Source organism: Pedobacter sp. GSP4, assembly GCF_051857575.1.
In the GTDB taxonomy this organism is placed as follows: domain Bacteria; phylum Bacteroidota; class Bacteroidia; order Sphingobacteriales; family Sphingobacteriaceae; genus Pedobacter.
Window position 1 is genome coordinate 115,343 of the sequence record NZ_JBPZIR010000007.1, and the last position, 57,671, is coordinate 173,013.

Consider the following 57,671-nt stretch of genomic DNA (forward strand, 5'->3'; position numbering starts at 1 on the left):
GGCTTTATGGAAGCGATAAACGGCATATATAACCGCAGTACAGAATCAGATCTGTACGGTAAAGAACTTACCTTCGGTACAACAGAAGTGCTGGCCCAAAATTTTTCGATGCGTGATGACGGACAGGATTACAGGCAAACCTCGTTGTACAATTACAAACATGGCGAGTTTATCAAGCGGAAAGATAAAATATGGGCCGGTTTATACAATGCAATTGTAAACTGTAACCTGATCCTCGAAAATGTGGATGCAAAAAAGAACATTTTTACGGGTAACAATTATGCCATCGTAAAAGGCGAGGCATTGGCCTTAAGGGCTTATCTGCACTTCGATCTGTTGCGTTTATTTGCTCCTTCTTACCTGCGGAACCCTGCTGCAAAAGCAATTCCTTATGCAAACAGGTACACCAAAGAAATTACTCCGGTTTCTACCGTGGCCGAAACCATCGATCTCATTACCAAAGATCTGGAAGAATCGAAACAACTGCTGCTTGCCGATCCGATCAGGAGTGCAGGCTACCTTGTAAATTATCCATTGGTTACCGATTCGCTTAAAAATACAGAAGAGAAAAACCCAAGTTTATTTTTGCAGAACAGAAGGCACCGTCTTAATTATTATGCCGTTTGCGGAACCCTCGCCAGGGTTTACCTTTATAAAAACGATAAGGTTAAGGCCTTGCTTAATGCAAAAGAGGTAATCGACTCCAAAAAATTCCCATGGACGGCAAAAAGTGATTTTGAGGCTTTCGAAGATGCCAAGAAAGACCGTATCCTTTACAAAGAGCTTGTTTTTGGATGGTACATTCCGGGGGCTGCAAAAGAAATCAAAGATAACTGGTTTCAGAGCGGTACCAGGGGTTTTTACCTGATTGAGGATGCCGCGGATTACATTTACGAAAAGGCAACGGCCGGAGCAAGCGATTCGCGGTATAAATACTGGCTATCCGCTACATCGAACCAATCGTCGAGATCGTACGATATTGTTAAATACCGCAGAAACCCCTTAAGTTCCGAGGCAAATGCCAATTTACATTATCTCATGGCACCGGCCATCAGGCTTAGCGAAATGTATTACATCGCCGCCGAGTGTTCGTACGCCAGCAATCCAGCAACCGCAGTAAATTACCTTAAACAGGTGCGCGAGGCAAGGCAGATAGGCGATCCTTTAGCGATAAACAGCGAAGAAGATTTAGTAAAAGAACTGCTTAAAGATGCCCGTAAAGAATGGTTGGCAGAAGGGCAGCTGTTTTATATGTACAAACGCCTTAACAGGGGGATAGTGGGGCAAACCGGTGTAATTATTCCGCCTTCTGATAATATTTTTGTACTTCCGCTGCCTAACGATGAGGTGGTGTATGGCGGCAGATAAACATTAGAAATTTTATTGATAGAAAGTTATGAAAATATATATATTAATATTCGCAATCATATGCCTCGCTTCTTGCAAAAAAGCAGAAGAGATGCGTTTTGATCACAGTGCCAATGTTTATTTCGACATTTATAACGGTGATAAGGACAGTATAGTAAGAACCTTTGCCTATAATCCTACATTGGCTCAGGATACCGTATGGCTACCCGTACGCTTATCAGGCATCAGAACAGATGCAGACCGGAAATTTAGTGCAAAAGTAGATGTTGATTCTTCTACAGCAAAGCCCGGCATCCATTACGAAGCCTTAAAAACACAATATTCAATCCTGCCCAATAAGGGGATAGGATATCTTCCTGTGGTGATTTATAACAAGGATAAGGAACTCGAGAACAGATCGGTTTCTATACTGATCAAATTAACCGGTACATCAGATCTGGGTATTGAAAATCCTTATATGATCAGGGCAAAGGTGGTATTCTCATCCAAACTCGAAAAACCAAGTTGGTGGGATACCTGGCCGCTTCCGCCGTATTCGCGCACCAAGCACGAGCTGTTTATCCTGGTAACCGGACAAACCTCGCTTACTACCGACGGATTGGATGCCCCTAAAAACCTGTACTATATAGGATTATTAACCACCATGTTAAATAATCCATTTAACTGGGTAGCCAAAAATCAGGCAAAAGGTTACGTAATTGAAGAGGTTACTGCCGGTAATACCGATAGCTATTATTTCTACAATACAAAAAATCCGGCAAAGAAAACACTCTTACGGAAAAATATGCAGAATGGTAAATATTACTTTATAGATGAAAATGGAAATGAGGTTATTTAAACATAAGAACATGGATATTAAAAGAATAATCCTTTTGATAACTGCTGTGGTTGCACTTGCCGCATGCCATAAAGATCTGGGCAATTATGATATCACGATGCCCATCGAACCAAAGGTGTTAAGCCTCGATTCGGTTTATACCGCCAGTGTAGGCGACAGTTTGATCATTAAACCCAAAATAGAAAGTGCCGACGCGGCCAATATCGAACTTCAATGGCGCATTACCGTAATAGAAGGGAACGATGTTAATTATACCGGCCCGGCCCTGAGGATCATATTCGGATTGCAGTCTAAAAGATACCCTGCACGCCTAACCGTTTACAATAAAGCCAATGGGATGAAATATTTCCATAAGTTTTATATCGATGGCGGAACTGAATTTGCCAGTGGTACAACGGTATTGAGCGTAGAAAACGGAACCACACAGTTTTCATTTGTAAAACCCGATGGAAGCGTACAGGCACGTTTGTACAAGGTAATGCAGGGAAAAGATCTACCTGCAAACCCTCGAAACTTATTTCTGCTTAGAAATACATTTACCGGTGGTACATTATTGGGTTATTGGATTATTACAAAAAACGGCGGCATTAGGCTCGATCCGAATACCATGCAGGAAGATCCAAAATATCCGAACACACTAAAAGATAATTTCTTTACCACGCCTGATGGGCTTGAAGTTGGTTCGCTAATTTCCCATCCGCAGGGTGTAATGATGGGCGTTGTTAACGGTAAATTTTACGGCGGTACCACCAGCACCTGGGATCAGGCAGCCACCTATGGTATGTTTGGTTTACCTGCAGATGGTGATTACGAACTTGCCCCATCTTTTGTGATGAGCTTTACCCAATCGGCTACCTATTTTATCGGTTTCGATAAAAACAGAAAACAGTTTGTACGGATTAACCTTTACGGAGCACCGGTTTATTTTGGTACACAATATTCAGTTACCACGGTAAGTGCTTTTGATCCGCTAAACGTAGGGATGGATCTTGTTCATTTAGAGCAGCTTAATAACGCCGATTGTTTTGCCTATTGCAAAGGCGCTGATGGAAAAATTTATGAATTGAAGTTCAATGTTCAGTTTAACGGTCCATTTACCTTTACGCCGCAACACAAAAGGCTTTTTGTACGCCAGGAGCTGATTAACGAAAGTACAAAATGGAGCGGTGCCAAAAATGGGGTAATTTATATTGCCAACGCTGGTAAAGTTTACCGTTACAACCCTGTAAATGAAGAATTGAGAGAACTGGCCACCAGTTTTAGCGGGAAAAACATTACGATGTTAAAACTTTCCGATGATGAAGAAACGCTGATGGTAGGAACTGAACAGACCATTTCTTTCCTGAATATAGCAACCGGGGTTAATGGCGTGCTCCTAAAAAAGATTGAGGGGATTCCAGGCAGTCCAGTAGATATGGCCATTAGAAAATAGTGTTTTTCCGTGGCCGGGAAGATTCAAAATCGCGGCCACGGAAAGTAAATAATTAAAAAAATAAACAGATGAAAATTATAAAGTTAGCGGCATTGGCCCTTCTATTACCGGTTTTAACCTGGGCGCAGGTACCAAATTTTAGTTTATCGGGCAAAATAGGCACATTGAATGCGCCAGCTAAGGCCTATATCGATTATATGGACAATGGTGTAAGCCATGAAGATTCTACGGTGCTGGTAAACGGTGCATTCCGTTTTACCGGAAATGTATCGGGCATTGCTTATGCCCGTATGGCACTCGATCATACTGGTGGCGGTAAGCAGCGCGCGGTTTATACCGGAGATGTAATTTATTTTTACTTCGGTAAAGAGCAGGTTTTAATCAGCTCAAAAGATTCACTGGAAAACGCAAGTTTTAGCGGATCAAAAGTGTACAACGAATATGTGGCCTACAATAAGGTTATTGGTGGTACCATAATGTCATTAACCAAGGCCGTAAATGCCGATTTTAACAGCGGAACACCCGAGCAGCAAAAAGATCCTGCCTATATGAAAGCGGTTGATACCAGGTATAGGAACAAAGTAAAAGCGAGGGAAGAAAAGCAGTTCCAGTTTGCCAAAGATCATCCGAACTCGTTTTTTGGCCTGGTGGCTTTATCCGAATCATCAGGAGCCAAAGTTGATGTAGCCAAAGTAGAACCCGTATTTAAAGCCTTGAGCAAAGCGCTCCGCGAAACCGATTTAGGTAAAGAGCTTGAACAGCGAATTGCCGCAAACAGTGCCACAGCCATTGGTGCAAAAGCACCTTTATTTACGCAAAATGATGTGGTTGGCAAACCTATTTCGTTGGAGAGCTTAAAAGGTAAGGTTGTATTGGTAGAGTTTTGGGCGAGCTGGTGTTCGCCTTGCCGCGCAGAAAACCCTAACCTGGTAAAAGAGTACAACCTGTATAAAGATAAAGGCTTCGAAATTTTATCGGTTTCGTTGGATAATGTAAAAGAAAACTGGTTAAAAGCCATAGAAACGGATGGTTTACCTTGGTTGCACGTATCAGATTTAAAAGGCTGGAACAACGAAGTTGGCCGTTTATATGGTGTACGGGCCGTGCCGGCAAGCTTTTTAGTAGATAAAGACGGGAAAATTATTGCCAATGGATTAAGGGGTGAGCCTTTGAACAAAAAACTGGCAGAAATTTTTAATTAAAAAGAAACAAATAAATCAACGCTTGGCATGCCGGATCGATCTGGCATGCCTTTTTAATGTAACCCATTTTCAATACACAAAAATTATGAATAGATACTTGAGGGTATCCGTATTAATTGCTGTTTTATGCTTTACCAAGGCTATTGCACAAGAAAAAGCCATAAACAAGTTAGAAACTATCATTTCTGCTGGGGTTAAAAAAGCCTATCCTGCAAGCGTGAGGATGTGGGGTTTTGATACCACAAGGAACGAGCGTACTTCGGCCCAGTTTAGTGGTGTGGTGGTGAGTGCCGATGGCTATATTTTAACAGCCGCCCATACAACACAGCCGGGCAAAAACTATCAGGTATTTTTCCCTGATGGGCAAACCTGCATTGCCGAGGCATTAGGCAAAATTGAAGTGAAGGAAACACCCGGTGCACCCGATGTTGGACTGATGAAAATTTTAACCAAGGGCAATTGGCCTTTTGCCGAAATGGGCTACGCACACAGTTTGGTTAAAAATGAAATGTGCCTGAGTATTTCCTATCCCGAAACGTTAAACCAAACCTTACCAACCATTAGGCTCGGTAAAATTGCTGCAGTAAAAAATGAATATGGCTTTATCCAATCAACCTGTAAAATGGAACCAGGCGATTCTGGAGGACCATTATTCGATTATTTTGGTAGGGTAATTGGCCTGCACAGTGCCATTGATGTAGCAGAGGATATGAATTTTGAGATCCCGGTTGATTTGTACCGGAAATATTGGACCGCCTTAAAGACCGAAAAAGTTTACACGGCTTTGCCCCAACAAACTGATGCGGTAAATGAGGATAGTTTCGCTGATCAGATCAAGAAAGATGTACTGAGCGGAAAAGTTGATTTTGAGAAAGTAAAATTTGCCCCAAAATTTAAGCATACCGGTTTTTTGATCAGCAGCTTGATAAACGGAGTAGCCAAAACTGTAAATGCTACACTATTTAACCAGGTTGATGCGAAAGGTCAGAAAAAACAGTTTTTGGTCAGTAAAAATTCCATGATTGGGAACGAGATTAACTTAAGTGTTGATGGTAAAACAGTTGCAGCCAAAGTAATTGCCCGCGATAAGGAAAACGATCTGATCCTTTTACAGGCAGCTATTGAAATTAAAGGCGGAATACCTTTAGCAAGCTTGAAGCAGATGGTGATTGAGCATAACGATCCAAAAATACTTTTCACCTTAAAACAGGATGGAACTTACCTGCAAAGTATTTTAAGCAGTGGTAAATTGAGCCTGCCAAAAGTATCAAGTATGCCGTATTTTGGGGCCATGGTAGTGTATAACGCGAGTCCGGTATTATTTTCATTGATAAAACCAGGTAGCCCTGCTCAAACAGCCGGAATACAGGTGGGCGATGAACTGGTGAGCATTGATGGCCAGCCCATAACTAATGCTGCTGATTATGGTCCATTTATGACTAAATACTGGCCTGATGATGAAGTGAATATCAGCTGGAAAAGCGCGGGAAAGCTTTTCTCTAAAAACATTAAACTGGGTGGGGTGGCACAAGGGGCTTCCAACCATCCAGCAGAAAAATTTGCAGGTGGTAAATCGGCCAGAAGAGATGGCTTTAGTACTGTTTATGCACATGATCTGGCTTTAACCCCTGATTTGGCAGGCACCGCAGTGTTTAATGGCAAAGGAGATTTTTACGGGCTTAATATTGCCCGCTTTAGTAGAACTGCTGCTTTTTTTATCCCAGCTGATCTAGTTTATGCCTTTGTAATGAAATATTAACCAAGCGATTTTCCCAGTTAAGCTGTGTTATAAGCTTGAAATCTCACTCAAATTATCAAATTCTGCTTCCCGGTTGTTCATCGGGAGGCTAACATTGAATATTGATTTTTTTTAATTAATTATTCCTTGGGATGAGAACTTTATTTATAACAGATTTGCTTCATCAGAAATGTTTTGTATTCTTTTTTATGCCTGTATCTAATAAAAAATTGGAATATTGATCTAAAATTTTACTTTTGAAAAGTATGTCGAAGAAGTTTATCGTGCCCGACAAGAAATAAACTTCTTTTATACCCTCAGATTTGTGCATCCTAATGATGATGAACGTAAGGATCAGTAGCCGCTGTTGATCACTTATTTTCAGATGGGGTAGCATATGTATCGTTAAAATAACCAAATAGGGCAGATCCACTCACTATGGACAAAAAAAATATTTTGGGAGAACACATTTCCGTACATAGTTTGTGGTGGGAGGCCATGTGCCTTGGCGAAAAAGATGCCTTTCTGAATTTATATAAAAGTCTTTACCGTAGTTTAGCTGGCTTTGGCCTTCGTGTACATAATGATGCAGATATAGTTACTGATGTTTTAAATCAGGTTTTTCTGGAGATTTGGGAAAAACGCGATTCCCTGCCAAGGGTCGATCAGGTAGAATCTTATCTCCGTACCATACTGAAGCGTAAAATTTTAAAACGCATTGCACACGAGCAACGCTTAAATAAAGCTATTTCGGTAATGGTAACTGAGGATGAAGCATTGCTTGAAATGCCTTATGAAGAATTAATCGTAAAAATCCAATCAGATGAACTTGTTAAAAACAGTTTGTTTGCTGCACTCCAAAAACTAAGCCCTCAACAACGAAAATTAATTCAATTGCGGTTTTATGATGGATTAAGTTATGAAGATGTGGCTAAGAGAACACAATTAACCGTTAGAACAGCCTATAATACCATTTATAGTGCTTTGAAATTTTTGCGCACCCAGCTTAAATTTTAGCTTTCCTAAGCCATTAAGGCCCCATTTGTAAAATAAATTCAAAAAAAATAAAAAATACTTGGTAAAAAAAACATCTTTCGTGCACTGGTATTAAAAAGCCTGTTCAATGGTTGATGAATATAATTACCCTGAAGATTTTTTAATGGATGATACCTTCAAGCAATATTGTGAGGGTAGCAATGAAAAATGTGTGGTTTTCTGGGAAAAATGGATAGCCGAACATCCTGAAAAACGTAAAACAGTATACGCAGCCAAAAAATTATACCAGCTTTTAAGTGGTAATTTAAAGCCTGTTAATCAGCAGGTCGAGTATTTAAACCGTCATTTAAACCCTGAAATCAAACCTAAGCGATTCAGGACTGTACATTACGCCATCGCCGCGTCTATTTTGTTGCTGTTGTTTGCCGGCTTAATGTATACGCTTTACCAACGTCAGGGCAACATGCTGCCTTATGCCAAAAAAATTGTAGCCAAAAGAGGGGAGAAGAAGAAAATTACCTTATCCGATGGTACTTTGGTATACCTAAATGCCGATAGTAAAATTGAGCTTGGAGATGATTTCAATCAAAAAGAAAGAAGTGTAAAGTTAAGCGGCGAAGCATATTTTGATGTAAAACACGATGCCTCCAAACCTTTCTTCGTGCAGACCAAGGATTTTAAAATCAGTGTTTTAGGTACAGCTTTCAATGTAAAGAGCTATACCAATGAGGATGAATCGGCGGCAACCCTGGTACGGGGAACCATTAAACTCGAAGACAATACTGGCTTAAATAAAAATACCGTCATTCTTAAAGCTGGTCAGAAAATTACTTACCATTTGCTAAAAGCGCTAACAAATCCGCGCCTTCCGGCAATGGATGCTGCAGAAAGACTGCCAAAAATTGAAGTTAATAACCTTACACTACTCAATAAGGAGGTGGTAGAATCGGCATGGACCAATAACAACCTCATTTTTGCAAACGATAATTTTGGAGATATTAAAGCACGCTTGGAGCGCTGGTTTAATGTTACCATCGAGTTTGAAGATAAAGAGCTGGCCGGATATACTTACACCGGACACTTTGAAAACGAGGATCTGATAACTATTCTGAATACCCTAAAAAAAGTGAAACGGTTTAATTTTAAACAGAAAGGAGAGCACATAACCATAACCAAATAAACAAACTAACCAAAATAAACCTGTATCAAAAAGAAAAAGGGGAAGTGCTCGAACACATTCCCCAATGATTTTTTTTGATCTTTTTTCTAATCTGGGGTTCCTCACTGGAAATGCGTAGCCCCAAATAAACCAATCAAAAACCAAAAATATGATTAAAATTTACATTAGTCAAGCCTCGCCATGGCTCAGGCTGCTTTCCAAAGTCATTATTCAAATGAAGATTGCATTTTTACTAGTCTTTATTACCTGCCTGAATGTTTCTGCAAAGGTTTTTTCGCAAGAGAAACTTACGCTCGACCTTAAAAATATTAAGCTCGAAAAGGCCCTGCAAACCATTGAAAAACAAAGCTCTTACCGTTTTGTATATAGCCCAACAGAGGGACCTTTCAATAAGGTAATCAGTATCAAAACCAACCAGGCATCGCTAGAAGAAGTGATGCGCAGCTTACTCTCTGGTACTTCCCTGAGCTTTACAGTGCAACAGCATAACCTCATTACCATTTTGAAAGCCGAAATGACCAATCAGGATGTTGTAGTAAAAGGTGTGGTTAAAGATAGTACAGGCCTTGGGCTGCCTGGGGTTACCATCACCGTAAAAGGGATAAAAGGAATAGGTACCTCTACCGATGGTGATGGTAAATTTAGCATCAAAGTACCAAACAGCTCCATCCTTGTTTTTTCTGCCATTGGTTTTACAACTGTAGAAGAGCCTGCATCAGGTTCAATGAATATAGTGATGAAAGCGCTAAGCAATAATCTGGATGAGGTAGTTGTACAGGCCTATGGTACCACCACAAAGCGTAAAACAACCAGCTCTATTAGTACTTTAGATATGACCACTATAGCATCTATACCTGTTCAGTCTATTAATGATGGGGTAGCTGGTCGTTTGCCAGGCATTACTGTAACTGCTACCAATGGTGCCCCTGGCTCAAAAAGTTCAATTTCAATACGTGGAGGAGGTACGCCTTTGTTTGTAATTGATAATGTAATCCGCTCAGAAAGTGATTTTGCAAATCTGAACCCAAATGATATTGAAGATTATTCACTGCTAAAAGATGCAGCCGCTACAGCGCTATATGGCGTTTCTGCTTCTAATGGTGTTTTGTTGGTTACTACCAAACGCGGCAAAGAAGGTAAAACGAGTATCAACTATGCCTATAACCAAATATTTTCTCAACCAACTTTGTTCCCTGACAGATTAAGTTCTTTCGAGCAGCAATCAGCGCTTAACAGGTTATTTGTTTATGAAGGAAAGCCGGCCCCAATTGCGCCACAGGATTTAGAAAAATATCGTGATGGCGCTGATCCGCTAAGGTTTCCAAATACAGATTGGCAGGATTTGACCATGAAAAACTTTTCTCCAGAAATGCGTCACGACCTTTCCATGTCAGCAGGAACCAAGTTATTAAGTTATTATGCATCTCTGTCTTACTATAATCAGGGTACAATACTTAAAACCGATAAAAACAGCAATAAGCGAACAACTTACAGGCTTAACGCAACAAGCGATTTTGAAAAGGCAAACTTGAAAGTTAATGTAGGCTTGGATGGGTTTATTGAAAAAAATATAGTGCCAGTAGCGGGTTATGCAGGTATTTACAGCCATATACAAGATAGGCTATCGTACGAACTGGCTAAAAACGAATTTGGATTGCCAACCCCTATCCCTGATAACCCAGTTCGGGAGCTTGATCCACTTTCAGGCTATAATAAAGGGGCTGGAAATGTATTAAACGCAAATTTAAGTTTAGCGTATAGCGCACATTTTTTGAAAGGATTAAAATTTAAAATAAATGGCGTATATAATACTTACAATACACAAGGTAAAGTGTGGAATTTTTTAGCCCCAGGTTACTTAATTGGAAGTACTGCACCTGTTTACGGTAATGCCCCAAGCCTGACTGTACGCAGCGACAAAGGAAATATGACCACACTGCAGGGGTATGTGATCTACAATAAAACTTTTGGCGATCACGCTATTGATTTTACGGCTGTATATGAGCAAACCAAGGGAAATTATTTTACCATAAATGCTGCCCGCTCTAATTATCAGATCCTCTACGATCAGTTAATTGCCGGCCCAACAGAAAACCAATCGATCAATATTTTTGATGGTAATGGAAATCTTTTGAGTGGAGAGTCTGAAAATGCCAGGGCTGCACTTTTAGGGCGCTTGAGCTACAATTATAAATCAAAATATTCTTTTGAGGCATCTGTTAGGAGAGATGGAGATTATCTATTCGTTCCAGGTAGCCAATGGGGAACTTTCTTTGCGCTTTCAGCTGGCTACACCTTATCAGAAGAGGGTTTTATGAAATCATTAAAAGATAAACACATTCTTGATTTCCTGAAAATAAGAGGTTCCTATGGTATATTGGGAAATAAAGACGGGATAAATCCATTTCGTTATGTATCTGCCTATTCCGTTACGCCAATTGCATGGTTTGTTGATGGCAAGGCTGTTCAGGGCACATCCGAGCCAACATCTATCCCAAGCCAGTCTTATTCATGGCAGCAAATTGCAGATCGGAACATTGCAATTGATTTAGCCTCTTTCAATAACAGGTTAACCGCTACAGTAGAATACTATTATAAGCGCACCACTGGTTATGTAACAAGCGATCCAAGATTTGCCAACACACTGGGCATCAAATTGCCATTGATAAATTTTAGCGATGGCGCGGCAAGAAAAGAAGGTTTCGATTTTAATATGAACTGGCAATCCAAACAAGGTCAACTGAGTTATAAAATTGGGTTCAATTATAATTATTTTAATACCGCTTGGGAACGTAATGCTAGTGATAGCGATGCTGATTTAAAAAATCCTTTCAGAAGAAGATCGAGCCAATTGGCTGGCTTTTTAGTAGATGTGAATGGAAATGCCATTTATGGATACAAGAACAACGGTTTTTATACCGACAATGGACAGTTGCTATCCGGAGCCCGTTTGCCAGGTGCCAGTGGAGTTGCTGCAGGAGATTTACGCTACATCGATACCAACGGCGATGGACAGATTACGGCTGATGATCAGACTACAATCGGAAACAATACTTTCCCCCGTACAAACTACGGTATAACCCTTGATTTAGGCTATAAAGGATTTTTCTTTAGTGCCGTAGTTCAAGGCTCTGGAAACCGCGACCGCTATTTGGGCAGCTCATTAACGGGGCAAACAGGTAAATTAATGACCTATGGTTTTCAGGAAGATTACTGGCGTCCTGATAATACAGATGCCTTGTTTCCACGGGCAACCACTTCTGCCGGAGTAAATGGCGGCAACAACTATCAAACCAGCGACTTTTGGCTAATCCAATCGAAATACGTGCGGTTAAAATATTTACAGGTAGGCTACGATTTTAAAAAAGGCGTATTTCAGAGAAGCCCTTTTCAGCAGCTGCGTTTATTTGTATCGGGTACCAATATACTTACCTCAGCAAAAAGCCAAAAGTATTTTATAGATCCTGAGGCCGATCCAAGCAATTATAACTACCCTATCCAGCGCACGTTCGCAATTGGTATCAATGCAGGGTTTTAATCATTAATTTTTACTGAAATGAAAAAGAAAATATTAATAATGGGGATTATTGCAGGTATGTTCATGCTAAATTCTTGTAAAAAAGTTCTTAACGCAGAACCGCTTGATAAAGTGAGCGAGGAACTGGTTTGGAGTTCTAAGGCCAATGCCGAAACATTTATCTACGGTACCTATTCAATCATGAATAATTTAACAATCGGAACAGATCCTGGTGCGGACCTTCGAACATCCAATATTTTAGCAACAGATGGAACTGCAAGAAGTGCCTTTCCGGTTTTTAGCGAAAGTGTTACCAATGCAGCTGATTTTGGTTTCGACAATTGGGCTGCTATCCGTCGCTGCAATTTGATCATTAAAAGAGTAGCCACTTCAACCGGGATAACTGACGAAGATAAAAAATCGCTGATTGCTGAAGGTAAGTTTTTAAGGGCAATGTCTTATTTTGATGTTGCCCGCAAATTTGGCCGTATTGTTTGGATAGATAAGGTGCTGACTGAAAATGATGATCTTAAACTTCCTACAGTTGCCACACCAACAGATAGTTATAATTATATCGTTAAAGATCTGGAAGATGCTGTGGCTGATCTGCCAGCAACCAAATTGGCAGGGAGAGCAAATAAATATGTTGCTGCGGCATTTTTAACAGAAGTTTGTTTGCAGGCCCTGGCCTATAAAAACTATCCGGCCGCGGCAAATGTAAATCCGAATGATCCCCTGCTCGATGAAGTGATTGCCAGCACGCAGACCGTAATTTCGGGAGGTTATGCCTTAGAAACAGATTATGAGGGAATGTTCAATGAAACAAAAAGCACCTCGCCAGAAATCATTTATGCAATTTATAAAAAAGCCATAAATAATATTGTTCAAAATACACCCATACAAAGGGCTTTGCCAAATATGTCAAATGATAAGGTAAAGAAATTTGATGGAAGCCCCTTATTTATTAAACCTGTTGCCTTTGAAGTGTGGCCCGAATATTTCCCCGCTCAAAACCTTACCGATGATTATTTGACTATTGATAAATCTGATCCAACAAAAGCATTGCCATGGAATCAAACATCGCAGTACCTGGGGGCTGTAGATGAAAGTGTAAATGTACGTAGCGCTTATGCCAGAACTGGTTTCCCCAATGATAAAGTGCCTTCAGGAGGAAATGAAGCTGTTGTAAAGCAAGGTAGGATTAAGGCCGGGAGCCAAGAGACTTTCTGGACATTGACAAATGAAAACCGTGATGCCAGATGGCGAGCTTCCATCATAAGCGATTCGACACGTTTTGCGAGTGAGCTTTTTACAACCAATGTTAAGGGCAACGCAAACAGATGGATTAGCGTTAACGGTGGCGATTGGGGCGCAAGTGTAACCAATATGTATTTCCGCAAGGGCATGTATACCAACATTTCGCCAAGTTTTTTAAATTCTGTTGCTACCGATTACCATAGCGTATGTATGCGTTTAGGACGGGTATATTTAAACCTGGCCGAAGCCTATTTACTTAAAGGCGATTTGAATAATGCATTGATTAACCTTAACAAAACAAGAGTAGTACATGGGCAACTTCCTTCATCAAAAGCAACAGATATGGCACAGGCGTGGAAAGATTATAAAAGAGAAAGAAGGGTTGAGCTAACAGAAGAAAATGATTACTACTATAGTTTATTGAGATGGGGTAGATATGGCGGCAACGCTAATGATGGTGTAACGCCGGGAGGAACTATTGCTAACCTCACAGAACCAATAAGGGTTATGGATGTATCCAAAGACCGCAAATCTTTTCAAATCGTAACCGGCGCATTTAACTTTGCTTATGATCAGCGTCAGTTTAATTTCTCGAGGCGCTATTTGCAACCAATTCAACAAAGCTTAATCGATAATAACCCAAAATTCGGACCTCAAAATCCAGGATGGTAAACAATATTTTAATAGTTATGAAAAGAAAATTAGAGTTAGCAATCGCATGTATCGTATTGCTGCTGGGTACCGGTCTATCTTCCTGCATTAAAAAAGACCTTCCTGAATTCGCATCCTTTGATGCCAACGAAATTACATTGGTTAATGCCGAATATCGCTTTAATGGTTCGGCAACTATGAATGGGCAGCCCATTGTGGCCTACCAGAAATTAAATGTAACCCAAACAGTTGATAAAGCAAATGCAACGATTAACCTAGCCATATCAGTACCTGCAGCCAGTGGCCAGTTTACGGCTGCCGAAAAAGCAAAGGTTGCACAAAGCAATTTGTGGTTTTACCTGAATATTTCTACCGCAGCAACCGTTTCGCCCACTGGTGGTACGCCAGCACTTGGCGACCCTACAGATGCAACGAAAGCACTAAAATATGTGGTAACGGCAGCAAATGGAACAAGTAGGGTATGGACCATTAATATCACCTCATTTACAAATAATTAGTGTAGGTGATAAGAACAAAAGGCTGTGTCATAAGTGTGGAATTGTCATTCTGACGCTGTCGAATGACATGATTAGCGGCTTTGCAAAGCATTTTAGTTACTCGTTCCGGTTTATCAGGAAGCTGATGAGACAGCCTTTTGTTGCCGAATTAATTAAGATCGGCATAAATAAAAACAACATGAAGAATAGAAATTTAATACTTGTTATACTTATCCTGGCTTTCAACCATAGCGTTCTGGCGCAGCGGTCAAATCAATTAAAACTATGGTATACCGAGCCAGCTGCCAAGTCAGAAGAAGCACTTCCAATAGGTAATGGCATGTTGGGCGCTATGGTTTATGGAGGAATCGAAACAGAAAAAATATCATTGAACGAAGCTTCGCTTTGGAGTGGAGGCCCTATTGATGCCAGTAAAATCAATCCAGATGCCAAAAAATACCTGCCCCTGGTCCGCAAAACCCTTTTTGGAGAAAATTATAAAAAGGCAGATTCACTGATGCGGTTTATGCAGGGCCCTTATTCCGAATCTTACGCACCGCTGGGCAACCTTTACTTTAATTTTGCGCATAAGGGTAATGCTGTAAATTATAAACGGGAGTTGGATATTCAAAATGCAATTACAAGGGTTAGTTACACCATAAATGGTACAAACTATACCCGCCAAACATTTGCCTCATATCCCGATCACGTAATTGTAATTAAATTTACCGCCGAAGGAAAAGATAAATTAAATTTTACCTGCAATTTTAATAGCTTATTAAGGGCAAACAGCAGTGCAAACTTTAATTCTTTGCAATTGAAAGGTTGGGCACCTGTTCATGCCGAACCGAATTACAGAAAAGTAGCGCCGGCAATTATTTACGATTTAAAAAACGGGATGCGCTTTTGTGCTGTACTTAAGGTGCTTAGCACAGATGGGCAAAAATCGACAACTGACACAACTTTAAGGATCAATAATGCCAATAACGTTGTACTCGTGCTAGCTATGGCTACAAGTTATAACGGTTACGATAAAAATCCAGGTACAGCGGGTAAAGACGAAAAAGCCTTAACCCAATCTTATTTAAAAAAAACTTCAGCAAAAACATTTGCAGCGCTACAGGCATTGCATGTAAAAGATTATAGAAAGTATTTTGATCGTGTAAGCATTAACTTGGGCAAACCAAATGATGAAAATGAAACTACCGGAAACCGTTTAATCCATTTTAAAAAAGGAAAAGAGGATAGCGGTCTTTTTGCTCTTTTTTATCAGTACAGCAGGTACTTGCTTATCAGTTCATCTAGGCCCGGAGGCTTGGCCACAAACCTGCAGGGCTTATGGAACGAACAACTCCGCCCGGGTTGGAGCAGTAACTATACCGTTAACATTAACACCCAAATGAACTATTGGGGGGTAGAAGCCGCAAATCTTACAGAGTTGCACAAACCTTTGTTTGATTTAATTGGTAAAGTTGCTAAATCAGGACAAGCAACGGCGAAAAATTATTACAACACCGGGGGATGGGCCTGCCACCATAACACCGATATTTGGGCAATGTCTAACCCAGTTGGTGCAGGAGAAGGCAATCCCTGCTGGGCAAATTGGCCAATGGGGGGAGTTTGGCTATCTACTCACCTGTGGGAACACTACACCTTTACCCAGGATAAACTTTTTCTTAAAGAGCAAGGTTATCCACTAATAAAAGGGGCTGTAAGGTTTTGCCTTGGTTTTTTAATCCAGGATAAAAATGGTTACCTGATCACCGCTCCATCTACATCGCCAGAAAATACATTTCTTACTGCCGAAAATTATCCTGGAGAAACATCTTATGGCGGTACCGCAGATTTAGCAATGATTCGGGAATTATTTGTAGGATACCTAAACTCTGCTAGAGTGCTCAATATCGACCTGGCCATGCAAAAAGAGGTAAAAGAAGCATTGTCCAAACTTTATCCATATCACATCGGTAAGAAAGGAAACTTACAGGAATGGTACCATGACTGGAATGATAAGGATCCAAGGCATAACCATTTATCTCATTTGTTTGGGCTATACCCAGGTTATAATATTACTTCTTCTAAAGATACACTATTGGCAAATGCAATCAGAAATACCCTACATAACCGCACCAATATAGCTGCTGGCTGGGGCAGTAGCTGGCGCGCCAATGCATGGGCAAGGCTTCAAGATGGACAACAAGCTTATGATGCACTGAAAAATGTAATTGCACTAAGAAGCTATCCAAATCTGCTCGGTCATGGGTACCAGCTCGATGCCAATTTTGGAAGTGGGGCAGCCATTTCAGAAATGCTGGTTCAAAGCCATCAAGGGTACATAGAACTTTTACCAGCCTTACCGGTAGCGTGGCCCGATGGACAAATTACAGGAATAGTGGCCAGGGGAGGATTCGTTATTGATATGGAATGGAAAAAGGGAAAATTGGTAAATGCGAAAGTATTTTCCCGTTTTGGTGGCGTATGTAAGATAAAGAACGGCACAGATATAAAAACAATAAATACGCAAGCTAAAAAGCGCTATACAATTACTTTTAATTTGATATAAGTAACGATACTGATTTAGCATACCAAAGATTGCTTATTCAAACCTTAAAAAGCCTATTCCTTAAGCCAAAACTTTGTTAGGCTGACACATTCCTATAGAAAAAAAATGAAAAAATATACATTAATTTTAACAGTCTTATTAACCTTTTCTCTTTTCGTCCGCGGTCAGATTTATCAAATTGATATAGGTAATTCCCCAAAAGCTATAACAGCTATAAAAATGTCGGGAATAAACCCCTCAGGCACCCGCTTAGGTGTAAACAATCAATACTTCACTAAAAACAATCAGCCCTGGTTTCCTTTAATGGGAGAACTGCATTATAACCGTGTGCGACCTGAAGAATGGGAAACAGAAATTTTAAAGATGAAAAGTGGCGGTTTATCTATTGTGGCAACCTACATTTTCTGGAATGAGCACGAAAGGGAGAAAGGGGTATGGGACTGGACAGGCAATCGCGATCTTCATCAATTTATCCTACTTTGCCAGAAACACGGCCTATATGTATGGCTGCGGATTGGGCCTTGGAGCCATGGCGAGCAGTTAAATGGCGGCTTTCCCGATTGGATACAACGCCTAAAAGGCCATCGCAGCAATGATCCCGAATATGTAAAAGAATCCGAGAAATTGTTTAACCAGATTGGACAGCAGGCCAAAGGCTTGTTTTTTGCTGATGGAGGACCGATTATCGGCGTTCAGTTAGAAAATGAATATGCCAGCGGACAAGCTGAACACATTAGCACGTTGAAAGCAATGGCTCAAAAAGCACAAATTAATCCGGTTTATTGGACTGTAACGGCCAATACCGTATTCGATGACGGCAAAATGGAGGTAGTACCTTTACAAGGTGCTTATGCTTACAGAGGATGGGAAAAGGCCGGTGGTGTAGCCACAAAAGATTTTTTGTATGGTAACGATCAATGGATCATGACGGATGCCCTGGGCAAAGTTTATTACGATGTAAATAAGTTTCCCAGAGGATTATGCGAACAGGGAGGCGGAAGCCAGATGACCTACCGTAACCGTTTTGTAGTAGAGCCAGCGGTAATCACAGCGCATTTGCAGAACCAGATAGGCCGTGGAATGAACCTTATTGGATATTACATGTTTCATGGCGGTACACAAACACCTGGATTAAAAGAGCCTGGCCATCCCGAAAGTTACGATTTTCAGGCGCCTATTGATGAATTTGGTTTGCTGCGCCCTTCGTACAAGCAACTTAAGGTATTGCATACTTTTATTAACGATTTTGGCAACGAATTAGCGCCAATGCAGGTTTACGAACCAAAAAATCCGGTTCGCGATGAAAAGAACACCAAGGATTTAAGGTATATCGCACGGGCTAGCGGCAACAGCGGCTTTTTGTTTTTGGGTAATACGCAGGTGCGCATCACCATGCCCAACAAAACGGTTTCAATGCAAGTTAACCTGCCCAATGAAACCATTCATTTTCCTTCAATGCTGTTGAAGGGACAAACCACAGCCATTTTACCTTTCAATTTAAAAGCCGGTTCGGTTTTAATTAAGTATGTTACTGCACAGCCCTTTGCTAAATTGGTGAATGGTAAAAATATTACCCTGTTCTTTAAACGTTTGAATAGCGTAAACCCTCAGTTGGCGCTTGATAGCCGAACATTAAAAAATAAAGATGTCGCTGGCTGGAAAGTTGGTCAAAACGGTAATCAGTTACAATTGGTTGCCGGTAGCCGAGCCGATTGCAGTTTTACAGATGTGAGCGGTAAGCACATAAAAATAGTATTTATTACCGCTGAGCAGGCTGAAAATGCATGGCGCACTCAATTGAAGGGGCAAGATGCGCTTTTAATTACACCGGCAGATGTTATCATGCAAAAAGATCAGATTAACCTAAAGCAATTAAATAAACCTGTGTTTGATATGATGGTGTACCCCAAAGGCTTACATGCTTTAAATACTGGCGCCGTAAAGGCTACCGATACACTTTTCGATATCTATAAATGGCAGTCTGGTGCTTATGAACCACAAATAGCCATAAAATACCCTGCAGCTACAATTGCTGAAGTTATTTTGAACCCTGATTTACCTAAAAATGTAACTAATGTGATCTTAAATGTAAATTATTTGGGAGATGCCTGCAATCTGGTTCAGCGAGGGGCTGTTAAAACGGATAACTTGTATAATGGCCAAACCTGGCAAATCGGCCTCAACAGGTTTTGTAAAGCAGGGAGCTTTAGCCTGAATTTAAAAGATTGGGACGATAAAACAACTGGCGTACCAACCGATCTGGTGCAGGAAATTAAGGCCAAAGGAACTAGATTTATTTCAGTTAAAGCTGTTCCGCAGTACCAAACTATTATAAATTTGAAAAAATAACCGGATATCTCCGCTTTGAACGATAAAAGATGAAGAACCTGCTTTTTTGCTTAGCTAAAGCTATACAATAATCATATACAATGAAAAGATATATTATCCTCTTGCTCTGTTGCATGGGCTATCAGCTTTATGCCCAAACCGTTGATGTTACCCAATTTGGTGCCATGCCCAATAGTTTTGCCGATGCCACTGCCAGTGTGCAAAAAGCAATAGAAACAGCAAAGGGGAAACCCAACACAGTATTGAATTTTCCGAAGGGGAGATACGATTTCTGGCCCGACAGTGCTGTAGAAACCTATTATTATATTTCAAACAGCTCGTCGGAAGTAGAATTTCCGTTAAAAAAACAGAGGGTGGGTTTATATCTCAAAGATTTAGAAAACCTAACGTTAGAAGGCAATGGCTCTGTTTTCGTGTTCCACGGCAAAATGATTACCTGGGTAATCGATGGCAGCGAAAATATCCGTATTCAGAATCTTTCAGTTAATTACGAACGGCCAGGGATGTCGGAAATGACCTTGCAGGAAATGACCCCAACATCTGTTACGGCAAGAGTGCATCCCGATAGTAAGTTCGCCATTATTAACGGCCAACTGGAGTGGTATGGCGAAAAATGGATAACCAAAAACCATCATGCCGTGTTGGTGAGGCCAGCTGCTGGTACTTTATTTTACAGCAACTGGGATGTTTTTGCCAAAAGTAGGGCCGAGCAGATTGCACCAGGCACAGTGAAGTTTACTGGCAATTTTTCTGGGTTTAAAGCCCAACCGGGCGATGTGCTCACTGTTAGAGACCGTTACCGCGATTATGTAGGTGCCTTTAACAACAGGTCTAAAAATATCAGTTTGCAAAACATCAATATGTATTCCATGCATGGCTTAGGCATCGTATCGCAATTTTGCGAAAACCTGAACTACGATAATGTTGCAGTGGCACCAGAGCCAGGGAGTGGCCGTGTAATAGCCTCGTCGGCAGATGGAATGCACTTTTCGGGTTGCAAAGGGCAGATTACGCTTAATAATTGCCGGTATAACGGCATGCACGATGACCCGGTTAATGTGCATGGAATCCATTTAAAAGTAAGTGAAATTGTATCGCCAAATACCTTAAAACTGAAATTTATGCACCACCAAACGTATGGCTTTAATGCCTTTATACCTGGCGATACCGTTGCTTATGTACACAGTGCCGCCCTGCAGATTTTTGCACAGGGCATAGTTAAAACTGCTAAATTAATTTCAGAACGGGAAATGCTGGTCGCGTTCGAAAAGCCTTTTCCAGCAACCTTAAAAGTGGGCGATGCTTTAGAAAATGTGACTTGGACACCTTCAGTAAAAATTACCAATTGCAGGTTCGAAGGCACCATTTCTCGCGGAACCTTAATCACCACGCGGCGCAAAGTGCTTATCGAAAATAACGTGTACTACCGAACGGGGATGCACGCTATCCTGATCGAAAATGATGCCATGGGCTGGTACGAATCGGGGCCTGTAACTGATGTAACCATCCGTAACAATCAGTTTATAGAATGTGGTTTTAATAGTGCGCCAAATAATTATGCCATCAAGATTAATCCCGAAAACAGTGAGTTTGTGAAAAATTATTATGTACATCGAAATATTACTATCGAGAACAATGTCTTTAAACTATATGACTACCCCTTATTATCAGCCAAAAGCACCAATGGTTTAAAGTTTAATCACAATAGGATAGAAAAATCTTCCTTTATGCCTGTTGGAAAACTTCGTGCTGCATTTAACTTTTTAGGCTGTACAAATGTTCAGCTCATAGGAAATCAGTTTGGTACAGAAAAACCTGAAATACTGCTGAAAGAAATGGTTAAAGCCGACATCAAATCCGATATTAAGTAGCAAAGAGCGAGCGCGGATAACTTGTCGGCTCAGAAAAAAATGAGATTTTACTGCGCTTCAATAAATTATTCAAAAAAATATCCTTTTAACATGATAAGAACCATAAGCAAAAATACATTCGGTAAATATGAAAATTGAGGCAGTTTTACTTTTGCCATTGGCCTAAATTTGTGAACAACCAAATAATGTATCCCATGAAAAAAAGCATGTTAACCCTTATTTTTTGTGCAATAGTTCTCTTTGTCCATGCGCAGAAAAATATTTTTCCTGTGGCCTCTACACAACCCAATAAAGCACAAAAAGAGCAAATAGCCCGTAAATATGGTATGTTTATGCATTTTGGCATCAATACTTTTGTTGATGAGGAGTGGACGGATGGATCAATACCGGCAGCGAAATACAATCCGCCAGCAGTTGATGCTGAACAGTGGATAAAAGGTGCAAAAGATGCCGGAATGAAGTATGTGATTTTAATTACCAAACACCATGATGGCTTTAGTTTATGGGACAGTAAGTACACAACTTACGATGTAGCCAGCTCAGGTAACAAAACAAATGTAGTTGAAGCTGTGGCAAAAGCCTGCAAAAAGTATAACGTAGGACTTGGCTTGTATTATTCGCTATGGGACAGGCATGAAAACGGGGCGGTTAAAAATGAGCAGCTGGATAAAGCCTATAACACTTTTCTGATTAACCAGCTACATGAACTATTGGCTATTGCCAAAAAGGAAAAAGTAAAAATAGTGGAGTTTTGGTTTGATGGCGGCTGGGTAAAAGCCAATACGCGTTGGCCGGTGCAGGATATATACAATACCATTAAAAAACAGCAGCCCGATTGTCAGATAGGTATAAACTGGTCTATTGGCGCTCCCGGCAAGCCCGATGCCCATAATGTACATCCTTACGAACAGAAAGATGGCTACCCGATAAGATATTTTCCAAGTGATTTTAGACTGGGAGATCCGCATTTGCCGGTTAATCCCGATCCGAAAATTTTCAGCCACGATGGAAAAAATTATTATATGCCCTGGGAAAGTACCATTTGCTTATCTGGGAAATGGTTTTACAATACTAAAGACCAGGATTATAAATCGGCCGACGAACTTTATAAAACTTATAAAATTGCTACAGCACAGGATAATATCTTGATTATCAATTGCCCGCCAACAACCGAAGGTAGGTTAAGAGAAAAGGATTTGGAAATATTAAAGCAGTTGAAAGTGCACATTGATGCTGGTAAATAATTTCTACAATTCATAAACCAGTCATCACCTTAAAAAGAAAGCCTGATCAATCACATGATCAGGCTTTTTTTATGTATGATTAGACTCGATATCCTACAGTTTGCTGTAAAAAATCGATTAGAAGTGTTGTTTTATTTGGAGGTTTAATTTTCTTTCAATTTGTTTACTTTATTTTTCGTTAGTGTTAAGCTTAGTTTTGTCTTTATTTATGTTTAATTAGTTGTTTTTTAGTATTTTGTGTTGGTGTTAGATTAGTGTGTTTTTATCTTTTGTGTTAATGATTAATTAATATTGTGTTTATATATATTGCATAATATTGTTTTTAATTTGTAAATTGAAACTAAATTAAACATTTTGTAAGTATTTGATCTGTTAAAAATAAATAAACGGGTTAAAAAAAGAATCACAAACATGATGAGAAAATTCTACAACAACTACGGCGGCTCAATTGGCGCTGGGTTTCCTGGCGCAGATGCTGTCGGGCAGTTCGAAACAAAATCAACCTTGGGCAAAAGGCTCGTAGCAACCGGCTTAATCTTTTCGGTTCTCTTTGCAGGCTGTAAAAAAGAACAAGTGGTTGCCGATGAAACCAAGCTTACCGTGAACAGGCAAAGTGTTGCTAACCAGGCTTTAGCAGAAGATGAATATTTCCAGATGGCAGTTATCCCTGATACCCAGTATTACATGTCTGAAGATAGCCATGATGGTAAGTATTACATGTTCCAGGATCAGATTACCTGGATCAGAGCCAACAAAACCACCTCTAAAATAAGCTATGTTGCCCATGTTGGCGATATTGTTGATGATGGAGAAACCGACCTGAACCAATGGGTAAAGGCAAAAAATGAAATCTACAAGCTCGAAACCGATAACATTCCCTATGGTTTAGCTGTTGGTAACCACGATCAGACACCTTTTGGCGATGCCGGTCAGGGGGCTACCAATAACGGTTATGGCGCTTATTTTGGTAAAAGCCATTTTACAGGTAAATCATGGTATGGTGGTGCTTATGGCAGTTCGGATAACAACGATAACCACTATGATAAATTTACCGCTAACGGCGTAAATTATTTAGTGCTTTACATCGAATTTAATGAGCCTGGCTACACAACAGATAGTGATCCAACGGTTCGTTACCGTGCCGATATTACGACCGATGTTTCGGCTTGGGCAAACGGCATATTGGCTACTTATCCTACCTATAAGGCAATTATTGTTAGCCATAGTATTTTAAAACCGAGTACTTCTGGTAATCACCAGGATTATAATGCTGCAACTAATAATGCTGCTGGTGCATTTACCCCACAAGGTCAACAGATTTACGATCTGATTGCCAAAAACAATGCAAACGTATTTTTAATGCTCTGCGGACATAAAACCGGAGAAGGTTTCTTGAAAACCAATTACAACGGCCATATTATTAAAACTTATCTGGCCGATTTCCAGGGCAGACCAGCTGGCGGTAACGGAAATATGCGTTTAATGAAATTCAACAAAACCCAACAAACCTTAGGGGTAAGAACCTTTGCGCCAAAATCAGGTCCGAATATTCTTGAAACTGATGCAGATAGCGAGTTCAGCGACGGATTGTACAATTAATTTCTTATAAAATTTCTGGCCTGTTGACGGAGTGCAATGGGCCAGACTTTGACCTATTCTTTATGAAAATTAAATACTTATACCTGTTCGTAATCCTGTTTCTGTTTTCGTGTAGCCGTGTTAAGCAAGGAGAAGGCAATATGACTTATCAGTTAGTAGAGGACAGGGCAGGAACAGAAATGCGCGACTTCTGTTTTTTTACCGCTACCTATAAAGTGGAGAATGAGCAGGGGAAATTATTAAAATCAACAGGCGAATTTGATTCGAGGCCTGCTTTCATGTATAAAAACCAGCCGGTATTTAAAGGCGATTTAAATAGTGCAGTAGCTCATTTGAGTGAAGGGGACAGTGCAATTGTAAAAATAAGTGTCGATAGTTTAAAACGCTATCAAGGTTATCAGCCAGCCAAAGGCGATAAATCAAAATACCTTACCTATAAGATCAGGATCAATAAAGTAGTGGCAAGGGATGGCGCAAAGGATGAAGTTTTCGGGAACCGGATTGAGCAGCTGAGAGCGGCAGAAATTGAGCATCAAGGGCAGCTCGAGCCACAAAAAATCAGCCGCTTTATGCAGGAGAAAAAAATGGACTTACAAGCAACGCCTACAGGTTTGTTATTGCCGAAAAATATGGATCCGACTGTAAAAAGTCATCCAGGCGATACCGTGAAGGTAAATTATATCATCAGTTCGCTTGATAACCAGATTTTCGAAACCAATAACGAAGCCATTGCAAAAAAGGCAGGTATCTACCATCCAAAAAGGTCGTATGCGCCATTGGCGGTAGGTATAGAAAAAAATCCCGTTTCTGGATTTAGGGAAGCTGTAATGCTGATTCCAAAAGGATCAAAAGCCACGGTAATTATCCCTTCTAAGCTGGCTTACGGCGTAAGTGGTACAAAGGCAATTCCTTCTTATACACCACTCATATGCCGATTTGAGATTGTGCAATAAAATAAACCAATATAAACTAATAAACATATTATGAAGATCAAAGTATCAAGCTTTTATATCAAAAGCAGGTGGCAGCTCATTTTCTGCTGCTTGTTTTTTTTAAGTAGCTATGCCTTTGCCCAGAATACGGTAACCGGAACGGTGAAAGGGCAAAAGGGCGAAACCCTGCCAGGGGTAAGCGTAAAAGCAAAATCTGGAAAAAAAATAACCTCAACTGATGTAAATGGTAAGTTTTCTATCGATATAGAAAATCTAAACGAAACCTTGATTTTTACATTTGTTGGTTACGAGCAGCAAGAAAAGGCCCTTCAGGGCAGTGCGAACCTTTCAGTTGTGCTTAAAGAAGAGAGCCAGGCCTTATCAGAAGTGGTAGTGGTTGGTTTTGGTACGCAGAAAAAGGTTAACCTTACGGGTGCTGTTTCTGTTATTTCTTCAAAAGATCTCTCATTGCGGCCAGTGGGGCAAACTACTGCGGCTTTGCAGGGTTTAGCGCCGGGCGTAACTGTGGTTCAAAGTTCTGGCCGCCCCGGTGGCGATGCCGGAACAATCCGCATTAGGGGAATTGGTACACTTAACGATGCCAATCCTTTGGTGCTGATCGATAACGTAGAGGGTTCTATCAACAACCTCGATCCAAGCTTAATTGAGTCTGTATCTGTTCTTAAAGATGCTGCATCCGCTGCTATTTATGGATCGCGTGCGGCAAATGGGGTAATTTTGGTTACCACCAAAAGAGCAAAAGACGATAGGTTGACCGTAAACTATACACCTTATGCCGGCTTTCAGCAGTTAACCAATCTGCCCGATCTGGTTAATGCAGTAGATCATATGACTTTGCTTAACCTGGCCTATACCAATACAGGCAGGGCGCCATTGTTCAGTAACACCGTAATCGAAAATACACGAAATGGAGTTAATCCAGATCTCTATCCCAATACCGATTGGCAGAAAGAAGTACTTACAGGTTCAGGTTTTATGCAAAACCATGTGGTAACGGTAAATGGCGGTGGCGGTAAAGTCCGTTTTTTAACCTCTTTGGGCTATTTTGATCAAAAGGGACTATTGGAAGTTTCGCGGTTTAAGCGCTATACTTTAAGAAACAATGCTGATGTAAAATTTTCTGATAAATTGAGCATGAGCCTCGATATTCAGCTCATTAACAGGGTTACTACCGAACCGGGCCGTGGTACAGCATCGGTATTTAACCAGATGAACCGCATTGCCCCAACTTTTGTGGGCATATTTAGCAATGGCAATTATGGCGAAGGCTCAAATGGGAACAATCCAATTGCTTACAGCCGACCAGAAGGTGGTTTGGCGCGCACCGTTAGCCCGGGTTTGCAGCTTAACTCTACCTTAAGCTACAAGCCTTTAAAATGGTTGCAGGCCGATTTAACCGTTGCGCCAAGGTACGACCAGACCGACGATAATACTTTTATTACTGCCATGAAAACCTACAAGGCTGATGGCTCTGTAGCTTTTACCTCGCCGGCTTTAGCTTCTTTAGAGGTAGGTAACAGCAGGAGTTTTTACAACAATATCCGTGGTTTATTAACCGCCAGTCATACTTTTAATAAACATGGTCTAAAACTTTTGATAGGTGCCTCACGCGAGGATTACCGTAACGATAACCTTTCTGCATCGCGTACCACTTTTATTTTTCCGCAGTATCCAGTGCTTAACACTGGTTCTTCGGCAACCCAGTTAAACAGCGGTACCGCATCAGAGTGGGCACTTCAATCGGTATACAGCAGGTTAAACTATAATTTTGATGAGCGTTACCTGCTCGAAATCAATGGCCGTTACGATGGTTCATCGCGTTTTGCAGAAGGCCGCCGTTACGGATTTTTTCCCTCTGTTTCAGCAGGTTGGCGCGTATCAGAAGAAGCTTTTTTCAAACCGCTAAAGTCAACCATTTCCGAAATGAAGTTCAGGGCATCGTGGGGTGAGCTGGGTAACCAGAATATTGGTACTTATCCGGCAGTGTCGCTTATCGAATTGGGCGCTTACTCGATGGGTAACCAGATTTATACTGTGGGCGCCTTAAACCAGATGGCCAATAACAACATTACCTGGGAAACTACAGAAATGAAGAATATCGGTCTGGATATGACACTTTTCTCCAAACTGAACATCACTTTCGATTATTACCAAAGGTTAACCAAAGGGATTTTGTACGATTTAGATGTGCCACTGATCATTGGTCAGGAAAAACCCTTTCAAAATGCCGGTGTGGTGCGTAACAATGGATGGGAGTTCGGTTTAAATTATCGGGGCAATATCAATGCCTTAACCTACACCGTTGGGGCAAACCTATCGGATGTGAAAAACAAAGTGCTTGATCTGAAAGGGGTAAGCCGTAGCGGTATTTCAGTAAGCAACGAAGGTTATGCCATTAACTCGCTTTATGGTTTTGAGGCTATCGGCATATTTCAGTCCGACCAGGAAGTTGCCCAGCATGCCACACAGTTTGGTAATGTAAAGGCCGGCGATATTATCTATAAAGACCAAAACGGTGATGGTAAAATTACCGATCTGGATAATGTAATTATCGGAAGCACCATTCCGCGCTATACCTTTGGTTTAAACTTAAATCTGGGTTACAAAGGCTTCGATCTTGGTGTTTTTATGCAGGGTGTTGGTAAAGCAAATGGCTATTTGTATGAACAGTCTGTAATGCCATTTTTCAATGGTGGAACCGTGCACGAGCAGCATAAAGATAACTGGACTCCCGAAAACAGGGATGCTAAGTTTCCGCGTTTGGCATTCGGCGAATCAAACAACGAAAAAACCTCCAGCTTTTGGATGAAAGATGCCTCTTACCTACGCATGAAAAATCTACAGTTGGGCTATAAGTTTTCCCCTCAGCTAGCCAGTTCAATCGGATTGAAAGGATTGAGGGTTTATGCCAATGCCAGTAATCTTTTTACGGTAGATAATTTTTGGCAGGGCTACGATGTTGAAGCGCCGGTGGGTACCGGAAATACCTATCCACAGGTTAAAGTGTACAGTTTTGGTTTAGAAGTTAATTTGTAAGATTATGTTGTATAAAAAAATTATAGCAGGTATAGTAGGCGTGGTATTGCTATCCGTTTCTGCCTGTAAAGAAAATTATCTCGAAAAATATCCATTATCTGGTCCCTCTTCCGTATCGTTTTACAGCAATCAGGATGAGCTGATGATGGGCCTTTATGGTTGTTACCAGCAGTTAAACTACCAGCAGATGAATTATGGGCTGGGTAACCTAAGGGTGCCGTGGCATATTTTTATCGATGCAACTACCGATATCTGCTGGGACCGTACAAATGGTGCCCTTCAGGATTTGGGAAAAGGAAGCATTGATGCCAATAATGGTGTAGTAAAAGTAAAATGGACCGAGGCATACAAAGGTATTGCCCGCTGCAACTTTCTGCTGGATAATATTGATAAGGTAAAAGATAAAGTTTCTGTTGCGCTTTACAATCAAACCAAAGCCGAGGCTAGGTTTATCAGGGCCTTGCATTACCACTACCTCATCACGCTGTTTGGTGGGGTGCCTTTGGTGACCAAGAGCTTAACAACCGAAGAAGCACAGCTTCCAAAAAGCACCAAAGAGCAGGTAGCCGATTTCATCATCAGCGAAATGGATGCGGCATCGAAAGATCTTCCTTTAAACCAGGCGGTAATGAACGATGGCCGTGCAACAAAAGGCGCTGCATTGGCCATTAAGGCCAGAACTGCTTTGTATAACGAAAAATGGGCCATTGCGGCCGAAGCGGCGAAAGCTGTGATGGATCTGGGAAAATATTCGCTTCATGCAAATTTTGGGGAGCTTTTTAAATATGCCGGCGAATCATCCAAAGAGATCATTTTATCGCTCCAGTACATGAAAAATGTGAACACACATACCACGCCAAGGTATTTTTTACCGCGTTTGCCCGGTGGTGTATGCGATAAAGTGCCTTACCAGAGTTTTGTCGATTCGTACGAATGTACCGATGGCTTATCAATCGATAAATCTCCGTTGTACGATCCGAAAAAGCCTTTTCAAAACCGCGATCCCCGCTTAGGTTTTACCGTTGTAGTGCCCGGAAGTACTATTTTTGGCTACCAGTTCGAAACCCACAAGGATAGTTTAAAAATCTGGAACTATAACGTAAATCCAGCTGTGCGGATCGATAATACGGAAGCTACGCATGCTTTTGCCACTTTTACAGGTTATGTTTGGCGCAAATACTGCGATGAGGTAGACCGTACGGATGTGCAGAATTCTGAGCTGAGCATTATCTTGGTACGTTATGCCGAAGTATTGCTTACCTACGCCGAGGCCAAAATAGAACTGGGCGAAATTGATGCCAGCGTTTACGATGCCATTAACCTCGTGCGCCGGAGGCCATCAGTAAATATGCCTGCCATAACCACCGGTAAAACCAAAGAAGAACTCCGCTCTATTGTGCGTAAAGAGCGTAAGTATGAGTTTGCCATGGAAGGTTTGAGGCTTGCCGATATCAGGCGCTGGAAAATTGCAGAGCAGGTATTAACAGGGCCAGTTTACGGACGGATTCCGAAAGGGCTTTTGGCCAATGCACCGGTAATTGATGCCAATGGAACACCCGATTACAGTGGTGTAAGCAACAAAGGCGATATGCGGGTTATTGAAACCAAGATTTTTAACAAAAAGCGAGATTATTTATGGCCTTTTCCGGCTATTGAGGTGCAAACCAATAAAAGTTTGGTGCAAAATCCTGAATATTAAAATATAATTTTATTATCCATCAGTTATGCATTGGTTTTACCCTTGCAGCTGATGGATTTTTTTTGCTAAAATACAAACAGACTCTATTTTAAATGTTTAAGCTATTGGTGTTGTCTGTTAATGCGTAGTCGCATTACCGTAATTTTACCCTTTCTGCGGAGTATCTTAGGAAATGCGGTCTACATTGACAAAATTTGTATGTCTATCAGAACTAAATAAGCTATTGTGCTGTTATACTGTATGATAGGCAGAACAGATTAATTTTTGTAAATGTTTTCAGCAAAATCTTTTCAGGTTCAATAATCTTGCATAAATAACGCTTAAGCCATGATCGAACTCTCTTACACTTTTGAACAGGAATTTTTAGGAAATACCGCATACCAATTAATGCGTGCTGAAATGGATGCGCCATGGTTAGTGCTTTCCGGACCGCATGTAGTAGGGATTATTGATAAAAGTGGCGATAGCTGGGTGCAGATTGCGGGCGAGGCCATACCCAATGCGGCAGTTAAGGGAATGGGCGAGCTTATTGCGAAACAACAGTTTAGCTGGTTGCCAAATTTAATTAAAAAGCAATGGCCAGATGATGTAAAAGAAGTGGTTGTGGAAAATGAAGGTGCTTATAATGTAGTTTGCTACAAAGATATCTGTCCCAAACGCTTTCAGTTAAAATTCACTCCGGGCATTTATGCACTCGCCAAAAGAGAAGCCGAAATCGTTTTTAACGTTTGCCGTTATAATATCGCTGGGCAGTTTAAGGTGATTAAAACGCCTACTGCAGATCGCTACGCTTCCTAAAACCATTTCACCCATTTTAATTTTTTATCTGTTGGTTTTCTATGCTTGAATAGATTTTCAATCACTCGCTCCGCGTACGATAAACTTTTATGCCATACAGTTCTGTAATTGGTAAATTGCCACAACATTTCACGTTTGCTATCATCCTAATACCACATTGTATTAAATAAGTGGCCAAAATAAATCGAAATAAGGTTTTTATTTAGACTAATTCTTGTTAATTTTGGGGCGTTATTCTAATCTTATCATACAAATCATCTTATTAGTATACCCAAACGATGAAAAAACTTATACTAGCCATAACCCTGCTATGGTCTATTTCGGCACAGGCACAAAAAAACAGCCTGCTCGATCAAGCTTTCTGGCAAAGCAAACCAGATGTAAATGCGGTTAAGGCCGAAATTGAAAAAGGAGCAAACCCAGCTCAATTGAACAACAGCAGCTTTGATCCGGTTGTAATGGCCATAAATGCCGATGCTCCTAACGAAACTATCAAATATTTATTGGCCCAGCCTGGAAACGAAGTAACCAAACTTACGCACGATGGCCGTACATATTTACATTGGGCTGCAAACAAAGGAAACGACGAAGTATTAAGCTACCTGCTTTCGAAAGGAATCAATGTTGGCTTAAAAGATAGCCATGGCGTTACTGCGCTAACTTTTGCTGCCGGAAGCGGTCAACAGAATACCAAAATATACGACCTGCTTTTAGCCAAGGGCGTTAATTTAAAAAACGATGTAAACGGAAACGGTGCAAATGCATTGCTTTTGGCCATTGGCAACGATAAAGAACTAAAACTGACTGATTATTTTATTTCGAAGGGACTTGATTTAAAAAGTACAGATGCTGATGGACTGAATGCATTTGGTTACGTTGCCAGAAGCGGTAACATCGAAATCCTTAAATTGCTTATTAAAAAAGGTATTCCTGTAGATCAGGGCGCGTTAATTACTGCCAGCGAAGGCAGCCGCAGGGGTAGCAATGGTATTGAGGTTTACGAATATCTGGAAAGTTTAAAAATTAAACCTACCAATACCAATAAAGAAGGAAGAAACGTTTTGCATGCCTTGGTGCGCAAACCTAAACAGAATGATATTATTGTGCATTTTATTGCAGCTGGAGTAGATGTAAACCAAGCTGATAATGATGGCAATACCGCTTTAATGAATGCTGCTTCGGGCAACCGCGATACAAGTGTGTTTGCGCTGTTGTTGCCAAAGGTGAAAAATATCAATCAGGTAAATAATAAGGGATTGAGTGCTTTGGCCATAGCGGTTAACAGTAATTCGCCGGCTATAGTAGATTATCTGCTATCAAAAGGTGCCGATTTAAAAACGGTTGATAAAGAAGGCAATAACCTGGCTTATTATTTAATCCAATCTTACAGCAGTGCGGAGGCGGGCCGCGGTTTCAATGCTGGTGGACCATCAAAAGCTGAAGAATTTGAAGGTAAACTTAAATTGTTGCAAGCCAAAGGTTTCAACCTGGCTACAGCGCAGAAAAACGGCAATACCTTGTACCATTTAGCCGTTGCCAAAGGCGATTTAGGTTTGGTAAAACGTATACAGGATTTCAAAATTGATGTAAACAGTCCGAACAGAGAAGGAATTACGCCTTTGCACAAGGCAGCAATGATATCAAAAGATGATGTGATGCTAAAATACCTGTTATCTATTGGTGCTAAAAAAGAAGCCAAAACCAGTTTCGATGAGAGTGCTTTTGATTTAGCCAGCGAAAATGAATCGCTAACCAAAGGAAATGTATCACTAAGCTTTTTAAAATAGAATATGAACAACTTAATTAAAATAACACTACTTTTTTGTGCGCTTGCATTTTTTAAGCCTACAGCAACCAACGCACAAAATGCCGCGAAATACAAATGCATGATCCAGATGAAGAGCTACATGGGCGAAGGTGCTTACATCGTTATTTCGTTGGTTGATGCCAAAGGACAGTATAACAAAACGCTTTATGTGCTGGGTTCTGATAAAAAATGGTACAACAGTTTAAAAGAGTGGCATAAATTTTACGCACAGAAACCAACCAATATCAGTGCTGTTACCGGCGCATCGTTAACAGGTGGCGACCGCGGCGTTTCGGTAATCGAAATCGAAAAAGCTAAAATCAATGCCGGTTACAAACTGCGTTTCGAAACTGCGGTTGAAGACAAAGAATATTTCGTTAAAGATCTTGAAATTCCATTAACTACTGAGGCGCTTTCTGCCAAAACCGATGGTACAGGATTTATCAGGTATGTACGTTTTAGCGCGAATTAAAATTCAGTTAAAACTATGACCACTACTGTTTGGAGATACAGCCATTTAACACTGGCTGTATCTTCTTTTCTTTTTCTTTTGCTTGCTTCGGTTACCGGAATTATCCTTTCGGTTGAACCCATTACCCAAAAAGTTAAACCTTATGGTGTTGGCAACCTAGCCAATACAAGCGTTGCAACGGTTATTCCCGTACTTAAAACCAAATACTCCGAAATTACGAGTATAAGTGTAGAGAACGGCCGTTTTGTACAAATTCAGGCCATTAACAATGCCGGCGATGATGTAAAAGCTTATATAGATCCCAAAACTGGCGCTGTACTGGGCACGCCGGGCAAAAAGAATGAATTTTTTCAATGGGTAACCACTTTGCACCGCTCTCTTTTTATGCACGAAACCGGGCGGTTTTTTATTGGACTGACCGCTTTTTTACTGTCGCTGATTGCCGTTTCAGGTATTTTGCTCACCATACAAAGGCAACGGGGGATTCGAAGATTTTTTGCAAAGATACAGAAAGACGGTTTTTCACAGTACTATCATGTTATTTTAGGGCGTTTATTGCTTATCCCAATTTTGGTTATTGCCCTAAGCGGCACCTATTTATCACTCAATACGCTCGGGATTTTAAAAACAGTAAAAAAGGGTGTTGATGTAAATCTGGATGCCATTAAATCAGCTCCGGTAAAAAACATTAAAGACTTTGAGGTTTTTAAGCACATCAGTTTGGCGGAGGTTCAAACGATTGAATTTCCGTTTTCTGAAGATGTGGAAGATTATTTCATACTTACACTGAAAGACCGCGAAATTGCCGTAAATCAGCTTACCGGAGCTATTTTAGCCGAAAACAAGTATCCTTTTACAGTATTGGCTACCAATTTAAGTTTGGATCTCCATACCGGCAGGGCCAACGTGCTGTGGGCAGTGGTATTGGGGATTTCTTCAATCGGGATTTTATTTTTCATTTATTCGGGTTTTGCCATTACCCTAAAAAGAATATCGAAACGTTCTAAAAACAAATATAAAGCTGCAGAATGTGAGTATATTGTTTTAATAGGTTCTGAAAACGGGAGCACACATGGGTATGCCATCGCCCTGCATAAATTACTGCTTAAACAGGGTAAAAAGTCTTACCTCACGGCCTTAAATAATTACGGCATTTATCCTAATGCTAAACAGCTGGTTATTTTTACATCAACCTATGGCTTGGGCGATGCACCATCCAATGCTAGCCGTTTTTTACAGCGGATTAAAGAAAAACCACAGCTGCAGCAGGTTAATTATGCAGTTCTGGGCTTTGGATCAAAGGCATACCCCGATTTTTGTAAATTCGCTTTTGATGTGCATAACGAGCTTTCCAAACAGGAGTGGGCGATTCCTTTGATCGATATCCATACGGTTAACGATAAATCACCTGAGGATCTCTTATTATGGGAGGAAGCATGGTCGCAAAAGAGCGAAGTGGAAGTTAATGGGTTTTTGGAGCAGCAAAAACTAAAGAAAAAACCACTGAAAGATTTTATTGTTCAATCGAATACCGGTACAGCAATAAGCGAAGGTGTTTTTCAGATCAGGTTAAATGCCTTACGCAGTTTAAAAGCCAAATCAGGCGATTTACTGGCCATTTATCCGGCAAATGACCATAGAGAACGGCTTTATTCTATTGGTGTGGTAAATGATGCGATACAGCTCAGCGTGCGCTTGCACCCCGATGGTTTAGGTTCAGGATTTTTACATAAATTGAAAGAGAATGAACCTGTAAAGGCAAGGATTGTTAAAAACCCGCATTTTCATTTCCCTAAAAAAGCACCAAAGGTAATTATGATTTCGAATGGAACAGGTATTGCTCCATTTTTAGGCATGATTAACCAGAATGCAGGAAAAATACCCTGCTATCTTTTCTGCGGTTTTAGAAGTACATTATCTTTTAGCCCTTTTCATGACTTTTTAAATGATATGCGTGCTGAAGCCAAAATTTTTGATTTTAAAATTGCTTACTCAAGAGAAGGTATTAAGCAGTATGTAAGCGATCTGATTAATATTGATACTGATTTTGTAGCCAAAAGTTTGGCTGAATCTGCCGTACTGATGATATGTGGCTCACTTTCTATGCAAAAAGACATTGTAAGGATACTGGAAGAAATCTGTGTCGAAAAAACCGGTAAACCGCTATCTTTTTATCAATCCAGAAATCAGGTATTAACCGATTGTTATTAATATCTTTTTGAGGATTACAAATCCTCAGCACATGAGGTCGCGATTGCAAGTCGCGACCAACCTTAGTGGATGCTGGCGCCGATTTGTAATCGGGGTTATTATAACCGTGGATTTTAAATCCACATTCTTTCTGTAAAATTTTGTTTTTTTGAGGATTACAAATCCTCAGCACATGAGGTCGCGATTGCAAATCGCGACCAACCTTGGTGGATGCTGGCGCCGATTTGTAATCGGGGTCATTATAACCGTGGATTTTAAATCCACATTCTTTCTGTAAAATTTTGTTTTTTTGAGGATTACAAATCCTCAGCACATAAGGTCGCGATTGCAAATCGCGACCAACTTTAGACCAATTATTTAATTTCTTGCCAGGGTATGGGCAGGTAGTTTGATATCTTTCGAAGTAACGATTTGGCCTTGATCGCTGATAATAATGTAGCTGTACTGCGGGTATTTTTTGATCAATTGTTCGCCTGCTGTTTTTCCTAGAACCATGGTGGATGTGCTCAATCCATTAGCCATTTCGGCGCTTGGACCAAACACGGTTACGCTGATGAGGCCTGTGGCTGGATAACCGGTAGCTGGGTTAATGATGTGCGAATACCTTTTGCCCTTGAATTCTACAAATTTCCGGTAACTGCCTGATGTAACCACTGCATTGTTTTTAAGGGGGAGCACTGCCAATAGGGTATCTTCGCGCATGGGGTTGGTAATGCCAATGGTCCAATCTTTCCCATTGGGTTGTTTGCCCCAGGTACTCATATCGCCTGATGCGTTTACAATTCCAGCCTTGATTCCTTTCTCCAGCATCATTTTACGGCATCTATCTGCTGCATAGCCTTCTCCCAATGCACCAAATCCTATTTTCATGCCCTTTAGCTTTAAAAAGATAGTGGAGGCTGATTTGTTTAAAATAATATTGCGGTAACCCACTTTCTCTACCGATTTTTTAATGGCAGCCGCAGTAGGCATCTGTTTCATGGAGCCATCAAACTTCCAGATCCTGTCCATTGCTGCAAAACTGATATCAAAAGCACCATTTGTAGCTTTTGAAAGCGCAATGGCACGTTCGGTCAGTGCAAAAACTTCGGGGTCAACTTTTATCGGCATAATCCCTGCATTCCGGTTTACTTCCGAAACCTGAGAATCATTTTTCCAGTCTGAAATGAGGTTCTCGATGCGGCTGATCTCGGCAATAACCGAATCTATATTGTGCTCGGCAGAAATTGAATCTTGAGCCGAGATGGTAATATCGAAACGCCCGCCCATTAAAAGAGTAGTTCTTTTTCTTACAATTTGTGCATGGGTAGTTAAAACGGAGAGGATTAGGGCTGCCAGAAGTATCTTTTTCATCAATTACAATAATTGGTGTAAATATAGGCTTTAGCGGTAAAAAAGCTGATGAGGGTTGATAAAAGAAAGGGGTTAAGTTTAGATACCCTAATTGTTTAACTTATTTAATTAAAGCATAAAATTAGCTATTGAAAAAATCATCAGTTACGAAAAAGGGCAGAACCATCCGGTATCTGCCCTTAATACTAATTAACTAACTATTTCTATTTATTTCTTGGTTACATCAGGAAACTTTACCTGTATTACGTAAGTACCTTCTAGCTTTAACTGCCAAGACCACCTTGGATTTACCGAGAAAGTACCTAAAGAAGCTGGGAAATTATCCACGGTAACAAACTGACTTGGAATCCTGTAATACATTAAGAAACCCCAGTCGGTTGTTGGCGTTACGTATTTGGTTAACGGGAATGGTGCTACTTCAAAATCGCAGATCATTGCGGTATCGGTTTTAATAACCGGGTTAAATTTGGCATAGTTCTCAAAAATCGGCCTATCGCCCCTTGCAATAATTTCTCCGGCTTTTGGATTAAATGTTCTGCCGTTTTTATCAACCATTTTTAAAATTGCCCTTGCACCATTGTTGGAGATTTTAGTGCAGGTAATAGTTGGGTTCCGCATTGGCGTTGCCGCACCAGTGATATCGTTAAAAGCATTGGCTACGTTATCCGTAATTACAAACAAATCTTCCGTTGAAGGATCTACCACATTAATGGTAGCCAGCTTAGGATAAAGTTTTGTGCCTGTTACGTTGGTCATTTCTACATCAAAAACGTATTTGCCCAAAGGTAGGTTTGCAGATGCCTTGTTAAAGGTTAACTGTCCGCTGCTTTCATTAAAGTACATCGGCAGTCTTTTCTGTGTTTCACGCTTTTTGTTTAACAGGGCCACTGTGGTATCTGTTGTCGCATCGAAAGACATACCGGTTTTAAAAACCACAATATCGTAAGTGGTGTTAAATTCTACCGGGGCCGGACTGCCATCTTCCTTGCGCAGGTTCAGCATTTTAAAGGTATAGGGTGGGGTAGAGCCATCGGCATTCAAGCGGTCTGATTGGTAAAGGATCAGACCACGTTTGGCAAAAAGGTTATTGTCTTTGTAGCGGATGGCATCGCTTTGAAAGCCCTTTTCTATCTTTTTACAGGCAACAATGCTTACCAGCATCATCAAACCTAAAATGTATTTCATTTTCATTATCTAATTATTAGTATTTAACAAATCTTATCAGTATGTTATATAACAGTGCTGATAAACAATTGATTAAATTAATTTCCCAATGGTTGGGCGTTAAAGAATAACCTGTGGTTTCCGTTCAATACATGTACAATTCCGGTACGGGTAATAATGCCCGAGGTTTGGCAATCCACAGCTTTGTCTTTTTGATTATCTGGAATGGCGTTCTGATCAATCTCCTTGTCATCTCTGGTGCCAATCACCTTGGTATAGGTTACATAATCAACATAGCTTACATAGGCACTATAATCAAAGCTTCTTCTAAACTTGATCATATACTGTACGTTTGGAATTGGTCCTAATGCGCTATCGTAGAGCTTACCACCGAGCGTAATCTGGTCGCGGTTTATTTTTCCGGCAAACATGTAGGTCTTTAAAGAATCGCTTAATTCTTTTTGTGGAATGTCTTTAATGCCGAAGTTGAAGTTTTCATTACCTGTTTGGATGGCAATCTGGTTCTTCTTGGCCGAAACATAATCTACAATACCGTAGTTTGTAGTGGCAAAAAAGGTAATGTTGCCGTTTATGGCATCTTTTAGGCCAGCCTTATCAATTACTTTTACCAATGAATCGAATTTAGGGTTTGATTTTAGGTAATCGTAAGTGGTCATATCTACGTAAGCGTTGCTTACTCCACCGTCGTTTTTATAGTCGTCCTTTTTGCACGATGCAAATGCAATCATTACAAGTAGTACCGCGCATATCGTTATATAATTTCTCATGATTCTGTTTTTTGATTGTTGTGCTTAAACCTTACCTAACCAATAAGTAGTTTGTTTAAGGTTCGGGTTTTCTCTAAATAATGCCGGATCTATAGGCCAGTAAAAACCTTCTCTTCTAAACCTTTCAACAGGCAACCAATCTACTATGTTGCCATATTTTCTGGTTCTTAAAAGATCGTAGAACAAGTGCCCCTCTAAAAACATTTCCTTGCCGCGTTCTTTAATATACTCATCCATTACAGCGCTAACTGAAAGGCCAGCAGCCACTTTTTTAGGAACTTTGTCATATTTGGTCCTAAAATCGTTAATAATGGTGGTTGCGGTAGCCGCATCGCCTTTATATAAAGCAATTTCTGCTTTTAACAGTTTAAGATCGCTCAATCTGAAAATAATCATGTTGTTGCTCAGATAAGCATCTAATTTCTGACCAGGGTTGCGGTAAATCACATTGCTGTATTTTACACATAAAGGTTTATCAGGCGTAACCAGGTCGAAGTTTTTGCGGTAGCGGATATCTGTTATTGTTCCCGTTCCAAACTGATCGGTAAGATAGCGTGGCACAACATAGAACCTTGGGGTATTGTTGTAATAACTGATATAACTTGTATTTAAAAACCGTGTTCCGATATGGCTCGAAGAACCTTCCAAAGTGTTTTCGCTCATGTTCAACTCGAAAATTCCTTCTGGCGATCTGCCGATAAACGTATTTGAGTAATTGGTGGTATCGGTTTGGGTATAACCTCCACGTGCAATTAAAGTATTAATTGTAGTATCGGCACTGTTTACATCAACCAAGTTGGCTACATCTGTGCTCACATCAGTCATTGTTGCTCTCCAAAGGTAAAGGTGTGCAAGCAGGGCATAAACAGAACCGCGGTTTGCTGTTACTTTTGCATCGCCAGCACTTTCATAGCTCCAGCTTAGCATTTTTGCAGCGTTGTGGCAATCGTCTTCGATCTGCTTCATCACTACTGTTTTGCTGCTTCTTGGTAATTGAGGCGCAGTAATCGGATCATCGTATGCAGCTGTTACCAAAGGTACATCTCCCCAAACCCTCACCATCATAAAGTAGCTTAAGGCCCTAATAAACAAAGCCTGACCAATAATACCGTTTTTAAAGGTTTCCGGATCTTCTACATCTTTAAGCTCGCTGCTGGTCATTTTTGAAACATTGGCAATCACAATGTTCGACATGGCGATTGTTTTGTAATAAAGGGTGTAGTTGGCCAACGAATTTAAATTGTACTGGAATGTGAAATCGCCGTTCTGTATCCCTTCCAATCCATCACCGTTGTACTGGATAGTGAAATAGTTTTTGGCAATAGCATCGCCATACATGTAGTACCTGTTTTCTTTGTTGGTGCAGGCATTACGTAAAAGTGCATAGTTACCGGCAATTGCGTTGCGGGCATCTTTAGCCGATTTCCAATAAACCTCTAAATAGGTAGAGTTTTTTGGTTCCTGTTCAAGCAGTTTTTTGCACGAGGCGAAACTGATTACTACCAGTATCAACCCAATCATGCTTAATTTTTTATATGTATTTCTCATGGCTTTCTTATTAAAATTGAACTTCGACACCTAGCGTATATTTTTTCGGAATTGGATAACCTGCTCCATTATATTCGCCATATGGATTTACGGCTTCGGCATCAGGCAGGCGTTTCGATTGCTGGAACATAAAAAGGTTATCGGCAATTGCGAAAATCCTAAACTTCCCAACCCCAAGCTTTTTTAAAGTGCTTCCAGGCAGATCGTAAGCCAGGTTAACACTTTTTATCCTGAAGTATCCACCTTTTTCTAAGAAGAAAGTTTGTGCACCTGTGTAATAGTAACGGTAGGTTCCCAAATCGTATTTGGCATATTCGGCAAGGTCTCCTGCAGTTTTCCAGATATTGATTTTGCTTAAATCAGGGGTAGAGTAGGTAGCAAAATTACCTACGGCGTTACCATCTGTTGAGTTAGAGAAACGGTCTGATTCGAACAGGTTCAACACATCGCGGTCAAAAGTAAAGGTAGAGAATATGCCCAAGCTGAAATTCTTGTAAGTAAAGTTGTTTGTCCAACCACCGGTATATTTAGGGTTAGGGTCGCCAACTGGTAACTTATCAGGGTTAATACCATCGTTAAAAATGTCGATGAAACCATCACCGTCTAAGTCGGCCAGATAAAAATCTCCCTGCTGATAGGTACCATTACTGTTTCTGTACAGTTCGCCTGTATAAGGGTTAACCGGAATATCGCTCGTTCTAGAGAAAACGCCGTTTGTTCTGTACAGGTAAAAAGCATTGATTGGGCTACCTACCGATAAGATGTGCGATTTATCAAATCTATCGCCACTTAAAACCAGGTCTCTTCCGCCATTTGGCAGGTTCATGATCTCATTTTTGTTGTAAGAAACGTTTAATCTGGTATTCCATTTAAATGCTCCAGAAAAAGGGTTTGCCGTAATCGAAATCTCAGCACCTGAGTTTCTTACGCCAATGGCATTGGTTAAAGCCAGGTCGTAACCTGTGGTTAATGGCAGGTTTAAGCTGAACAGCTGTAACGACGATTCTTTGTTGTACACATCGAATGTTAAACCGTATTTACCGTTTTTGATTTCGAGGTCGGTACCAATGTTCCACTGCATTGATTTTTCCCAGCTTAGGTTGCTTTGGGCAACACCATCGCGTAGGTTTGGCGTAATGGCTGTTACACCGTTGTACGATGTTGCACCACCATTTCCATCAAAGCCACCATTGTTAACCTGGTACAAATTGTACTGTAAGTAATTGCTTTTAGGGTCGTTACCCGAATTACCGATACTGGCCCTGATTTTCGCCATGGTAAATGGATTTTTGGTCCAATTTTTCATAAAGGCCTCTTCCGAAATTAACCAGCCCACTGATGCTGATGGGAAGAAACCCCATTTATTGTTTTTACCAAAACGGGATGAAGCATCGGCCCTGGCAGAAACAGATAACAGGTACCTGCTATCGTAATCGTAAGCCAACCTACCGTAGTAAGATAGCAATCCGAAAGCCTGATAATCAGAACTTGCACCAATTTTAGACTGCTGAAAACCGCTTACCGTTTGAATGTTATCTGATGGGCCGTTATAGCCTGAAGCGGTAGTGTACTGAAATTGGTTGTAAATAATGTCCTGACCGGCAATAACACTAAGTGAATGTTTGCTGAATTTGTTGTTGTAGCTTAAAAAGTTAGAGGTTTGGATGTTGATACCATTATCTGCATAGCTATAGGACGAGTTACCCTGGCCATTGTTTAACAGGTTACTGGTACTCAAATCCCTCCGGGCGCTGTTCTGCAAGTAAGAAGATTGCGAGGTTAGTGTTAAATGTTTGCTAAACTCATAACTTAAATTCAGGTTAATGGTAAGTTGGTTGCTGATGTTCTTATCCAGGTTTTCGCTGTAAGCACCTAAATAAAAAGCTTTTTTATCTTCATCCAAATTAAGTAGGGAAGAAGGCATGTTACCTGCGCCCAAACTAATAGGACTGTTGTTGCTTCCGTTTCCTCTTGCCCTGTCTGATCGTGAATAAGCAAAAATAGGGTTAATCATCAGCTTTTGTTTTAAGGCCCTTGTGGTGAGGTTAATCCTGCCCGAGTATCTTTTAAAGCCAGTTGCCTTAATAATACCTTCCTCATTGTAATAACCTCCACTAAAGCGGTAAACCATGCCGTTTTCGCCGCCACCGCTTACATTTAAATCGCCATTGGTGATTCGTCCTGTTTGGTAGAATAAATCTTGCCAATCGGTATTGCCGTTATAGGCAGGGTTTAAACTATCGGTTAACAGGTAAGGAAGCTGTTTTAAATCGGCGTAGCTCAACTGTCTTTGCAAAACCTCCATTTTTTGCCTGCGTTCTACCGTACCAAGGGTTACATCGCGCAGGTCAGGTCTTTCTGTTAAACCTGCATAGGCACTGATCGAGACTCTTGGTTCGCCGCTTAAGCCTTTTTTGGTGGTAATTAAGATTACACCGTTTGCTGCCCTCGATCCATAAATCGCTGCAGCCGAAGCATCTTTTAAAATGTCGATAGATTCAATATCGGCAGGGTTTAGGCCCGCCAGGTAATTGCTTCCGGTACCAACCCCAGGCCCAACGTACGATTCTGTTGGCTGTGGCACACCATCCACCACATAAAGCGGCGAGTTGATTACATTAAATTCATCATAACCTCTGCTCACCTGCGAGTTACCCCTTACCGATACGGTTGGGGCCGAACCCGGTGCACCCGAGAAGTTTTGAACGTTTACCCCAGAAACACGTCCCTGCAGTAACTGATCGAAACTGGCAGCCGGTAAATTGGCCAGTTCTTTTGCCGAGATACTCGAAATGGCTGCTGTTGTTTTCTTTCTGGTAATGCTTTGGTAACCGATGGTAACAACCTCGCTCAGTGTTTGGTTGTTTTCGCCTAAAGAAAAATTGATTGTTGATTTGCCGCTCACGGCCTCTTCCTTGCCCAGGTAGCCAACCATGCTTACCACAATTATCGAATTGGGTTTTACCACGAGGGTGTAACGGCCATCTCCGTTGGTAACTGTACCGTTCTTGGTACCTTTTTCTACCACGGTTACACCTGGTAAAGGCTTCTTGGTTTCATCGAGTACTACCCCGCTTACTTTGGTCTGCGCAAAGGCCAGCCAAGGGATTAATAAATAGAAGAAAATTCCAAATAAAACCTTCGGAGTAGTTCTAGTAAAGTTTAGTTTCATAAAATTTGGGATGTTAACGGTTTAGTTATCCCTAAATTATATCCATTATTTTACAGAAAATTAACATATTTTAACATTAGGTAATTGGATTTTAACATAAAGAAGTTAAAATGTTGTTTTCTAGGCCAAATGATGAAAATTACCTTCAGAAAGCCGTACATTTTTTACTGATTTCTTATTTACAATCAACCTTTTAATTGTCTTTCAAACTAATTTTTAAGTTTATTAATTTGGAATATTTCTGTCTTATTAATACTTAAAAAACGTTTTAGTAATAGCTACATGCCCTTTACTTTTGATCTGGTTTTTATAGAACCTTATTAGAAGAAAGAATAGGTTAATGTGATTGTGATTTTAGCTGCTAAAAATGATTGAATATTATCGATTTAACAAAAAAATAATTAACGTGATGAAATAGCAGTTTCTATAGCTTGATCTAGCTTAACTAAGCCTGGATCTTCCTGATCGGAGTTATAAATAATGATACCTTGCTTATTAACCAATATACAGCTAGGATAGGCAGAGATCCCAAAGAGTTTATTAATCTTGCTATCACTCACTTTTAATCGTTCAGAAACATTGATCCAGTTGAGCTTATTATCTACTATATGCCTTTTCCATCTCGTAATATCATTGTCAAAGTTAAAATAAACAACTTCAAGGCCCCCGGGCTTATATTTTGTATAGATTTTTTTTAACAAGGGCAATTGTTTTTGACATGGAATGCACCAGGTTGCAGAAAAAACGATCAGGTAATTCTGATTTGAGAGATTTAAATTTGTGAAAGGTTGATCGCGTTCGTCATTAACCTTAAATATCTTTACCTTATGATTTGAACTGGAGCTTTCTATACTTTTAATCAGATTGTTGTTTTCTGTCAAAATTTTCTGCCCCAAGCTTGAAGCTTGTAATTTTTCATTAAAAGCTTTAAGAGAATTAAGTATAAGTGTTGAGTAGGCTACAGACCGGTTGTAATGACTTGCCTGATATAGGGCAAGAATACTGAAAAAATCATTAGGGTAAGATTCAATAAATGCTAGATACATTTTAAATGTACCCATTCTTTCGGCTGTTCCATTGCGGTATGCTGTTATTTTCAATTCATTTAGTTTGTTGAAAATATCATTGCTTTTTGTGTTGTAATTTAATAATGTTAATACTTTTTGGTTTTTTTCGTATCCAATTGATAAGATATTCTCACCAGAATCTACAACAAAATCGATTGATTTATATTTTCCTGCCTCTACAAAACCAATCCTTGCAAAAGCGCTTGGGTTTATCAAAGTTCCAGTTATTTGTGTAGAACCATTTTGAAACAAAATATTTTTTTTGGAGATCTCTATAAATTGGTTATCATCAAGAATACTGAATATACCATCCAAATTTTTATTTTCAAACGTTACCTTTAGTTTAAAACGATGCTGAGCCAAACTTCTAGTGGGTAACCAAATAGAAAATATAGCAACTATTAGTAATCGCCATTTAGATTTCTGTAAATAATGTGCCATTTCTGTAGTTATTATATATAAAATGTATCCTTAATTCAAAATGATGTGAGTTCTGCAGCTGGTTCTTTATTTTTAAAGATATTCTTTTTATCAGATCTTTGAAAATAATGCTAGGATTGTGTTAATCAATTTAGCTAACCTCAATATCACCAGAATTTCTAAATTTGGCCGATAAAACTCTTCCTTATGACCGCTGTAGAAAAACTGGAAGCCCTGCGCAAGCAAATGGCCGAACAAAAAATAGATGCCTATGTAATCACGGCTGCGGATCCACACATTAGCGAATACCTACCTGCGCATTATAAAACAATTCATTTTTTAAGTGGATTTACCGGATCGGCAGGTACTTTGGTGGTTACCCTCGATTTTGCAGGCCTTTGGACTGACTCCCGTTATTTTACACAGGCAGAAACGCAGTTAAAGGATTCTGGTTACAAACTGGTAAAATTAAAAGTACCCCACACACCCGAATATATCAATTGGCTGCTTGAAGTTTTACCAAGAGGTACAAAAGTTGGTTTTAACCATCAGCTTATTACCGTAGCCTTGGCTGTTGAGCTGCAAAACAATTTGCAACAAAAGGATATACAGACGGCCGACGTGGATTTTGTTGGCACAATTTGGCACGATAGGGTAGGGCTACCGGCTGAAAAAGCTTTTTTAATCAGCGAAGAAGCTGCAGGTTTAAGTATTTTAGCTAAAATAGCGCAGGTAAGGGATATATTAAAAACGAACGGCGCTAACCACCATTTTATTTCCTCGTTAGATGATATTGCCTGGCTTTTTAACCTCAGGGGGCAGGATGTAGATTATAACCCCGTGGTTCTGAGCTTTGCCATTGTTGCACCCTCTGAAGTTACGCTCTTTGTCAACCAAGATAAACTATCGCCAGATGAAACAGATACACTATATAAACAAGGTATAGTTTTAAAACCTTACCATACAATAAGTGATGCTTTGAAACAGCTGCCTGAGGATGCAAGGATTTTTATCGATCCGAAGCGCACCAGCTATGGTTTGTACCAGCTTTTGCCTAAAAGTGCTAAGCTTATTCTGGGTACCAACCCGAGTACTTTTTTAAAGAGCATAAAGAATGAAACCGAGATCAAACATATCCGCAAGGCCATGCTACAGGATGGGGTGGCCTTAACCAGGTTTTTTAAATGGATGGAAGACCGTTTAGGCGGAGAAAAAATTACAGAATGGTCTGCCTCCGAAAAATTGGCTGGTTTTAGGGCCGAGCAGGCTTCTTTTGTGGGCTTAAGCTTTAATACCATTGCAGGCTTTAACGCCAACGGCGCACTGCCACACTACACCCTAACTGCAGAAAGCAATCAGGAAATCCAGTCTGACGGGTTATTTCTGGTCGATTCTGGTGGGCAATACCATTACGGTACAACCGATATTACCAGGGTAATGCCAATTGGCAATTGCGCTACAAGGCAGGCTGATGATTATACCTTGGTATTAAAAGGGTTGATTGAAGGCTCAAAACTGATTTTTCCGGAGGGTACCAAAGGTTACCAGATCGACTCGATCTGCAGAAGGCCCCTTTGGGATTATGCCATAAATTTTGGTCACGGAACCGGTCACGGTATTGGTTTTTTCCTTAACGTACACGAAGGACCTCAGAATATTAGTCCGGCCAATGTTGATGTAGCCTTTAAACCGGGGATGGTAACTTCTATTGAACCTGGAATTTATCGTCCAGGCAAGCATGGCGTTCGCATCGAAAACCTGGTTTTGTGTGTGGAGCATGGTAATAGTGAATTTGGTAATTTTCTTGCTTTTGAAACCTTAACCTTATGTTTTATTGATACTACTATTGTAAATAAAGCACTTCTGGAAGCGGATCAGCTGGCATGGCTAAATCAATATAACCAAATGGTGTTCAATAAGCTTAAACCTTTATTAAGTGCAGATGAAGCCGAATGGCTTAAAGAAAAATGTAAAGCTATTTAATGATTTAGTTAAGTTTTGCCCTTCTCGTCATTCTGAGGTAGAAAGGATCTATTTGAAAGGGCTTAATTAAGTTATTACTTGCACCATGCCGTCATTCCCGCGCAGGCGGGAATCTTAAAGCGTTCTTTAAATTATCCTCCGAAGGTTGCTGCCGGTACTTCCATTAAATACACCAATTCTTTACCGATTTTGCGCTATTTTTAATAATGGCTTCCGGTTTATTTTATAAAATATATTTTTGGATAAAACATCCCTAAAGCGCTAAGCAAACATGGTAACCATAAATCAAAAACGGAATAGAACTTTCGCCATAATTATGTTAAAAGCAATAATTTGCTGTCTTTTAACTTTTCTAAATATTGAGGTGCTTTTTGCACAATCGCCATGGATTGCCCTGGGTAAAAAGCCATCAACATTGGGCTTGGAAAATGGCTTCTCTACTTACGATGCCGGTGCATTTAATTTAAAGCTGGTAAAATCATCACAAACGGTGGCCGGACTTCTGCCAAAAACAGTTAAAGATTTTGATTTCGTGCCAAGCGATAGCTTAAAAGTGCGCAGTTCGGATGGCTTATACCACTTGGGCGATATTAATTTGAAACTCCGCAGTGTTGGTGATGAAGCCTGGAAAACGTACAGCACGGCCGCAAAGCGGAAAGCTGTCGAAAAAATAAGTGCCGGTAAAAACGTACTCGCAGCAGCCAATTTGGCGGCAACACTGCCTGCCGATATTCCATTGCAGGTTAAACGCCTTTGGGAAATGCAAAACGGTAAACTCGTACTGCGTTTCGAACTAAAAAATAAAACCGATAAGCCTGTAGAAATTGGCGCATTAGGCATCCCAATGATTTTCGATAATATTTTAGAAGGAAGGACACTGGAGCAAACCCACGCTAAAAATGTTTTTTATGACCCTTACATTGGGAAAGATGCAGGGTATCTGCAGGTAACCAGATTAAGCGGGCATGCACCATCCTTGCTGGTTATGCCGGTAGGAACTACGCCATTTGAAGCCTATAATCCGCTAAACGACGACCGTACACCTAGGGGGATTGCTTTTGAAGGTTTTTACGAGTGGATGGTATACAGTAAAGCCTATGCCGACAACGAGTGGAAAAACGCAGAACAATGGAACACGCCAACATCAACTACTTTAAAACCGGGCGAAACACGCAGTTATGCGCTTCAGTTCGTGCTTTCCGGATCGGCAAAAAATATTGAAAGCAAACTTATTGAAAATAAAAAGCCGGTGGCCATGTCGGTTCCAGGCTATGTATTACCAAGGGATGTTAATGCTAAATTATTTATCAATTATGCCAAAAAAATTAAAACTATACAGGTACAGCCCGAAAATGCGCTGAGTATAAATGTATTGGGAACTACCAAAAATGGCTGGAAAAGCTATTCGGTAAAGGGGAATACCTGGGGCAGGGCCAGACTATCTATCACTTACGAAGATGGCCTGGAACAAACCATCAATTACAAAATTATTGAGCCTGAGACTGAGGTGATTGCCAATTATGGCCATTTTTTAACCACTAAGCAGTGGTTCGATCAGCCCGATCCCATTTTTAAAAGAAGTCCTTCTGCCATCACCTACGATTATGAAAAACAGCAGCAGGTAACGCAGGATAACCGTGCATGGATTGCGGGTTTAAGCGATGAGGGTGGGGCAGGCTCGTGGTTAGGGGCAATAATGAAACAGTTGGTGCATCCAGAAAAAGCAGAAGTGGATAAACTGAAGCAGTTTGTTGATACGGTTATGTTCGGAAGGATACAGCTAAAAGATGGGCCACAGAAATACGGGGTTAAAAAGAGTTTGTTTTACTACGCACCCGATTCGCTTCCGAAAGATACCTATGCTGCCAATATTAATTTTAAAACCTGGTCGGCCTGGCCTAAAAAGGAAGCCGATAACCTTGGCCGCTCTTACAACTATCCGCATGTGGCTGCCGCACATTGGGTAATGTACCGTTTGGCCCGTAATTATAGTGGCCTTGTAGAAGCGCAAAGCTGGAAACAGCACCTTATCAATGCAGCAGAAACCGGTATGGCCATGGTTAACATTGCACCTTACTATGCACAGTTTGGGCAGATGGAGGGCACCGTATTTTACCTCATCCTTACCGACCTTAAAAATGAAGGTTTAACAGATGAAGCAACCAAGCTGGAAAATGAAATGAAGAAGCGGGCTAACCACTGGCGCTCGTTGCAATATCCCTTTGGTAGTGAAATGCCTTGGGATTCGACAGGTCAAGAAGAGGTTTATGTATGGTCGAGCTATTTTGGCTACCAGGATAAGGCAAATGTAACACTCGATGCGATATTGGCTTACATGCCGGTAGTGCCCCACTGGGCCTATAATGGCAATGCACGCCGTTACTGGGATTTTCTGTACGGCGGTAAGCTTACCCGTGTTGAACGGATGATACACCACTATGGTTCGGCACTGAATGCCATTCCGGTATTGATGGATTACCGTAAAAACCCTGATGATTTTTATCTGCTCCGCGCAGGCTACGGTGGTTTACTTGGTGCTATTTCAAACATCACCAAAGATGGTTTCGCACCTGCGGCATTTCATGCCTATCCCTCTACTTTAAAAAATGATGGCATTACAGGCGATTATGGTTCCGGATTTTTTGGTTATGCCGTTAATACCTCATCTTACATTTTAAATCACCCAGAGTTTGGTTGGTTAGCCTTTGGTGGTAACTTGGATAAAACCGGAAATACCGTACGGGTAAAGTTAACTACTGCGGCTAAATCTGCCGTGTATATTGCGCCTGCAAAACTTTGGATTACCCTTGATGCAGGTACGATTGATGAGGTGGTTTACAATACAGTTAATGGTCAGATCAGTTTGAAATTGGGTAAAACCGATGATTATACCCCGAATGCGATACTGAGAATTGCTCAACCTACGGCGGTTAAAGGTGCTGCCATTTATTCGGTAAAAGGCAATGAGGTAATGGAAAGGGGAGCGTACCAGATTAAACTTGCTAAAGATAGCTCAACTGAAATAGTTCTTCAAAAATAATATCAATTCATCTACTGTCGGGGCCTCCTAAATGTATTTTACGGGGCCTTTTTTTATTTGTTTTCCTATGATAATCAGTTGAATATGTAAGTTGTTTTTTGTTTTCCTATGATAATCAGTTGAACGTGTAAGTTGTTTTTTGTTTAACTAGATATAAATGATACTTATTGTTTGATTTATAAATTATTAAAGCTCATAGCTAGATTGTTAAAAAAGCATTTTGTGTTATTTTTGGGCTTCGTTTCTGTTATATGAATACTTTAGCTAATGATATTTAGCTTTTTGAATTTCTTTATACTATAGATTTTAACTAACAAATAACTGCAGAAAAGAATTTTTCCTTCTCTATCGCCTCGGTTCGTGTCGCCACGAACTGTAATTTCATATCGTTTTCGTTTGTAACGAGGACTATGTCTCACTGACTTTTTTTGTTTTAATTTGTTTTGCCACGGAAGCACGGAAAGCACGGAAATATTTTGAATGCTGCAAGCTGTAATGGCAGAAATTTTACCTTTATTTTTTCGATAAGATTAAATTAATGGTGACTTTTACAGCATAACCATAGTTTATAATTCGCAGATACCACCCATATTTTAGCCATTCAATTTTATTCTTATCGAATGAAGATCGCTTTTGGGATATTTGCCTAACACTTATTAATATGTTTGAAAAGAAAGTTTACCAAGAGCGGAGAGCAGTATTAAAATCAAAAATAAATTCGGGCGTGTTGCTCTTTTTGGGCAATGAAGATAGCCCGATGAATTATAAAGATAATACTTATCATTTTAGGCAGGACAGTACCTTTTTATACTATTTTGGGATCAGCGAGCCATCATTGGCCGCAATAATTGACCTGGATGAAGACCAAACAGTTCTCTTTGGGAACGAAATGAGCATTGACGATATTGTGTGGATGGGCAGGCAGAAAACGCTTGAAGAAAAGAGTTTGGATGCTGGCTTAACAAAGGTTTTGCCTTTGGCAGAACTGGATAACTATCTGAAAAATTATCAGCAAAAAAAGCGTGAGGTTCAATTTTTACCTCCATACCGTTCAGAAAATAAAATTAAACTGGCCAATTGGTTTAACTTACCGATAAGTGAGCTGAAAGAAAAGGCATCGCTCAATTTTATCAAAGCTGTTGTTGCACAGCGTTCAATTAAATCGGTTGAGGAAATTGAAGAACTCGATCGTGCAGCAGCAATATCAGCCGACATTCATTTAATGGTAATGCAGCAGGCAAAACCGGGCATGTACGAACGCGAACTTGCAGCGAAAATTCAGGGAGCTGCTCTGGCCAATGGTGGTAACCTGGCCTATCCGGTTATCTTAACCGTACGCGGTGAAATTTTGCATAACCATTACCATGGCAATCAGCTACAGGATGGCCAATTGGTTTTGAACGATTCGGGCGTGGAAACAGCTTTAGGATATGCGGGAGATCTTACCCGTACTTTCCCGGTTGGTAAAAAATTCAGTGCTGAGCAGAAAGATATGTATGATATTGTACTCAATGCCTATACCCATGCTAAAAATTTATTGGCCCCTGGTGTAAGGTATTTGGATGTACACTTGGCTTCGTGCAAAATGCTGGCACAGGGCTTAAAAGATGTGGGTTTAATGAAAGGTAATGTTGATGATGCCGTACAGGCAGGCGCACACGCCATGTTTTTTCAATGCGGGACTGGGCACATGATGGGCTTAGATGTACACGATATGGAAGATTTGGGCGAGCAATATGTGGGCTATACCGATAAGCTGACCAAAAACACCACGCAGTTTGGGTTAAAATCGTTAAGGTTGGGCAAAGCGCTCGAGGCAGGTTACGTGTTAACAGTTGAGCCTGGGGTTTATATCATCCCCGAATTGATAGACCGTTGGAGAGCGGCAAATCAGTTTACCGAATTTATCAATTACGATAAATTGGAGCAGTTCAGAAACTTTAGCGGCATTAGGGTAGAAGACGATTTTCTGGTTACTGAAAGCGGTAGCAGGATGTTAGGTAGATATTTGGCCTTAACTACCGATGAAATAGAGGCGATAAGAGCAGCAGCTTACTAGTGAATGGCATTTAAATTTTGTAAGGATTTTTTTAAGCACAGCGGTAGTAAGCCTTAACCAAGGTTAACTAAACCTGATAGAACGGATGCTCCCGATCCTTCATCGGAGCAGGAGGGATAGCAGGACTGCACCCGCCGATGGAAAACTGTAACTGCTTTTCAAATAAATAAGACGCGATTTCAATACTATAACCAGCAAAAAGATATGAAAAAAACAACATCCTTAACTGTACTCTTCTTAACGTTTAGTGCCATGCTTTTTGCACAGGCCCCTAAAAAAGTGTATACTTTGGCCGATACCTTAAGGGGAAGTTTAAACGCCGAACGTACCTGGTGGGATGTACAGCGTTACGAACTTTCTGTTACGCCCGATTATAACGATAAAAGTATAACTGGGTCGAATAAAATTGTGTACAGAGTAGTAAAGGTTAATGATGGAAAAACGCGGATGCAGATCGATCTTCAGGAACCACTGCTGATTGATAGTGTTTTATACAACGGAAAAACCAAGTTAAAATTCGAACATGTGGCCAGCGTTTGGTATGTGCATGTTCCGACGCAAAAGCTGTCGGCATTGAACAATGTGCATATCTTTTACCATGGAAAGGTGCACCAGGCCAAACGGGCACCCTGGGACGGTGGTTTTATCTTCACTACCGATTCGCTTTCGCGCCCATGGATGACAGTGGCCTGCCAGGGTTTGGGCGCTTCGGTTTGGTACCCGAATAAAGATCACCAGAGTGATGAGCCCAACTTGGGTGCTTCGTTAACCATGACGGTTCCTGATACTTTGGTAGCTGTGGGAAACGGCAGGCTGGTGTTTAAAAAAGACAATCACAACGGCACTACAACCTATAAGTACAATGTTAAAAACCCGATCAGCAACTATTGTATTATCCCGTATATTGGAAAGTACGTTAATTTTAAAGAGCAGTATGCAGGCGAAAAAGGCCCGCTGGATATAAATTACTGGGTGTTGGATTACAACTATCCCAAAGCGAAAACCTACATGCCCGATCAGGTACATAAAATGATGAAAAGCATGGAACACTGGTTTGGCCCGTATCCTTTTTACGAAGATGGTTACCAGTTGATTGATGCTTCGCATACCGGAATGGAACATCAATCGGCAGTTTCTTATGGCAACCGCTACAAGTTTGGCTATATGGGCCGCGATATGGCTGGCGATGGCTGGGGCCTTAAATGGGATTTTATCATCATCCACGAAAGTGGTCACGAATGGTTTGGAAATAACATTACCACAAACGATCTGGCCGATATGTGGGTGCACGAAGGCTTTACCAATTACAGCGAAACACTTTTTGTGGATTATATTTTTGGCAACAAAGCCGGTAACGAATATAATTTCGGGATCAGAAAAGGAATCCGCAACGATAGCCCGATTATTCCGTCCTACGGGGTAAATGCGCAGGGCAGTGGCGACATGTATCCAAAAGGTGGTAACATGCTGCATGCCATTAGGCATGGTTTAAACAACGACGAGCTTTTTAGGTCTATTTTGCGTGGACTTAACCAAACATTTTACCACAAAACAGTTACCACAGCGCAGATAGAGGCTTATATTTCTAAACGTGCCGGGTTTAATTATGCAAAGGTTTTTGATCAGTACCTGCGTACTACCCAAATTCCTACATTCGAATATTATCTCAAAAATGGTAAAGTATTTTACCGTTATAGCGATTGCGTTAAGGGGTTTAACCTGCCATTGTCTTTAAGCGGGCCGGGGCTGAAAACCATCAAAATTATTCCTTCACAAACCTGGCAGGAACTTGCTTTAGCCAAAGGGCAAGAGGCTTTGTTTACCAAAAATGCTATCGAATTTATGTATTACGTTAAGGTTAAAAACGAAGGATAAGATCTTCGTACATTAATAGCTTAACGATGTAATGGTATTCTTTTTTAGAAGGATACCATTTTTTTGTGGCAGCAATTTCACAGCCGGGGCCATGTAGCTATTCAAGTATGCCCGGTTTAAATGGCGTATTTATAGCCAATATTGGTTAAAATCCAACAATATTACCGTGCCGCTATCCAGTAACTTTGAGCATCGCTTAATGAATTTAGATCAGATAATTCTGATTGAGCGGTGTTTCGGCCAATTAAACTGATTTTTTGGTTTAAACTTCCTAATTAATTTTTTGAACCTTAATTATTAAAAAACATAGCACTACAATGAGTATCAAATGGACTGGGGTTTTCCCTGCTGTAACAACCAAATTTACGGCAAACGATGAATTGGATTTTGAAGCTTTCGATCTGAATATTGAAGCACAACTGGAAGCAGGAGCAGAAGGGATTATTTTAGGTGGCTCTTTGGGCGAAGCCAGTGTACTTACCGATGATGAAAAATTCGGTCTGTTGGCCCATACTTTAGAATTGGTAAATGGCCGTGTACCTGTTTTGTTGAACATTGCAGAATCTACTACCAAAAAAGCAATAGAAGTGGCTAAAAGAGCTGAATCAATTGGTGCACAGGGTTTAATGTTGTTGCCACCAATGCGTTACAATGCCGCAGCCGATGAAACTTTAGCTTTCTTTGGTGCCATTGCAGAAAGCACCAGCCTGCCAATTATGATTTACAATAACCCTGTTGATTATAAGATTGAAGTGACCTTGGATATGTTCGAAGTGTTAACCAAATATGATAATATCCAGGCGATAAAAGAATCGACAAGAGATGTTTCTAACGTAACCAGGCTGATTAACCGTTTTGGCGACCGCTTTAAAATCTTTACCGGTGTAGATCCTTTGGCGATGGAAAGTATCGTAATGGGTGCCCATGGTTGGGTTGCAGGCTTAGTAGATGCTTTCCCTAGAGAAACCGTTGCCATTTTCAGGTTGATCAAAGAAAACCGTATTGCCGAGGCGCTAACCATTTACCGTTGGTTTTTGCCTGTGCTTGAGCTCGATATCCACGCCAAACTGGTGCAGTATATTAAACTGGCAGAAGTGGCTACAGGCCTTGGAACCGAAGCTGTTCGTGCACCACGTTTACCGATTAGCGGAGCAGAAAGAGAAAAAGTATTGAAAATTATAAACGATGCATTGGCTGTACGCCCTGAATTACCTGCAGGTAGCTGGGGTAAATAGTTTAAAAACCAAATATGAACGGAAAAAATATTGTAGCCGGTACCTATTCAGAAGTTAATGAAAAAAGCCTTCAGGCTGTTAATCCTGCTACAGGATTAACGCTTGAAGGTACCTTTTTTAAAGCCAGCGAAAGCTTGGTTAACGATGCCTTAACAGCTGCAACAGCAGCCTTTCAAGGGTATAGAAATTTAAATAAAGATATTAAAGCCGCTTTTTTAAATGCCATTGCCGACGAAATTGCCAGTCTTGGTGATGAGCTGGTAAACAGGGCATCGGCAGAAAGCGGTTTGCCTTTGGCCCGTTTACAGGGAGAACTGGGGCGCACCACTGGGCAGTTAAGGCTGTTTGCCAATCTGGTTGCAGAAGGCTCGTGGGTTGATGCCATTATTGACACTGCGCTTCCCGAAAGGCAGCCATTACCAAAGCCCGATATTAGACGTATGCTAGTGCCAATTGGACCGGTAGTGGTTTTTGGCGCCAGTAACTTTCCGCTTGCATTTTCTGTAGCAGGTGGCGATACAGCATCGGCGCTCGCTTCTGGTTGTCCGGTAGTGGTAAAGGCACACCCCGCACATTTGGGTACAAGTGCCCTGGTAGGTGGAGCAATTGTTAAAGCTGCCGAAAAAACAGGCATGCCGAAAGGTGTTTTTTCTTTATTGTTTGATGATGGTTACACTATTGGGGCTAGCCTTGTTCAGCATCCTTTAACCAAGGCCGTAACTTTTACTGGTTCATTTAAAGGAGGAATGGCTTTGATCAATCTGGCGCAGCAAAGAGAACAGCCTATTCCGGTTTTTGCCGAAATGGGAAGCATCAATCCAGTAATTTTTCTACCACAAGCAGTTGAAAACCAGGCCTCGGCACTGGCGCAAAAATATGCCGCTTCGATTACCTTGGGTGCAGGTCAGTTTTGTACCAACCCTGGATTATTGCTAACCCTTCAATCGCCGGCATTACAAGAATTTAAAACTGTTTTAAAAGAAGCTATTGCCGCTGTTCCATCTGCAACCATGCTTACCGAAGGCATTGCCCATAATTATGGTAAACTTTCTGCAGAGGTGGTGAATGAAAGCGGAGTGGTACTTTTAAGTGCATCAACAGTGAAAAACGGCGAACTGAAAAATCAGTCTGAAGCTAAAATTGCCGAAGTAAGTGCTGCCGATTTTATCAAAAATCCCAAACTCCGTGAAGAAATTTTCGGGCCATATTCATTACTTGTAACGGCAACCGATATAGCAGAGCTTGAAAAAGCTATTGAGGTATTGGAAGGACAGCTTACCGTAACCCTAATGGCCGATAAAAACGAACTGCAAAACTATCAGTCTCTGGTAAATAAATTAACGGATAAAACCGGAAGGATTATTTTAAATGGTGTACCAACTGGCGTAGAAGTTTGCGCAGCGATGCAACATGGCGGCCCTTTTCCGGCTACTAACGATAGCCGTTTTACATCTGTAGGTTCAACAGCGATTTATCGCTTTGCCAGACCACTGGCTTACCAGGATTGGGAACAGGACTTACTGCCAGATGAGCTGAAAGATGGTAACCCATTAGGAATTTTCAGAACGGTTAATCAAAAATTAACGAAATCTTATGAGTAAAACTTTTTTTTGTGTAGATGCACATACTTGCGGAAATCCGGTTAGGTTAGTTGCAGGTGGTGGCCCCCAGCTTAACGGCTCGAACATGAGCGAAAAGCGCCAGCACTTTTTAAAAGAATTCGATTGGATCAGAACAGGTTTAATGTTCGAACCACGCGGTCATGATATGATGTCGGGCAGTATCCTTTACCCGCCCCACGATCCGAACAATGATGTAGCAGTTCTTTTTATCGAAACGAGCGGCTGCCTGCCCATGTGCGGGCATGGTACCATTGGCACAATAACCATTGCTGTAGAAGAAGGTTTAATTAAACCCAAAGTACCTGGTGTAATTAGAATGGAAGCACCCGCCGGATTGGTACTAATCGAATATAAGCAGGAAAATAAAAAAGTTAAATCAGTAAAACTTAAAAATGTAGCCTCGTATCTAGCTGCCGAAAATATGGAGGTAGAATGCCCCGATCTGGGTACCCTTACCTTCGATGTGGCCTATGGTGGTAACTTTTATGCGATTGTAGATCCACAGGAAAATTTTCCAGGACTGGAAAAATATACCGCTTCGCAGCTGATTACCTGGAGCCAGGTGATCAGAAAACGGATTAATGAAAAATATACTTTTGTACATCCCTTAGATGCGACCATTAATGGCTGTAGCCATATTTTGTGGGCAGGTAAAACTTTAGATCCAAGTTCGACAGCAAGAAACGCGGTTTTTTATGGTGATAAAGCCATAGATCGGTCGCCTTGCGGTACCGGAACCTCTGCCCGTATGGCACAATGGCATGCCAAGGGGAAACTCAAATTGGGAGAAGATTTCATCCACGAAAGCTTTATTGGCAGCAAGTTTACCGGCCGCGTAGAAGAAGAAGTAGAAGTTAACGGCATCAAGGCCATCATACCAAGTGTAGAAGGTTGGGCGAAGGTTTATGGCTACAATACCATTAAAATCGATGCCGAAGATGATCCTTATGCCTATGGGTTTCAGGTAATTTAAAAACGATTAAAATAATAGCAGCAATATATAAGTTAGAAGAATGTCGAAGGTATTAATTATAGGTGGTGGAATTGTAGGCTTAACCTCAGCCTAT

Annotated in this window: 36 protein-coding genes (2 of these 36 running past the window's edge); 30 read left to right on the forward strand and 6 right to left on the reverse strand. The window is 40.7% G+C overall.

From position 1 onward, the window contains the following. The 22 genes from ACS5PU_RS17855 to ACS5PU_RS17960 all read left to right on the forward strand — a co-directional run. Window positions 1-1,368 carry the 3' portion of a RagB/SusD family nutrient uptake outer membrane protein gene (locus ACS5PU_RS17855; protein WP_439460520.1) on the forward strand. The gene continues 123 nt to the left of window position 1, outside the view, so 1,368 of the gene's 1,491 nt are visible here — the last part of the coding sequence; its start codon lies off the left edge, out of view; its stop codon occupies window positions 1,366-1,368. Between the two features lie 28 nt (window positions 1,369-1,396). Continuing rightward, window positions 1,397-2,206 carry a DUF4843 domain-containing protein gene (locus tag ACS5PU_RS17860; protein ID WP_439460521.1) on the forward strand — a complete coding sequence of 270 codons (810 nt, stop codon included), beginning with the start codon at window positions 1,397-1,399 and terminating at the stop codon, window positions 2,204-2,206. A 10-nt stretch (window positions 2,207-2,216) separates the two neighbouring features. Continuing rightward, window positions 2,217-3,638, forward strand: coding sequence for a PKD-like family lipoprotein (locus ACS5PU_RS17865; RefSeq protein WP_439460522.1), 1,422 nt, complete (start codon window positions 2,217-2,219; stop codon window positions 3,636-3,638). A gap of 68 nt (window positions 3,639-3,706) precedes the next feature. After that, entirely contained in the window at window positions 3,707-4,840 is a 1,134-nt protein-coding gene (locus ACS5PU_RS17870) for a redoxin domain-containing protein (protein WP_439460523.1), read from the forward strand. Window positions 4,841-4,925: 85 nt separating this feature from the next. After that, a complete protein-coding gene (locus tag ACS5PU_RS17875) occupies window positions 4,926-6,599 on the forward strand; it encodes a S1C family serine protease (RefSeq protein WP_439460524.1) in 1,674 nt (557 codons plus the stop codon). 417 nt (window positions 6,600-7,016) lie between these two features. Continuing rightward, window positions 7,017-7,595, forward strand: a complete 579-nt coding sequence (locus ACS5PU_RS17880) for an RNA polymerase sigma factor (protein WP_439460525.1) — start codon at window positions 7,017-7,019, stop codon at window positions 7,593-7,595. A gap of 106 nt (window positions 7,596-7,701) precedes the next feature. Next, a complete protein-coding gene (locus ACS5PU_RS17885; protein ID WP_439460526.1) occupies window positions 7,702-8,754 on the forward strand; it encodes a FecR family protein in 1,053 nt (350 codons plus the stop codon). 214 nt (window positions 8,755-8,968) lie between these two features. After that, window positions 8,969-12,292: a SusC/RagA family TonB-linked outer membrane protein gene (locus tag ACS5PU_RS17890; RefSeq protein ID WP_439460527.1), complete on the forward strand. Its 3,324-nt coding sequence runs from the start codon at window positions 8,969-8,971 to the stop codon at window positions 12,290-12,292. An 18-nt stretch (window positions 12,293-12,310) separates the two neighbouring features. Further along, window positions 12,311-14,200 carry a RagB/SusD family nutrient uptake outer membrane protein gene (locus ACS5PU_RS17895; protein ID WP_439460528.1) on the forward strand — a complete coding sequence of 630 codons (1,890 nt, stop codon included), beginning with the start codon at window positions 12,311-12,313 and terminating at the stop codon, window positions 14,198-14,200. 17 nt (window positions 14,201-14,217) lie between these two features. Next, window positions 14,218-14,697: a DUF5018-related domain-containing protein gene (locus ACS5PU_RS17900; protein WP_439460529.1), complete on the forward strand. Its 480-nt coding sequence runs from the start codon at window positions 14,218-14,220 to the stop codon at window positions 14,695-14,697. Window positions 14,698-14,875: 178 nt separating this feature from the next. Further along, a complete protein-coding gene (locus ACS5PU_RS17905; RefSeq protein WP_439460530.1) occupies window positions 14,876-17,239 on the forward strand; it encodes a glycoside hydrolase family 95 protein in 2,364 nt (787 codons plus the stop codon). 219 nt (window positions 17,240-17,458) lie between these two features. Then, complete coding sequence (locus tag ACS5PU_RS17910; protein WP_439460531.1) at window positions 17,459-19,588, forward strand: beta-galactosidase; 2,130 nt, start codon at window positions 17,459-17,461, stop codon at window positions 19,586-19,588. 80 nt (window positions 19,589-19,668) lie between these two features. Next, window positions 19,669-21,459 carry an alpha-1,3-galactosidase-related protein gene (locus ACS5PU_RS17915; protein WP_439460532.1) on the forward strand — a complete coding sequence of 597 codons (1,791 nt, stop codon included), beginning with the start codon at window positions 19,669-19,671 and terminating at the stop codon, window positions 21,457-21,459. A gap of 194 nt (window positions 21,460-21,653) precedes the next feature. Further along, the gene (locus tag ACS5PU_RS17920; RefSeq protein ID WP_439460533.1) at window positions 21,654-22,703 is read left to right on the forward strand and encodes an alpha-L-fucosidase; all 1,050 of its coding nucleotides are present in this window, start codon (window positions 21,654-21,656) and stop codon (window positions 22,701-22,703) included. Between the two features lie 411 nt (window positions 22,704-23,114). Further along, window positions 23,115-24,302 carry a metallophosphoesterase gene (locus ACS5PU_RS17925; protein WP_439460534.1) on the forward strand — a complete coding sequence of 396 codons (1,188 nt, stop codon included), beginning with the start codon at window positions 23,115-23,117 and terminating at the stop codon, window positions 24,300-24,302. Window positions 24,303-24,364: 62 nt separating this feature from the next. Next, complete coding sequence (locus ACS5PU_RS17930; protein WP_439460535.1) at window positions 24,365-25,255, forward strand: FKBP-type peptidyl-prolyl cis-trans isomerase; 891 nt, start codon at window positions 24,365-24,367, stop codon at window positions 25,253-25,255. Window positions 25,256-25,285: 30 nt separating this feature from the next. Beyond that, window positions 25,286-28,291, forward strand: a complete 3,006-nt coding sequence (locus tag ACS5PU_RS17935) for a SusC/RagA family TonB-linked outer membrane protein (protein ID WP_439460536.1) — start codon at window positions 25,286-25,288, stop codon at window positions 28,289-28,291. A gap of 4 nt (window positions 28,292-28,295) precedes the next feature. After that, the gene (locus tag ACS5PU_RS17940; protein ID WP_439460537.1) at window positions 28,296-29,990 is read left to right on the forward strand and encodes a RagB/SusD family nutrient uptake outer membrane protein; all 1,695 of its coding nucleotides are present in this window, start codon (window positions 28,296-28,298) and stop codon (window positions 29,988-29,990) included. A gap of 327 nt (window positions 29,991-30,317) precedes the next feature. Then, on the forward strand, window positions 30,318-30,788 hold the full coding sequence (locus ACS5PU_RS17945; protein WP_439460538.1) for a hypothetical protein: 471 nt from the start codon (window positions 30,318-30,320) through the stop codon (window positions 30,786-30,788). Window positions 30,789-31,066: 278 nt separating this feature from the next. After that, complete coding sequence (locus ACS5PU_RS17950) at window positions 31,067-32,575, forward strand: ankyrin repeat domain-containing protein (RefSeq protein ID WP_439460539.1); 1,509 nt, start codon at window positions 31,067-31,069, stop codon at window positions 32,573-32,575. Between the two features lie 3 nt (window positions 32,576-32,578). Further along, a complete protein-coding gene (locus ACS5PU_RS17955) occupies window positions 32,579-33,067 on the forward strand; it encodes a DUF2271 domain-containing protein (protein WP_439460540.1) in 489 nt (162 codons plus the stop codon). A 15-nt stretch (window positions 33,068-33,082) separates the two neighbouring features. Then, window positions 33,083-35,278: a PepSY domain-containing protein gene (locus ACS5PU_RS17960; protein ID WP_439460541.1), complete on the forward strand. Its 2,196-nt coding sequence runs from the start codon at window positions 33,083-33,085 to the stop codon at window positions 35,276-35,278. A 357-nt stretch (window positions 35,279-35,635) separates the two neighbouring features. On the opposite strand, the gene ACS5PU_RS17965 is transcribed toward ACS5PU_RS17960, so the two are convergent. From ACS5PU_RS17965 to ACS5PU_RS17990, 6 genes are all read right to left on the reverse strand, one after another. Continuing rightward, window positions 35,636-36,631 carry an FAD:protein FMN transferase gene (locus ACS5PU_RS17965; protein ID WP_439460542.1) on the reverse strand — a complete coding sequence of 332 codons (996 nt, stop codon included), beginning with the start codon at window positions 36,629-36,631 and terminating at the stop codon, window positions 35,636-35,638. A gap of 207 nt (window positions 36,632-36,838) precedes the next feature. Further along, window positions 36,839-37,816: a DUF5007 domain-containing protein gene (locus tag ACS5PU_RS17970; protein WP_439460543.1), complete on the reverse strand. Its 978-nt coding sequence runs from the start codon at window positions 37,814-37,816 to the stop codon at window positions 36,839-36,841. Between the two features lie 77 nt (window positions 37,817-37,893). Next, the gene (locus ACS5PU_RS17975) at window positions 37,894-38,583 is read right to left on the reverse strand and encodes a hypothetical protein (RefSeq protein ID WP_439460544.1); all 690 of its coding nucleotides are present in this window, start codon (window positions 38,581-38,583) and stop codon (window positions 37,894-37,896) included. 24 nt (window positions 38,584-38,607) lie between these two features. Next, entirely contained in the window at window positions 38,608-40,131 is a 1,524-nt protein-coding gene (locus tag ACS5PU_RS17980) for a RagB/SusD family nutrient uptake outer membrane protein (protein WP_439460545.1), read from the reverse strand. A gap of 10 nt (window positions 40,132-40,141) precedes the next feature. Then, on the reverse strand, window positions 40,142-43,303 hold the full coding sequence (locus ACS5PU_RS17985; RefSeq protein ID WP_439460546.1) for a SusC/RagA family TonB-linked outer membrane protein: 3,162 nt from the start codon (window positions 43,301-43,303) through the stop codon (window positions 40,142-40,144). Window positions 43,304-43,704: 401 nt separating this feature from the next. After that, window positions 43,705-44,811 (reverse strand): TlpA family protein disulfide reductase, encoded by a 1,107-nt coding sequence (locus ACS5PU_RS17990; protein ID WP_439460547.1) that lies wholly within the window; start codon window positions 44,809-44,811, stop codon window positions 43,705-43,707. A gap of 186 nt (window positions 44,812-44,997) precedes the next feature. On the opposite strand from ACS5PU_RS17990, the gene ACS5PU_RS17995 reads away from it, so the two are divergent. From ACS5PU_RS17995 to ACS5PU_RS18030, 8 genes are all read left to right on the forward strand, one after another. Next, on the forward strand, window positions 44,998-46,773 hold the full coding sequence (locus ACS5PU_RS17995; RefSeq protein ID WP_439460548.1) for an aminopeptidase P family protein: 1,776 nt from the start codon (window positions 44,998-45,000) through the stop codon (window positions 46,771-46,773). A gap of 316 nt (window positions 46,774-47,089) precedes the next feature. After that, entirely contained in the window at window positions 47,090-49,813 is a 2,724-nt protein-coding gene (locus tag ACS5PU_RS18000) for a DUF5695 domain-containing protein (RefSeq protein WP_439460549.1), read from the forward strand. Between the two features lie 661 nt (window positions 49,814-50,474). Continuing rightward, entirely contained in the window at window positions 50,475-51,872 is a 1,398-nt protein-coding gene (locus ACS5PU_RS18005) for an aminopeptidase P family protein (RefSeq protein WP_439460550.1), read from the forward strand. A gap of 204 nt (window positions 51,873-52,076) precedes the next feature. Continuing rightward, on the forward strand, window positions 52,077-53,747 hold the full coding sequence (locus ACS5PU_RS18010; RefSeq protein WP_439460551.1) for a M1 family metallopeptidase: 1,671 nt from the start codon (window positions 52,077-52,079) through the stop codon (window positions 53,745-53,747). 317 nt (window positions 53,748-54,064) lie between these two features. Continuing rightward, window positions 54,065-54,982, forward strand: coding sequence for a dihydrodipicolinate synthase family protein (locus ACS5PU_RS18015; protein ID WP_439460552.1), 918 nt, complete (start codon window positions 54,065-54,067; stop codon window positions 54,980-54,982). 14 nt (window positions 54,983-54,996) lie between these two features. Then, window positions 54,997-56,583, forward strand: coding sequence for an aldehyde dehydrogenase (NADP(+)) (locus ACS5PU_RS18020; RefSeq protein WP_439460553.1), 1,587 nt, complete (start codon window positions 54,997-54,999; stop codon window positions 56,581-56,583). Then, window positions 56,576-57,577: a 4-hydroxyproline epimerase gene (locus ACS5PU_RS18025; RefSeq protein ID WP_439460554.1), complete on the forward strand. Its 1,002-nt coding sequence runs from the start codon at window positions 56,576-56,578 to the stop codon at window positions 57,575-57,577. The genes ACS5PU_RS18020 and ACS5PU_RS18025 overlap by 8 nt, the downstream gene beginning before the upstream one ends. A 40-nt stretch (window positions 57,578-57,617) precedes the next feature. Further along, a protein-coding gene (locus tag ACS5PU_RS18030) for an NAD(P)/FAD-dependent oxidoreductase (protein WP_439460555.1) crosses the window boundary here: on the forward strand, window positions 57,618-57,671 show its start. It continues 1,188 nt past the right edge of the window; only the first 54 of its 1,242 coding nucleotides appear in the window; it begins with the start codon at window positions 57,618-57,620; its stop codon lies beyond the right edge, outside the window.

Coding starts and splice junctions, on each gene's coding strand:
- ACS5PU_RS17870 (WP_439460523.1), top strand. CDS start 3,707: ATGAAAATTATAAAGTTAGCGGCATTGGCCCTTCTATTACCGGTTTTA.
- ACS5PU_RS17940 (WP_439460537.1), top strand. CDS start 28,296: ATGTTGTATAAAAAAATTATAGCAGGTATAGTAGGCGTGGTATTGCTA.
- ACS5PU_RS17905 (WP_439460530.1), top strand. CDS start 14,876: ATGAAGAATAGAAATTTAATACTTGTTATACTTATCCTGGCTTTCAAC.
- ACS5PU_RS17895 (WP_439460528.1), top strand. CDS start 12,311: ATGAAAAAGAAAATATTAATAATGGGGATTATTGCAGGTATGTTCATG.
- ACS5PU_RS17950 (WP_439460539.1), top strand. CDS start 31,067: ATGAAAAAACTTATACTAGCCATAACCCTGCTATGGTCTATTTCGGCA.
- ACS5PU_RS17915 (WP_439460532.1), top strand. CDS start 19,669: ATGAAAAGATATATTATCCTCTTGCTCTGTTGCATGGGCTATCAGCTT.
- ACS5PU_RS18015 (WP_439460552.1), top strand. CDS start 54,065: ATGAGTATCAAATGGACTGGGGTTTTCCCTGCTGTAACAACCAAATTT.
- ACS5PU_RS17930 (WP_439460535.1), top strand. CDS start 24,365: ATGAAAATTAAATACTTATACCTGTTCGTAATCCTGTTTCTGTTTTCG.
- ACS5PU_RS17975 (WP_439460544.1), bottom strand. CDS start 38,583: ATGAGAAATTATATAACGATATGCGCGGTACTACTTGTAATGATTGCA.
- ACS5PU_RS18005 (WP_439460550.1), top strand. CDS start 50,475: ATGTTTGAAAAGAAAGTTTACCAAGAGCGGAGAGCAGTATTAAAATCA.
- ACS5PU_RS17980 (WP_439460545.1), bottom strand. CDS start 40,131: ATGAGAAATACATATAAAAAATTAAGCATGATTGGGTTGATACTGGTA.
- ACS5PU_RS17955 (WP_439460540.1), top strand. CDS start 32,579: ATGAACAACTTAATTAAAATAACACTACTTTTTTGTGCGCTTGCATTT.
- ACS5PU_RS17910 (WP_439460531.1), top strand. CDS start 17,459: ATGTCGGGAATAAACCCCTCAGGCACCCGCTTAGGTGTAAACAATCAA.
- ACS5PU_RS17885 (WP_439460526.1), top strand. CDS start 7,702: ATGGTTGATGAATATAATTACCCTGAAGATTTTTTAATGGATGATACC.
- ACS5PU_RS17865 (WP_439460522.1), top strand. CDS start 2,217: ATGGATATTAAAAGAATAATCCTTTTGATAACTGCTGTGGTTGCACTT.
- ACS5PU_RS18020 (WP_439460553.1), top strand. CDS start 54,997: ATGAACGGAAAAAATATTGTAGCCGGTACCTATTCAGAAGTTAATGAA.
- ACS5PU_RS17985 (WP_439460546.1), bottom strand. CDS start 43,303: ATGAAACTAAACTTTACTAGAACTACTCCGAAGGTTTTATTTGGAATT.
- ACS5PU_RS17965 (WP_439460542.1), bottom strand. CDS start 36,631: ATGAAAAAGATACTTCTGGCAGCCCTAATCCTCTCCGTTTTAACTACC.
- ACS5PU_RS17970 (WP_439460543.1), bottom strand. CDS start 37,816: ATGAAATACATTTTAGGTTTGATGATGCTGGTAAGCATTGTTGCCTGT.
- ACS5PU_RS17945 (WP_439460538.1), top strand. CDS start 30,318: ATGATCGAACTCTCTTACACTTTTGAACAGGAATTTTTAGGAAATACC.
- ACS5PU_RS17920 (WP_439460533.1), top strand. CDS start 21,654: ATGAAAAAAAGCATGTTAACCCTTATTTTTTGTGCAATAGTTCTCTTT.
- ACS5PU_RS17875 (WP_439460524.1), top strand. CDS start 4,926: ATGAATAGATACTTGAGGGTATCCGTATTAATTGCTGTTTTATGCTTT.
- ACS5PU_RS17900 (WP_439460529.1), top strand. CDS start 14,218: ATGAAAAGAAAATTAGAGTTAGCAATCGCATGTATCGTATTGCTGCTG.
- ACS5PU_RS17935 (WP_439460536.1), top strand. CDS start 25,286: ATGAAGATCAAAGTATCAAGCTTTTATATCAAAAGCAGGTGGCAGCTC.
- ACS5PU_RS18010 (WP_439460551.1), top strand. CDS start 52,077: ATGAAAAAAACAACATCCTTAACTGTACTCTTCTTAACGTTTAGTGCC.
- ACS5PU_RS17990 (WP_439460547.1), bottom strand. CDS start 44,811: ATGGCACATTATTTACAGAAATCTAAATGGCGATTACTAATAGTTGCT.
- ACS5PU_RS17960 (WP_439460541.1), top strand. CDS start 33,083: ATGACCACTACTGTTTGGAGATACAGCCATTTAACACTGGCTGTATCT.
- ACS5PU_RS18000 (WP_439460549.1), top strand. CDS start 47,090: ATGTTAAAAGCAATAATTTGCTGTCTTTTAACTTTTCTAAATATTGAG.
- ACS5PU_RS17995 (WP_439460548.1), top strand. CDS start 44,998: ATGACCGCTGTAGAAAAACTGGAAGCCCTGCGCAAGCAAATGGCCGAA.
- ACS5PU_RS18025 (WP_439460554.1), top strand. CDS start 56,576: ATGAGTAAAACTTTTTTTTGTGTAGATGCACATACTTGCGGAAATCCG.
- ACS5PU_RS17860 (WP_439460521.1), top strand. CDS start 1,397: ATGAAAATATATATATTAATATTCGCAATCATATGCCTCGCTTCTTGC.
- ACS5PU_RS17890 (WP_439460527.1), top strand. CDS start 8,969: ATGAAGATTGCATTTTTACTAGTCTTTATTACCTGCCTGAATGTTTCT.
- ACS5PU_RS17925 (WP_439460534.1), top strand. CDS start 23,115: ATGATGAGAAAATTCTACAACAACTACGGCGGCTCAATTGGCGCTGGG.
- ACS5PU_RS17880 (WP_439460525.1), top strand. CDS start 7,017: ATGGACAAAAAAAATATTTTGGGAGAACACATTTCCGTACATAGTTTG.